Annotated in this window: 74 protein-coding genes and 1 pseudogene (1 of these 75 cut by a window edge); 34 read left to right on the forward strand and 41 right to left on the reverse strand. The window is 47.7% G+C overall.

All coding sequences use genetic code 11. The annotated features are described in order from the left end of the window. Window positions 1–57 precede the first annotated feature (57 nt). Window positions 58–876: an alpha/beta fold hydrolase gene (locus tag BLD48_RS09580; protein ID WP_071500019.1), complete on the reverse strand. Its 819-nt coding sequence runs from the start codon at window positions 874–876 to the stop codon at window positions 58–60. A 228-nt stretch (window positions 877–1104) separates the two neighbouring features. Between BLD48_RS09580 and BLD48_RS09585 the strand changes: the two genes are divergently transcribed. Continuing rightward, on the forward strand, window positions 1105–1578 hold the full coding sequence (locus BLD48_RS09585) for a GNAT family N-acetyltransferase (protein WP_026828276.1): 474 nt from the start codon (window positions 1105–1107) through the stop codon (window positions 1576–1578). A 163-nt stretch (window positions 1579–1741) separates the two neighbouring features. On the opposite strand, the pseudogene BLD48_RS16480 reads toward BLD48_RS09585, so the two are convergent. Continuing rightward, window positions 1742–2279 (reverse strand): annotated as a pseudogene (locus tag BLD48_RS16480) (transposase); the annotation flags it as partial. A gap of 621 nt (window positions 2280–2900) precedes the next feature. Here BLD48_RS16480 and BLD48_RS16485 point away from each other — a divergent pair. Continuing rightward, window positions 2901–3635 carry a hypothetical protein gene (locus tag BLD48_RS16485; RefSeq protein WP_236629985.1) on the forward strand — a complete coding sequence of 245 codons (735 nt, stop codon included), beginning with the start codon at window positions 2901–2903 and terminating at the stop codon, window positions 3633–3635. Between the two features lie 2 nt (window positions 3636–3637). Next, window positions 3638–4858 carry a hypothetical protein gene (locus BLD48_RS09595; RefSeq protein WP_071500021.1) on the forward strand — a complete coding sequence of 407 codons (1221 nt, stop codon included), beginning with the start codon at window positions 3638–3640 and terminating at the stop codon, window positions 4856–4858. A gap of 1 nt (window position 4859) precedes the next feature. Here the strand turns inward: BLD48_RS09595 and BLD48_RS09600 are convergent, their stop codons facing one another. From BLD48_RS09600 to BLD48_RS09630, 7 genes are all read right to left on the reverse strand, one after another. Then, window positions 4860–5090 carry a hypothetical protein gene (locus BLD48_RS09600; RefSeq protein ID WP_071500022.1) on the reverse strand — a complete coding sequence of 77 codons (231 nt, stop codon included), beginning with the start codon at window positions 5088–5090 and terminating at the stop codon, window positions 4860–4862. Window positions 5091–5199: 109 nt separating this feature from the next. Beyond that, window positions 5200–5523, reverse strand: coding sequence for an antibiotic biosynthesis monooxygenase (locus BLD48_RS09605; RefSeq protein ID WP_071500023.1), 324 nt, complete (start codon window positions 5521–5523; stop codon window positions 5200–5202). Window positions 5524–5594: 71 nt separating this feature from the next. Beyond that, on the reverse strand, window positions 5595–6206 hold the full coding sequence (locus tag BLD48_RS09610; protein ID WP_071500024.1) for a hypothetical protein: 612 nt from the start codon (window positions 6204–6206) through the stop codon (window positions 5595–5597). Beyond that, entirely contained in the window at window positions 6203–6655 is a 453-nt protein-coding gene (locus BLD48_RS09615) for a GNAT family N-acetyltransferase (RefSeq protein WP_071500025.1), read from the reverse strand. The genes BLD48_RS09610 and BLD48_RS09615 overlap by 4 nt, the downstream gene beginning before the upstream one ends. An 18-nt stretch (window positions 6656–6673) precedes the next feature. Further along, window positions 6674–7387 carry a nucleotidyltransferase domain-containing protein gene (locus tag BLD48_RS09620; protein ID WP_071500026.1) on the reverse strand — a complete coding sequence of 238 codons (714 nt, stop codon included), beginning with the start codon at window positions 7385–7387 and terminating at the stop codon, window positions 6674–6676. Then, entirely contained in the window at window positions 7380–7862 is a 483-nt protein-coding gene (locus BLD48_RS09625; protein WP_071500027.1) for a hypothetical protein, read from the reverse strand. Before BLD48_RS09625 ends, BLD48_RS09620 begins: the two co-directional genes overlap by 8 nt. A 147-nt stretch (window positions 7863–8009) precedes the next feature. Beyond that, window positions 8010–8414, reverse strand: coding sequence for a hypothetical protein (locus BLD48_RS09630; protein ID WP_071500028.1), 405 nt, complete (start codon window positions 8412–8414; stop codon window positions 8010–8012). A 142-nt stretch (window positions 8415–8556) separates the two neighbouring features. Between BLD48_RS09630 and BLD48_RS09635 the strand changes: the two genes are divergently transcribed. Further along, on the forward strand, window positions 8557–8940 hold the full coding sequence (locus tag BLD48_RS09635; protein WP_014970421.1) for a hypothetical protein: 384 nt from the start codon (window positions 8557–8559) through the stop codon (window positions 8938–8940). A gap of 215 nt (window positions 8941–9155) precedes the next feature. On the opposite strand, the gene BLD48_RS16490 is transcribed toward BLD48_RS09635, so the two are convergent. After that, window positions 9156–9308, reverse strand: a complete 153-nt coding sequence (locus BLD48_RS16490) for an SDR family NAD(P)-dependent oxidoreductase (RefSeq protein WP_236629986.1) — start codon at window positions 9306–9308, stop codon at window positions 9156–9158. A 149-nt stretch (window positions 9309–9457) separates the two neighbouring features. Then, window positions 9458–9898 (reverse strand): hypothetical protein, encoded by a 441-nt coding sequence (locus BLD48_RS09640; protein WP_071500029.1) that lies wholly within the window; start codon window positions 9896–9898, stop codon window positions 9458–9460. A 107-nt stretch (window positions 9899–10005) separates the two neighbouring features. Between BLD48_RS09640 and BLD48_RS09645 the strand changes: the two genes are divergently transcribed. Continuing rightward, entirely contained in the window at window positions 10006–10734 is a 729-nt protein-coding gene (locus BLD48_RS09645; protein ID WP_071500030.1) for an SDR family oxidoreductase, read from the forward strand. Between the two features lie 37 nt (window positions 10735–10771). On the opposite strand, the gene BLD48_RS09650 is transcribed toward BLD48_RS09645, so the two are convergent. The 4 genes from BLD48_RS09650 to BLD48_RS09665 all read right to left on the reverse strand — a co-directional run bounded on the left by BLD48_RS09650 (window position 10772) and on the right by BLD48_RS09665 (window position 13479). Next, window positions 10772–11761 (reverse strand): LLM class flavin-dependent oxidoreductase, encoded by a 990-nt coding sequence (locus tag BLD48_RS09650; protein ID WP_071500031.1) that lies wholly within the window; start codon window positions 11759–11761, stop codon window positions 10772–10774. 65 nt (window positions 11762–11826) lie between these two features. Continuing rightward, window positions 11827–12519 carry an ABC transporter ATP-binding protein gene (locus BLD48_RS09655; protein ID WP_071500032.1) on the reverse strand — a complete coding sequence of 231 codons (693 nt, stop codon included), beginning with the start codon at window positions 12517–12519 and terminating at the stop codon, window positions 11827–11829. Between the two features lie 92 nt (window positions 12520–12611). Continuing rightward, on the reverse strand, window positions 12612–13010 hold the full coding sequence (locus BLD48_RS09660) for a hypothetical protein (protein WP_071500033.1): 399 nt from the start codon (window positions 13008–13010) through the stop codon (window positions 12612–12614). A gap of 55 nt (window positions 13011–13065) precedes the next feature. Next, window positions 13066–13479 (reverse strand): Rrf2 family transcriptional regulator, encoded by a 414-nt coding sequence (locus BLD48_RS09665; RefSeq protein WP_071500034.1) that lies wholly within the window; start codon window positions 13477–13479, stop codon window positions 13066–13068. A gap of 128 nt (window positions 13480–13607) precedes the next feature. On the opposite strand from BLD48_RS09665, the gene BLD48_RS09670 reads away from it, so the two are divergent. From BLD48_RS09670 to BLD48_RS09695, 6 genes are all read left to right on the forward strand, one after another. Continuing rightward, window positions 13608–14234: an NAD(P)-dependent oxidoreductase gene (locus tag BLD48_RS09670; protein WP_071500035.1), complete on the forward strand. Its 627-nt coding sequence runs from the start codon at window positions 13608–13610 to the stop codon at window positions 14232–14234. Between the two features lie 98 nt (window positions 14235–14332). Next, window positions 14333–14704: a hypothetical protein gene (locus tag BLD48_RS09675; protein ID WP_071500036.1), complete on the forward strand. Its 372-nt coding sequence runs from the start codon at window positions 14333–14335 to the stop codon at window positions 14702–14704. Window positions 14705–15006: 302 nt separating this feature from the next. Then, window positions 15007–15426, forward strand: a complete 420-nt coding sequence (locus BLD48_RS09680; protein WP_304456951.1) for a recombinase family protein — start codon at window positions 15007–15009, stop codon at window positions 15424–15426. Window positions 15427–15495: 69 nt separating this feature from the next. Further along, on the forward strand, window positions 15496–16026 hold the full coding sequence (locus tag BLD48_RS09685; protein WP_071500037.1) for a DUF4256 domain-containing protein: 531 nt from the start codon (window positions 15496–15498) through the stop codon (window positions 16024–16026). Window positions 16027–16132: 106 nt separating this feature from the next. Beyond that, window positions 16133–17164 (forward strand): serine hydrolase domain-containing protein, encoded by a 1032-nt coding sequence (locus BLD48_RS09690; protein WP_071500038.1) that lies wholly within the window; start codon window positions 16133–16135, stop codon window positions 17162–17164. 346 nt (window positions 17165–17510) lie between these two features. Then, window positions 17511–18344: a sensor domain-containing diguanylate cyclase gene (locus tag BLD48_RS09695; RefSeq protein WP_071500039.1), complete on the forward strand. Its 834-nt coding sequence runs from the start codon at window positions 17511–17513 to the stop codon at window positions 18342–18344. Here BLD48_RS09695 and BLD48_RS09700 read toward each other — a convergent pair. Together BLD48_RS09700 and BLD48_RS09705 are read right to left on the reverse strand one after the other, a co-directional pair. Beyond that, a complete protein-coding gene (locus tag BLD48_RS09700; protein ID WP_071500040.1) occupies window positions 18333–19019 on the reverse strand; it encodes an alpha/beta fold hydrolase in 687 nt (228 codons plus the stop codon). The two genes, BLD48_RS09695 and BLD48_RS09700, sit on opposite strands and share 12 nt — an antisense overlap. Next, complete coding sequence (locus BLD48_RS09705; protein ID WP_071500041.1) at window positions 19016–19915, reverse strand: alpha/beta fold hydrolase; 900 nt, start codon at window positions 19913–19915, stop codon at window positions 19016–19018. The genes BLD48_RS09700 and BLD48_RS09705 overlap by 4 nt, the downstream gene beginning before the upstream one ends. Before the next feature lie 367 nt (window positions 19916–20282). Here BLD48_RS09705 and BLD48_RS09715 point away from each other — a divergent pair, with 367 nt between their 5' ends. Together BLD48_RS09715 and BLD48_RS09720 are read left to right on the forward strand one after the other, a co-directional pair. Then, window positions 20283–20747 (forward strand): HAD family hydrolase, encoded by a 465-nt coding sequence (locus BLD48_RS09715; protein ID WP_143082933.1) that lies wholly within the window; start codon window positions 20283–20285, stop codon window positions 20745–20747. Continuing rightward, window positions 20744–21139, forward strand: coding sequence for a GNAT family N-acetyltransferase (locus BLD48_RS09720; RefSeq protein WP_071500044.1), 396 nt, complete (start codon window positions 20744–20746; stop codon window positions 21137–21139). The genes BLD48_RS09715 and BLD48_RS09720 overlap by 4 nt, the downstream gene beginning before the upstream one ends. Window positions 21140–21145: 6 nt before the next feature. Here the strand turns inward: BLD48_RS09720 and BLD48_RS09725 are convergent, their stop codons facing one another. Continuing rightward, a complete protein-coding gene (locus BLD48_RS09725) occupies window positions 21146–21985 on the reverse strand; it encodes a hypothetical protein (RefSeq protein WP_071500045.1) in 840 nt (279 codons plus the stop codon). Further along, a complete protein-coding gene (locus BLD48_RS16070) occupies window positions 21982–22509 on the reverse strand; it encodes an RNA polymerase sigma factor (RefSeq protein ID WP_161487710.1) in 528 nt (175 codons plus the stop codon). Before BLD48_RS16070 ends, BLD48_RS09725 begins: the two co-directional genes overlap by 4 nt. Before the next feature lie 96 nt (window positions 22510–22605). Here BLD48_RS16070 and BLD48_RS09735 point away from each other — a divergent pair, with 96 nt between their 5' ends. The 5 genes from BLD48_RS09735 to BLD48_RS09755 all read left to right on the forward strand — a co-directional run bounded on the left by BLD48_RS09735 (window position 22606) and on the right by BLD48_RS09755 (window position 27739). Then, the gene (locus BLD48_RS09735; protein ID WP_071500046.1) at window positions 22606–23010 is read left to right on the forward strand and encodes a TIR domain-containing protein; all 405 of its coding nucleotides are present in this window, start codon (window positions 22606–22608) and stop codon (window positions 23008–23010) included. Between the two features lie 194 nt (window positions 23011–23204). Beyond that, on the forward strand, window positions 23205–23900 hold the full coding sequence (locus BLD48_RS09740; protein ID WP_071500047.1) for an ABC transporter ATP-binding protein: 696 nt from the start codon (window positions 23205–23207) through the stop codon (window positions 23898–23900). 26 nt (window positions 23901–23926) lie between these two features. Beyond that, complete coding sequence (locus BLD48_RS09745) at window positions 23927–26563, forward strand: ABC transporter permease (RefSeq protein ID WP_071500048.1); 2637 nt, start codon at window positions 23927–23929, stop codon at window positions 26561–26563. Window positions 26564–26659: 96 nt separating this feature from the next. Beyond that, a complete protein-coding gene (locus BLD48_RS09750; protein ID WP_071500049.1) occupies window positions 26660–27247 on the forward strand; it encodes a DedA family protein in 588 nt (195 codons plus the stop codon). Window positions 27248–27328: 81 nt separating this feature from the next. After that, window positions 27329–27739, forward strand: coding sequence for a DUF2231 domain-containing protein (locus tag BLD48_RS09755; protein WP_071500050.1), 411 nt, complete (start codon window positions 27329–27331; stop codon window positions 27737–27739). Between the two features lie 39 nt (window positions 27740–27778). Here BLD48_RS09755 and BLD48_RS09760 read toward each other — a convergent pair whose 3' ends face one another. From BLD48_RS09760 to BLD48_RS09780, 5 genes are read right to left on the reverse strand one after another with little or no spacing between them, the layout of a single operon-like run. Then, window positions 27779–28162: a GtrA family protein gene (locus BLD48_RS09760; RefSeq protein WP_071500051.1), complete on the reverse strand. Its 384-nt coding sequence runs from the start codon at window positions 28160–28162 to the stop codon at window positions 27779–27781. Beyond that, the gene (locus BLD48_RS09765; protein ID WP_071500052.1) at window positions 28159–29109 is read right to left on the reverse strand and encodes a glycosyltransferase family 2 protein; all 951 of its coding nucleotides are present in this window, start codon (window positions 29107–29109) and stop codon (window positions 28159–28161) included. The genes BLD48_RS09760 and BLD48_RS09765 overlap by 4 nt, the downstream gene beginning before the upstream one ends. Before the next feature lie 3 nt (window positions 29110–29112). After that, on the reverse strand, window positions 29113–30780 hold the full coding sequence (locus tag BLD48_RS09770) for a DUF6044 family protein (RefSeq protein ID WP_071500053.1): 1668 nt from the start codon (window positions 30778–30780) through the stop codon (window positions 29113–29115). A 1-nt stretch (window position 30781) separates the two neighbouring features. Next, the gene (locus BLD48_RS09775) at window positions 30782–31993 is read right to left on the reverse strand and encodes a chloride channel protein (protein WP_071500054.1); all 1212 of its coding nucleotides are present in this window, start codon (window positions 31991–31993) and stop codon (window positions 30782–30784) included. A gap of 34 nt (window positions 31994–32027) precedes the next feature. Further along, entirely contained in the window at window positions 32028–32384 is a 357-nt protein-coding gene (locus BLD48_RS09780; protein ID WP_236624445.1) for a potassium channel family protein, read from the reverse strand. Window positions 32385–32607: 223 nt separating this feature from the next. Here BLD48_RS09780 and BLD48_RS09785 point away from each other — a divergent pair, with 223 nt between their 5' ends. Then, complete coding sequence (locus tag BLD48_RS09785) at window positions 32608–33132, forward strand: P-loop NTPase family protein (protein WP_071500055.1); 525 nt, start codon at window positions 32608–32610, stop codon at window positions 33130–33132. Here BLD48_RS09785 and BLD48_RS09790 read toward each other — a convergent pair whose 3' ends face one another. Genes BLD48_RS09790 through BLD48_RS09800 form a run of 3 tightly spaced genes read right to left on the reverse strand, consistent with a single transcriptional unit; the run spans window position 33133 to window position 34580 of the window. Then, complete coding sequence (locus BLD48_RS09790; protein ID WP_071500056.1) at window positions 33133–33516, reverse strand: YkvA family protein; 384 nt, start codon at window positions 33514–33516, stop codon at window positions 33133–33135. Window positions 33517–33546: 30 nt separating this feature from the next. Then, window positions 33547–34344, reverse strand: coding sequence for a phosphotransferase enzyme family protein (locus BLD48_RS09795; protein ID WP_071500057.1), 798 nt, complete (start codon window positions 34342–34344; stop codon window positions 33547–33549). After that, window positions 34341–34580 carry a hypothetical protein gene (locus BLD48_RS09800; RefSeq protein ID WP_236629988.1) on the reverse strand — a complete coding sequence of 80 codons (240 nt, stop codon included), beginning with the start codon at window positions 34578–34580 and terminating at the stop codon, window positions 34341–34343. Before BLD48_RS09800 ends, BLD48_RS09795 begins: the two co-directional genes overlap by 4 nt. 137 nt (window positions 34581–34717) lie before the next feature. Between BLD48_RS09800 and BLD48_RS09805 the strand changes: the two genes are divergently transcribed. From BLD48_RS09805 to BLD48_RS09825, 5 genes are all read left to right on the forward strand, one after another. Then, window positions 34718–35716: an NADP-dependent oxidoreductase gene (locus BLD48_RS09805; protein WP_071500059.1), complete on the forward strand. Its 999-nt coding sequence runs from the start codon at window positions 34718–34720 to the stop codon at window positions 35714–35716. A gap of 156 nt (window positions 35717–35872) precedes the next feature. Continuing rightward, window positions 35873–36112, forward strand: coding sequence for a hypothetical protein (locus tag BLD48_RS09810; RefSeq protein ID WP_071500060.1), 240 nt, complete (start codon window positions 35873–35875; stop codon window positions 36110–36112). Window positions 36113–36143: 31 nt separating this feature from the next. Further along, window positions 36144–37025: a hypothetical protein gene (locus tag BLD48_RS09815; RefSeq protein ID WP_071500061.1), complete on the forward strand. Its 882-nt coding sequence runs from the start codon at window positions 36144–36146 to the stop codon at window positions 37023–37025. A gap of 25 nt (window positions 37026–37050) precedes the next feature. After that, window positions 37051–37323 carry a hypothetical protein gene (locus BLD48_RS09820; RefSeq protein ID WP_071500062.1) on the forward strand — a complete coding sequence of 91 codons (273 nt, stop codon included), beginning with the start codon at window positions 37051–37053 and terminating at the stop codon, window positions 37321–37323. A 119-nt stretch (window positions 37324–37442) separates the two neighbouring features. Next, window positions 37443–37790 carry a DUF2200 domain-containing protein gene (locus tag BLD48_RS09825; RefSeq protein ID WP_071500063.1) on the forward strand — a complete coding sequence of 116 codons (348 nt, stop codon included), beginning with the start codon at window positions 37443–37445 and terminating at the stop codon, window positions 37788–37790. A gap of 181 nt (window positions 37791–37971) precedes the next feature. Here the strand turns inward: BLD48_RS09825 and BLD48_RS09830 are convergent, their stop codons facing one another. Further along, window positions 37972–38676: an alpha/beta hydrolase gene (locus tag BLD48_RS09830; protein WP_071500064.1), complete on the reverse strand. Its 705-nt coding sequence runs from the start codon at window positions 38674–38676 to the stop codon at window positions 37972–37974. 101 nt (window positions 38677–38777) lie between these two features. Here BLD48_RS09830 and BLD48_RS09835 point away from each other — a divergent pair, with 101 nt between their 5' ends. Next, on the forward strand, window positions 38778–39248 hold the full coding sequence (locus BLD48_RS09835) for a M50 family metallopeptidase (RefSeq protein ID WP_071500065.1): 471 nt from the start codon (window positions 38778–38780) through the stop codon (window positions 39246–39248). A 14-nt stretch (window positions 39249–39262) separates the two neighbouring features. After that, window positions 39263–39463 (forward strand): hypothetical protein, encoded by a 201-nt coding sequence (locus tag BLD48_RS09840; RefSeq protein ID WP_071500066.1) that lies wholly within the window; start codon window positions 39263–39265, stop codon window positions 39461–39463. 72 nt (window positions 39464–39535) lie between these two features. Here the strand turns inward: BLD48_RS09840 and BLD48_RS09845 are convergent, their stop codons facing one another. Beyond that, on the reverse strand, window positions 39536–40300 hold the full coding sequence (locus tag BLD48_RS09845) for a phosphotransferase (RefSeq protein ID WP_071500067.1): 765 nt from the start codon (window positions 40298–40300) through the stop codon (window positions 39536–39538). Continuing rightward, entirely contained in the window at window positions 40297–40740 is a 444-nt protein-coding gene (locus tag BLD48_RS09850; protein ID WP_071500068.1) for an Lrp/AsnC family transcriptional regulator, read from the reverse strand. Before BLD48_RS09850 ends, BLD48_RS09845 begins: the two co-directional genes overlap by 4 nt. 149 nt (window positions 40741–40889) lie before the next feature. Here BLD48_RS09850 and BLD48_RS16390 point away from each other — a divergent pair, with 149 nt between their 5' ends. Beyond that, entirely contained in the window at window positions 40890–41048 is a 159-nt protein-coding gene (locus BLD48_RS16390; RefSeq protein WP_083412300.1) for a DUF1272 domain-containing protein, read from the forward strand. Window positions 41049–41096: 48 nt separating this feature from the next. On the opposite strand, the gene BLD48_RS09855 is transcribed toward BLD48_RS16390, so the two are convergent. Further along, the gene (locus BLD48_RS09855) at window positions 41097–41564 is read right to left on the reverse strand and encodes a DUF4188 domain-containing protein (protein ID WP_071500069.1); all 468 of its coding nucleotides are present in this window, start codon (window positions 41562–41564) and stop codon (window positions 41097–41099) included. Continuing rightward, window positions 41561–42106, reverse strand: coding sequence for a PadR family transcriptional regulator (locus BLD48_RS09860; RefSeq protein ID WP_071500070.1), 546 nt, complete (start codon window positions 42104–42106; stop codon window positions 41561–41563). Before BLD48_RS09860 ends, BLD48_RS09855 begins: the two co-directional genes overlap by 4 nt. Before the next feature lie 204 nt (window positions 42107–42310). Here BLD48_RS09860 and BLD48_RS09865 point away from each other — a divergent pair, with 204 nt between their 5' ends. Then, complete coding sequence (locus BLD48_RS09865) at window positions 42311–43390, forward strand: hypothetical protein (RefSeq protein WP_071500071.1); 1080 nt, start codon at window positions 42311–42313, stop codon at window positions 43388–43390. A 53-nt stretch (window positions 43391–43443) separates the two neighbouring features. On the opposite strand, the gene BLD48_RS09870 is transcribed toward BLD48_RS09865, so the two are convergent. Then, the gene (locus BLD48_RS09870; protein WP_071500072.1) at window positions 43444–43863 is read right to left on the reverse strand and encodes an SRPBCC domain-containing protein; all 420 of its coding nucleotides are present in this window, start codon (window positions 43861–43863) and stop codon (window positions 43444–43446) included. 161 nt (window positions 43864–44024) lie between these two features. Between BLD48_RS09870 and BLD48_RS09875 the strand changes: the two genes are divergently transcribed. From BLD48_RS09875 to BLD48_RS09885, 3 genes are all read left to right on the forward strand, one after another. Then, complete coding sequence (locus tag BLD48_RS09875) at window positions 44025–44627, forward strand: ArsR/SmtB family transcription factor (RefSeq protein ID WP_071500073.1); 603 nt, start codon at window positions 44025–44027, stop codon at window positions 44625–44627. A 1-nt stretch (window position 44628) separates the two neighbouring features. After that, complete coding sequence (locus BLD48_RS09880) at window positions 44629–45837, forward strand: MFS transporter (protein WP_071500074.1); 1209 nt, start codon at window positions 44629–44631, stop codon at window positions 45835–45837. Window positions 45838–45980: 143 nt separating this feature from the next. Continuing rightward, window positions 45981–46433: a GNAT family N-acetyltransferase gene (locus BLD48_RS09885; protein ID WP_071500127.1), complete on the forward strand. Its 453-nt coding sequence runs from the start codon at window positions 45981–45983 to the stop codon at window positions 46431–46433. 141 nt (window positions 46434–46574) lie between these two features. Here the strand turns inward: BLD48_RS09885 and BLD48_RS09890 are convergent, their stop codons facing one another. From BLD48_RS09890 to BLD48_RS09910, 5 genes are all read right to left on the reverse strand, one after another. Beyond that, a complete protein-coding gene (locus BLD48_RS09890) occupies window positions 46575–47486 on the reverse strand; it encodes a methyl-accepting chemotaxis protein (RefSeq protein WP_071500075.1) in 912 nt (303 codons plus the stop codon). Window positions 47487–47789: 303 nt separating this feature from the next. After that, the gene (locus BLD48_RS09895) at window positions 47790–48266 is read right to left on the reverse strand and encodes a VOC family protein (RefSeq protein ID WP_071500076.1); all 477 of its coding nucleotides are present in this window, start codon (window positions 48264–48266) and stop codon (window positions 47790–47792) included. Next, complete coding sequence (locus BLD48_RS09900) at window positions 48263–49084, reverse strand: MBL fold metallo-hydrolase (RefSeq protein WP_071500077.1); 822 nt, start codon at window positions 49082–49084, stop codon at window positions 48263–48265. The genes BLD48_RS09895 and BLD48_RS09900 overlap by 4 nt, the downstream gene beginning before the upstream one ends. A gap of 18 nt (window positions 49085–49102) precedes the next feature. After that, window positions 49103–49282 carry a hypothetical protein gene (locus BLD48_RS09905; RefSeq protein ID WP_014970393.1) on the reverse strand — a complete coding sequence of 60 codons (180 nt, stop codon included), beginning with the start codon at window positions 49280–49282 and terminating at the stop codon, window positions 49103–49105. A 28-nt stretch (window positions 49283–49310) separates the two neighbouring features. Next, entirely contained in the window at window positions 49311–49499 is a 189-nt protein-coding gene (locus BLD48_RS09910; protein WP_071500078.1) for a PspC domain-containing protein, read from the reverse strand. A 142-nt stretch (window positions 49500–49641) separates the two neighbouring features. Here BLD48_RS09910 and BLD48_RS09915 point away from each other — a divergent pair, with 142 nt between their 5' ends. Continuing rightward, the gene (locus tag BLD48_RS09915) at window positions 49642–49851 is read left to right on the forward strand and encodes a hypothetical protein (protein ID WP_071500079.1); all 210 of its coding nucleotides are present in this window, start codon (window positions 49642–49644) and stop codon (window positions 49849–49851) included. A gap of 71 nt (window positions 49852–49922) precedes the next feature. Here the strand turns inward: BLD48_RS09915 and BLD48_RS09920 are convergent, their stop codons facing one another. After that, entirely contained in the window at window positions 49923–51233 is a 1311-nt protein-coding gene (locus tag BLD48_RS09920) for a NosD domain-containing protein (protein WP_071500080.1), read from the reverse strand. A gap of 93 nt (window positions 51234–51326) precedes the next feature. Between BLD48_RS09920 and BLD48_RS16495 the strand changes: the two genes are divergently transcribed. Together BLD48_RS16495 and BLD48_RS16500 are read left to right on the forward strand one after the other, a co-directional pair. Next, window positions 51327–51617: a hypothetical protein gene (locus BLD48_RS16495; RefSeq protein ID WP_071500081.1), complete on the forward strand. Its 291-nt coding sequence runs from the start codon at window positions 51327–51329 to the stop codon at window positions 51615–51617. A gap of 53 nt (window positions 51618–51670) precedes the next feature. Then, a complete protein-coding gene (locus tag BLD48_RS16500) occupies window positions 51671–51928 on the forward strand; it encodes a hypothetical protein (protein WP_236629989.1) in 258 nt (85 codons plus the stop codon). A 43-nt stretch (window positions 51929–51971) separates the two neighbouring features. On the opposite strand, the gene BLD48_RS09935 is transcribed toward BLD48_RS16500, so the two are convergent. Both BLD48_RS09935 and BLD48_RS09940 read right to left on the reverse strand, forming a co-directional pair. Next, the gene (locus tag BLD48_RS09935; protein WP_071500083.1) at window positions 51972–52475 is read right to left on the reverse strand and encodes a DUF1572 family protein; all 504 of its coding nucleotides are present in this window, start codon (window positions 52473–52475) and stop codon (window positions 51972–51974) included. Between the two features lie 20 nt (window positions 52476–52495). Next, window positions 52496–53368, reverse strand: the 3' portion of a protein-coding gene (locus BLD48_RS09940; RefSeq protein ID WP_071500084.1) for a hypothetical protein. The gene runs 306 nt beyond the window's last position; only the last 873 of its 1179 coding nucleotides appear in the window; its start codon lies off the right edge, out of view; it ends in the stop codon at window positions 52496–52498.

The following is a 53368-nucleotide window of genomic DNA, read 5'->3' on the forward strand; positions in this document are numbered from 1 at the left end:
CCATTCAGGGTTCAGTTCACCGGAGGAAAAGCAGATGGGGTTTTGTGTCTTTTACAGTTAGACCGTTTGGCTTGATTTGACGTATGAAACAAGTGTTTCCGTGAATTTTTCACGTTCGTCGAGGAACATCCCGTGTCCGCTCTCTTCGAATACTTCGAGACGTGAACCCGCGATGTTTTCATGCATGACTTCCGCGAATTCAAACGGGCAGACTTGGTCTTTTTTACCGTGCATGATGAGCGTATCAACCGTAATCTTCGGCAGACCGTCGCGTAAATCTTCATCACGTAAGGCAATCGCCGATTGGATCGTTCCGTGAGATGAAGCGACGACACTCAAGTTATGGAACCATTGTTGAAGAGGTTCCGGATGTTCTTTCGCAAAGAAGATTTCCCCGAATCCTTTCAGCATCGACGGACGGTCCTGTTTCGTATCTTCGATCAATGCATCGACTTCGTCTTTTGTCATCCCGTACGGGTAACCATCGCGTTGTGTGAAGACCGGTGCGGCTGCTCCCGCTAAAATCAGTTTCGAGACGTTGGATTCACCGTGATTCAAGAGGTATTTCAAAGCGATGCCGCCTCCCATCGAGAAACCAAGCAACGTGACATTCGTCAATTTTAATTGCTGAATGACTTCGTTGATGTCGGAAGCCATCGTCGTATAATCATATCCAGTGGCCGGTGCATCTGATTTTCCGTAGCCTCGGTAATCGACGCCGATATAGCGGTATCCTTCTTCAAGAAGGCGGTTTTTTTGGTATTCGAACATGTTATTGTTTGCTGGCCATCCGTGAAGCATGACGACCGGTTGTCCTGAACCGATATCTTCTACATAAATCTTCGTTCCGTCGACTGCCTGAATAAATGTACCCATCTGTAAAAACCCCCGTTGTTTTAATTGATGTAACTTCCGTGCACAATTAGAAGATACCCGGTTATAACAGGAAACTAACATCTTAATTTTAAACTGTTTTCGCAAAGTCTGTCGTTTTTGAAAGGGTTATTGATTTATTTTTAAAATAACACATAATGGAAATAGGTATTATTCAACTAACAGGGCAGAATTGATGAATGGAAATATGCGGAAAAGGCGGTAGGTTCTATGGAGATAAAAACTAAACGATGTACTGTACGTCGGTTTGAAAAAGAAAATCTTGATGATTTTATGCAATATAGAAATGATGAAAACTGGATGCAGTTTCAAGGATTCAAAGGATTGACCAAGCAAATGTATGCTAAAGAATTACTTAGCGAACCCTCTCTTTTAAAAGGTGTACAACTTGCTATAATCAACAATACAACTAATCGATTGATTGGTGATATTTATTTAAAAAGGGATCATTGCACTTTTTGGGTTGGATACACTATAAGTCCTTTTCACGCTAAGCAAGGCTATGCATATGAAGTACTTGCCGCAATTGTAGCCTGGGTCAAGCAAAAAGGTTGTGTCAGAATAAATGCGAGTGTGTCACCTGAAAATCTTCCTTCAATCAACTTACTTAAAAAGCTTAAATTTACTTTTCTATCTTCAGATGAAGGAGAACATATATATATATTGGATTTACAAAAGATGTGAACTAATTCTCAATAATCAATTCGCATAAAAGAAAATAATAATATTTGTGAAGTGATTCACTTAAACTATCGCGGGCTTTAATTAAAGAAGGACCATCAATAGGTGATCCTTCTTTACTATCCTTAAGAACTCCACTGTGGTTTTATTCGATTTTTGACAGGCTCAACTTCGCAAATTTCTTATAGTTCTTAACTGTGTCCGTACAAAGCAAAAATTTCAGGTTATTTTAGGTCAATGTACTTTCCGATTACGGCATCAATTTCCTCTGCTCTTACCCGACCTGTTCCCACTCTCAGTGCAATGCGTACAAAACTTTATGCCTCCAATAAAACACGGTAGATATATGTATGCCGCTCCTTTTAGCGATTTTAGACAATGTATAACCTACTACCATCATCTCCATAAATATCAGGATATCTGGACCCTGAAAATGGCGTGTTGGTCATTTCATTGAAGGTTTTATTGCAACCCTTACAGAGACAGCGTTGACGCGTTTTATATTTTCCGTTTCTTTTGGCCGCTGTGCTGCCGCAATGGACGCAAGCCATCCCGCTATTAAACCGGCTTTCACGAATGTGATTTAACAGCTTTGTTATCTTATCTGGTTCTTCGGGGAATAGGTCTTTTTTAAGTGCGTTGAAGGGCTCTATTTGGTCTTTAGTTGACAGTTCATATGCCTGTTCATATAGCTTAGTCCATATTGTCCAACGCCTCACTGGATTGTATTATACCAACTTTCTATTTTCAAATTTGAATTTTATTGGAAGTGAAAGGGTGTCCTCATGGTAAAATATTGTTAAAAGAAGGAAGGGGCGATTACCATCAAGAAATCTGTACTCGCAATCAGTTTTGCCAGCAGCCTGTTCCTGACGGGATGCGGGACAGAATCCTTATTACAGTTAGAACGCAATCCGAATTACTGGGAAGCTGTAAACTTTTCGGATGAATTATTTGAACCGGTACCAAAACAACAGTCAGCCTACCTCTTAAAAACATGCGAAAACACAAAAAAGACGGCTCCCCTGCCGAAGCGATACCGAACGCTTGGTGAATATGGACTTTACTTTAACTTACAACAAATCGGCACCTATACCCCGCCGATTGAATTACAATACATCGCAACAGGAGATACGTACTACTTAACGTGTCGTTCACCGAAAACGAATCGGCTGACGGCGCACCTGATTCAATTAAAAAAGCATCCTTGGCTGAAACCAACTTCAGGTCAAGAACGTACACCGATCACAGAACCGGCTTTAACCGTCCGTACATATAACAAGGCAGCAAAACGGAAGGAAGAGGTTGTAGGTGTATCAAAGAACGTGCAGCGTCTGTCAATCGAGTTTCCGGTGACAGGGCAGATCGTGTTTTTGGAAAAAGAAGAAGACGGACAACAGAAACCCCTTTTTGGCTTACCGGCATCGTTTTCCTATCCTAAAATTGAACTGTCATTTGAAAAGACAACGGATGGGCTGCAGTCTATGACCTATGCACTGGTGATCAAGTCAGACCAGTACTTTAATCAAGAAGACATCGTAAACAGGATGGGCAAACAATCCATTGAGTTGACCTATCACCCGCTTCCTGACGCCTTACCGGTGAACAAGACGATTCCGTACGTGACCTTCCAATCAAAAGACACGGAAAAGCCGCTGAATAAGACGATTTCTCTGCGTTATGAGACAACAGTAAAAGATATTCGTGTCCGCGGCTTTAACGGGATTGGAAATGATAACAAGGAAATCCATGGATTTCTGCATCCGAACGACGCTGCACTCAAAGACGGAAACTTCCGGCAATTATCTCTGTTACCGGACATGCTTGCCAAGCAGGTTTCGAACGATTTAAAGGAAGTAACGCTTGAAAAAACCCAAGGGAAACAGGCGGGCATCCGGTATATGACGTTGATTCAAAACGGGAAAAGCCAATCGTTTGAACTGTACGTAAAAGCACGCGCCAACAAAACCGATATCTATGTCAAAGATACGAAAACGAAAAAAACAGCGAAACTGTCCGGTGAAGTCGCAGCCGACCTCCTGACAGAAGTGGAGGAATAACCATGCGTCAACTGATTCCAATAGTGCTTGGAGCCGTCCTGTTGAGCGGATGCAGTCCGGAGGCAAAACCAATCCAATACACCTACTTACCGGAAGTGTATGATACGTTGAACCTGACTGACTTCAAGAAAGATGATCCGAAGCTTGGTGTTCTCATTAAACAGGTGTGCGCGACGAAACCGGTTGCCGCACCGAAAGAGTATGCAATCGGCAAACAGTATTTCGTTAATCTCGTCAGTCAGTTTCCGGAATCGATGGGCGAGCAGGCCGTCTATTTGAAAACAAAACAGGGTCGTTTTTTGTATTGCCATGATTATGTGTCAAAACCGGGTTATCACAAATTGACACGAAAACAGGACCGCTTTTCATCCGAACATCTGGTCACTCCTAAAAAACAGGTGGAGTTTCAGAAGTTATCTTCCAACTTCGAAGAAAGTGTCCGCCTCTCCGGCAGATCCTTGATGAAATCCGCGCGACAGCTGACGGTCCCGACAACCGGCTATCTCGTCGTCCGGGCAACAAATGAACAAACGAAGCAGACGGTCGTCACGAACATCATGGAACTGACACCGTTTGTCGGAGCCGTCCCGCTTGTCCTTGAATCAAATTTTCAAATTCAAGAACCGTATGAAGTCCAGCTGAACCTGATGGGACAAATCCGTTATCGCGCGTCGATCTATTCGTCGAAAGAGCGAAGTACGATCCAGTTCAAGGAGGCACCGCATACAGACGGCACTTACGGTACGGTCACGGTCAAAGAAAAAACCGGAAAGACGACCCGCTACACGCTGACCATCAAGCACGAACAACAACTTCCGCCTAATCTTGACGTGCCGCCGGACGAACTGTACGACGCGGACTATTCTTTACCGCGTTTCGCCCTGTTCCATGACCGGCCGCTCGGAAAGTTTAAATTTGTGAAGGGCGATTTAGACATAGCGGATCCGCTCTCACCCGAAGCCTACATCGAGACGTCACTCGAAGAATCAAAACGGTTGGTCCGGCTGATTGAGGACAGTGAAGAGGCAGAGCCAAAAGGGCGATTGGCCGAGCGGCAGTATTTGACGTTACTGAATAAAGGGAAAGCGCAACAGTTCAAGATTTATCTCGACCGGCGAATCAAAAAAACCGATGTCTATCTCGAAGATGTCCACCGAAAGATCAGTTTTAAGCTGTCTGCTGCAGGACGCGACGTATTGCTTGATACGTATCACATCAAATGATTTAAAATACCAGATGTTCGACAGCGTAGAGGACACCGCAAAATAAGATGAAGGCGATCCCTTCGTGTAACCACTCTTCGCGGGTCAACTGTTCCCGCAAAAAAGACGCACAGGCAATCAGCAGTGCAAAAAAGTACAGGTAGACAAAACCGCCGGACAGGAAAAAACCGATGATGAAAATCATGCCGAACAAGACCGTTAATCCTGAAACGATGCCTTTACGTGTCGTCATCTTCCCTCACCTCTCGAGGTTCAGTTTTAATCCTTTTACCCGCTTTCCGGTTTATCCATTCCAGGCAAAAAACCGTCTCTTCCCTATTCGCGGGAAAAGACGGTTTTGTTTAGGCATGCGTATGATCGGCGACGACGGCATATTCCGTCACGGCGTTTGACAGGACAAGCGGTTTGACTTCCGATGTCCCCTCGTCCCGTTTCTTATGGACGCCTTTATAGGCTTGGCTTTCTTGCCAGGCATGGAAATGCGCTTGTTTTTCCCACGTCGTCATGATCGTGACGATATCATGTTCGTCTTGACTGAGATCGACTAAGACCTGCATCCGGATAAATCCTTCCATCTGCTCGATGCCTTTAGTCGTTTGAAAACGTGCCGCGACTTGATCGGCTTTCCCGTTTTGTACACGCAATTGGTTCATCACAATCCACATACTAGATCCCCCTCTTTCTTGACTATATTCAGTATACCGAACGACTAGATCATCTTCCCACTGAGAGGACTTCAATCGAGCGTATTCGACAACCGGCGCAACTGTTCGTTGCCTTGTCGGTCGACAGCCTGAATATCAAAAAAGAGCGAACGGGGAAAGGCTTTCGGCAACGCTTGAATCGTATGGAAATGATCCTTTCGCCCGATATCAAGCGTCCGCTTGATATCTTTTAGTGGCAAAGTTCGCTCATGTTTCCCGACGGACGTGACTTTATACGGATCGAACACTAAGCGTCGCATCGTGTTCGATTTATTTTCACCATAGACGACAAAATAACGTTTTTGATCGACTTCCAGTAACCGTCCCTCAAACCAGTCGATCGGTTGCGGTGCTTGGCGAATCAGATGGACGACACGATAAGTGGAATCCGTTTGTTTTAAGATAAGCAAAAACTGCGCTTCCGACGTCTTGACGAAAGCGATCGTATGCCTGTTACCAAGCGGTTCGATCCAGTAGACTTGTCTGGTCGAGAACGGAATCTTTTCCGGTTGCTGCTCCATGACGTCGACCAGCGCTTGAGGGGTCACGCCGTAAACGACGGGCTGTGCCGTCTGTTTCAGTGGTGAGACCAGCACACCAACGAGAAAGGTGACGGTTAAGAACAACCCAATTCGCTTTTTCATGCTGATCCTGAAGACGGAACAAGTTGTTTGACGAGTGTGTACTGCGAGAATCCGGGTGGATAGTCCGCAATCACACCGACCGTCTCGTATCCGTGTTTTTTATAAAAGGCATAGGCCTGAAAAGAAAAGGTCGTCACAAGAACACGGTCGATCCCGGATTGACTCGCCAATGTTTCAATTCGGTGCAACAGTTGGCTGCCAAGACCTTGTGTGCGTAAGGAGTCCGGGAGATAAAGAAATTCTACCTCGAGCCAATCCCAATAGATCTCTCCGTAGATTCCTCCGACAATGTGCTCTTCCTCGAATACCATCACATGAACAGGACGTACTGCAGTATGGCGCTTTTTGGCATGGTGCGGGGATTGTTCATCATTATACGCCCGGATTTTTTCTTGTAGAAACGTTTTGTAGGGTGCGGATTCTTCCGTCCCTTCCTGAATTGTCAGCATCCGCCTCTCCCCCTTTTCTCATTTTCCGATTGAAAAACCTTCGAAGTAACGACCGCCTTGCGCATCGAGCCACTGTTCTAGCAAACCGATGACGGCTTGTTTTTCATCCAACCGGAAATACGCTTCAAAGGCGTCTGTCAATCGTTTGGCCTCGACCGGATCGACGATTGCCAGACTGCGGATCAGCCATTTTCCCTGCCCTGTCCAGTGACCGGACGTCCGCAAGCGGAAATCCGTCGCTTGTTCGAGCAATCGTGCTGCAATTCCGAGCCCTTCCGTCCGGTCCGTCACACCGATGAAATCATCGAGCAGATCGGTCAGGAAATAACGCGCACGGTCCGCTTCGGCAAGCGACAGCACCGGTGGACCGGCGAGCAGCTCCGTTTGCGCTTGAGCTTTTAGCGGTGCAAGCAGTGCGTGATTCCTCAGGACGAGTCCTTCGGTGACCATCCGTTGTATCGAAGGACGTCCCCGTTCCCGGTCCTGCCGGAAGAACTCCCGGATGGTCGTACTTGAATGGATGAACGCTTCAACCGGATACCCATCACTGGTGAACGATTCCCGGTAAGAGTCCGCAACGGATTCGTTGAAGACGATCAGATCTAAATCGGACGTCGCGGTCGCTTGTCCCCGGACAAAACTCCCGGCAAGTAACGCAGCGTCACAATCCGGATAGCGGGTCTCGATAATCAAACGGGCACTCTGCTTGGCACGTGACACTTGATCATTCATGGGGCTGGTTGTGTAACATCGTGTTATCGGAAGCAAAAACAGCCAATTCATCGCTCGGTACGGCGACGATCGAGACAAGACCTTTATCCGGTAACGTCATGTCGATGGCCCAGGATTCGTAATATGTATCCGACCCGTTGATGACCAGCGTTTTCCCTGAACTGAAGGTAATGAACAGATGCGGAGCAGCTTTTCCGATCCGAACGGCAATGATTCGTTCTGTATGTAATGTCACAATCAGGTGAAGCATCTCTTCTTTTGGCATATGGCGAACGACCCAGTCCTTCGAAGATTCGACATCCCCGTAATACAGACGGTCAGTCTCGATCCGGATTGAGATATCTGGAATCGTGGCATCATAGAGATTAATCAGTTCAATGCTGATGAAGCCTGTCAGGTGAATCGTCGAGATTTGAGTTCCTGTCAAATAAGTAGACACGAGCTTACGGGCGATTTGATGATCTTCTTTATTCATAATTCCACCTCTTTACGAAATAGTTGACGGTGATGTCGGTCGTGTTGTCATTTTTCTTTCTTATAAATTTACCACATATTAGCAGACGACGGGAGAGGCAACAAAAAAACAGATGACCGTTCGATGAACGTCATCTGTCTTAAAAGGTCAATTCGCTTTTTTCAGGATGTTCAGCAACCACTTCTGCAAGTCTTTGCCGCCTTCATAAAACGAACAATCGCGGAGCTCAATCGTATGTCCGCCTGTTTGAATCAATTCGTTGAACGTATTTCCGAGATCGCGGTTTTCCCACGGGCGTTCATCGTTTAAATATTTGAAACCGAAGTTGCATTCGACATTGAAGATGATATGGAACGGTTCCTTAAACGATTGGACGGCGCGGATCATTTCAACTAAAATCATCCGTTTTGGTGTTGATTTTTTAAATGTATCGATGACAGTCGTCCGGCGTCCGTGAAATTCGACGACCCGGACCGCACGTCCTTCATCGGCTTTGAAATCATAACTCGTCCGGATGGAGACGATGATTTCGCGTTGATCAGTCTGTTGCATATTCTACCACTGCCTTTCTCTCGCTTGAGTATACATCACTCGTGGCATGTCTTGAAGGGTTATTTCACAATCCGTCCCAAGAACGATTGAAACCTCCTATTATTTGGCTTATAATGAAAAATATGCTGAAAGGAGCCCGATTGTGAAACCGTTATTTTCCATTATCCTGACGATTTGTTTAATTTTTACGGGCTGTTACTGTACGCTTGACGAACAGACGGAAGGTCCCCACTTCAAGTCTCGTGCCCGAACGATCTCGAAGTACCATACGTTTGACATCGAATTTTCAAAAGGCTTACGACCGGACCAGGTCTCGAACCGGACCGTCACGATCACGGATTCGACCGGAGAACGGATGCAGACGGAACTCGAAGTCATCGATGGCAAGGAACTGCGGATCAAACCGCCCCGCTCCGGTTACCAAAAGGGTCGCCGGTACATCATACATATCCGGGACTCGATCGATGCACGAAAACAAATCAAAAGTAATACGATAAAAGAACGAATCTTCACTGTTGACCGCTGACAGGAAGGTTCGTTCTTTTATCCTTAAGTACGAAACGGGGTCCGGCACGTGCCCCGTTCAGACCGCCAGTCGAAATGTTGTTGAGGATAATGCTATGTCCTTGTTCCCGGTATTGTTGACGAGAACATCCAGTTTTCCGTACGTGGTAATCGTTTCGTCAATCAGCTGACGGACTGCCGCTTATCCGTCTTGATGGCATGGGCTGTTTCCCCGCGTCATGTGATTGCCTCAGCGACCTGATTTGCTCCGTCACCATGAATATTAGAAATAACGACTTTGGCCCCTTCGGCCGAAAATATTTCTGCCATTGCCTGACCCATACCGGAAGCTGCTCCCGTGACGATGATGACTTTTCCTTCTAAACGCATGAATAACTCACCCTTTCCGTTTGAGTTTGTCTTTTCCCTTTTTTTGACTAAACAGTCGACAAGTCAAGACGACTGGACAAAAAAACAGGAACTTAAATAGAAATGGACGACTCAATTTTTCCCAAGACATGGATAGTCCTCTGTCAATGTCATTTTACGTCGATTAAAAAAGCGACGTTCCCGTCTCCTTTTCCCCACCAAGCCGACACATGATACGTGTAGAGACCTTTCTCCGTTGGAACGGTCAGCTGGTTATCTTTCAATCGCACCTTTTTTCGGGTGCCGTTTTGTTGCCACTCCTCGACTTTAATTCGTTTTGGCGTCGGACCATCGTTGTAAGTGACATCGATGATCGCACCCGGTTTGATGACGGTCGGTGTTTGTTTTGCCGTCATGTCGAGTGGCGTCGTATAGATGTAGTCGACGCATTGTCCCCGCAAAAGACTATGCCAACAATAGGAACCACTTGTCGTCTCGAGAGAGGTTCCTTTAACCGTGACCTCCGGTTCCGGTGGTGCACCGCGGAACGGTTCAAAAAATAAAATCAATCCGCCGACTAATAAAAGAATAAGCCAAAATCCTTTTCGCATCGTTTTTGTCCTTTCTGCCTTTGAACTGTCCGTCCGAGGTTTGCTTATGCTTAAAAGAGGTTAATACTTCTAGGGTTGAGTTAAAAAATATGTAGGAGGTTTTTTGAATGATCGAAAACAAAGTCGTCATCATTACAGGAGCATCAAGTGGCATCGGGGAAGCCACTGCCAAGTTACTGGCTAAACAAGGCGCGCAACTGGTCCTCGCAGCACGCCGGGAAGATCGTTTGAAAACCTTGCAACAGGAAATCGAACAACTGGGCGGTAAAGCCGTCTATCAAGTAACGGACGTAACGGACTCAGCACAAGTCGAGCAACTGGCAAAGCTTGCGCAAGACACGTTTGGTGCGGTCGATGTTCTCGTCAACAATGCGGGCTTGATGCCGTTATCGAAACTGAACAAAAATAAACAGGATGAATGGAACAAGATGGTCGACGTCAACATCAAAGGCGTTCTCTATGGCATCGGTGCCGTGTTGCCGTACATGCGCGAGCAGAAACGCGGACACATCATCAATATCTCCTCGATTGCCGGACACGATGTCATGCCATCGAGTGCCGTCTACAGCGGGACGAAGTTTGCGGTCCGTGCCATCACGGAAGGCTTACGAAAAGAAGAATCGGTTGAGAATAACATCCGGGCGACGATCATCTCACCGGGAGCGGTCGATACCGAATTGAAAGATCACATCACGGACGAAGACATCAAACAAGGCATCGGCAACTTAAAAGCGATGGACGCAGGTGCGATTGCCCGGGCGATTGCCTACGCCGTCAATGAACCGGATGATGTCGCGGTCAACGAAATCTTAATCCGCCCGACAGCACAACAATAAGTCAAAACGAACACCGCCTGCTTATAGGCGGTGTTTTTTAATGGAGCAATTGTTCAGCGATCAACTGATAGGACCGGATCCGTTTTTGCTGATCAAAGGCGTTGTTGATCAACAGAAACTGATCGGTCTGATACCGGTCGGACAAGTCCCGCAGTTCTTTAGCGACGGTCTCCGGTGTTCCGACGATCGTCCGCCGGCGGTCGTTTTGAATACGCCGTTGCTGTTCTTCGTTCCACTGTTTCGTTTCAGTCGTCGCAAACGACGGGACGATCGAATGGCCAAGCCGGATTCCTTGAATCCAGGCATCTTGCGTCCGTGCCAATTCTTTCGCCTCGTCCATCGTCTCGGCACAGATGACGAAGACACAGACGATGACGTTGGGTGTCCGCCCGTCGACGGGAACGAATTCATCCCGATATGTCTGTAACGTCTCTTTCCACTTGTCGGGATTGATGAAGTGTCCAAACACGAGTCCGTGTCCACGCTCAGCAGCGAGTGCCGCACTGCGCGGCGACAGTCCGAGCACGGATAACGGGATCCGTTCCTCGACACGCGGCGTCGTCTTGACGATCCGGTACGGATGACGCGACGACAAGGAATCTGTCAAAAAACCTTCAACCTCGTCGAGTAACCGCGGAAATTCAGCAACGGCGTTATCTGCCCCGTCCGTCAAGGCGCGCCGGGTCCGTTCGCTGCCACCCGGTGAATTGCCGATTCCGAGTTCGATCCGGTTCGGATAAAACGCAGCCAGTGTCGAAAACGTCTCAGCGATTTTTAACGGACGGTACTGAGGTAATAACACCCCGCCGGACCCGAGTTTGATCCGGGAGGTTGCGTCCCCCATCCGGGCGATGAATAATTCCGGTGCGGCACTGAGCAGTCCGTTCGTATTGTGATGTTCAGCAAACCAATAGCGTTCATACCCGAGACGTTCTGCCTCGACGACCAATCGTTTTGTCGCTTCCATCGTTTGTACAATCGAATCCCCTTCGTGTAACGGGATTTGATCCAAGATGCCTAAACGCATGACCTCGCCTCCTCTACACATTCAGTGTACGCGGTCGATGCGGCGAATTCAAAAAGAAGGTATCGTCAGACACGGACGAGCCGGCGGTCTTCGATGATCAGTCCGTCGCGCATCTCGATTTTCCGGTTCGCCCGTTCGGCGAGAGCCGGATCATGGGTGACGAACAGGACACCGCACCCCTTTTCTTCATTGAGGGAGCGCAACAGGTTAAAGATGATTTCACCCGTTTCCGTGTCCAAATTGCCGGTCGGCTCATCCGCAAGCAACCATTTCGGTTCGTGGACAAGGGCCCGGGCGACGGCAACCCGTTGTTGCTGACCGCCGGATAGTTGTGACGGCAATGAGCTGGCTTTGTCCGCGAGTCCGACTTTCTCAAGCAAGGATAAGGCCCGATCTTTTTTGTCGTATGCTACTTTCCGTCCAAACAACGGCGCCATGACGTTTTCAAGCGCCGTCAGCGTTGGAATCAGATGAAACTGTTGAAAGATGAAGCCGACGTTCTCGAACCGGAAATCAGACAGTTCTTTGCTCTTGAGCTGATGAATCGATTGACCGCCGTATGATAACGTGCCACTCGTCGGACGATCGAGTGTCCCAATTAAGCTCAGTAGCGTCGATTTTCCCGACCCCGACGGTCCGATAATTGAGATGAAATCACCTGCTTCGAGCGTGAGATTGATATCCGATAACGCATGGGTCTCGATCCGGTCACCGGTAAAGGATTTTCCGATCTGTTGACAGATGAATGTATCTTGCATGTTTTCCCTCCTCAAGTAAGCAGCTGTCTACCTGTTTCTCCTTTTTATTGGGAATTCCTGCAAAAAAAGACCTTCTTTTTCAGAAGGTCTGCTTACGATGACATCGAAGGTCGATTGGACGACATCTTTTTTTGATACATCCATTCATACGGCACGATATAAAACAGGCAGGCAAGCGTCGCAAACTGGATGATTCCGCTGAGATTACTTCTTGATTCGACGAATGTCATCTGTCCAAAATAATCATAAAAACCAATGAACAGCAGGATCGTAAAGATGCCGGCCGTCAAATAGATTAATACCCGTAACGGAAACGGGTAACGTTTCGCGATCCATAACATCGGCAGACCAACGGCGAACGTAAACAACGTCGTCGCAAACGTGCCGAATTGATATAAAAATTCATTTTCAACGTTGGTCAAAAAGGCATAGGCTGTGAACAACAAAAAGGATCCAATTGCACTGACGGCTGAATAACTGACCAGACGCATGATGACATTTCTCCTTTCAAAAGTGAAGGCGTTTTCAAAAAAAGACAGACGACCATCATCTTGCTGACGCAAGACGATGAATGACATCAGATAAGGTTTCGGCTTCGAGTTCCGCCTCGAGTGCCTGTTGTGCACGCACGAAGGTATCATCGAGCGTCGATTGGATATTCCGACCGACCGGACAAGCTGGGTTCGGTTGTTCATGCATCGAAAATAACGTCTCTTTTGGTTCGACGGCACGGTAAATCATCAATAACGTGATGGCAGCCGGATCTTTCGTCAACGTTGCCCCCGTTTTTCCGGCGACGGTCTGCAGTAGACCTGCTTGTCGTAACAATCCTGTCAGACGGCGAATAACGACCGGATTCGTATTGACGCTTCCGGCGATGTATTCGGAAGACAATTGCTCCGGATGGGTGGCGATTAACGCCAGTATATGAACAGAAACCGCTAAACGACTATTAATCATGTGTTTCACCACCAATGCTTTCAGTTTAATGAGCTCGACGTTTAATGTCAATTGGCTTGACAATCGCAATTTCTGTAACTAAACTAATTACATGTAAAGGGTACATATTATCCAAGGAGGCGTTTCTGATGAAGATTGCGATTATTGGAGCCAGTGGAAAAGCAGGTCGTGTCATATTAGAGGAACTGGCGGAACGAGGGCATGCCTTAACGGCAATCGTCCGTGATGCAACCCGCACGAAACATGATACCGTACTCGAAAAGAATGCATTTGAACTGACGACGGAAGAATTGACGGATTTTGATGTCGTCATCAATGCGTTTGGAGCGGCTCCGGGGAACGAACACCAACATGTTGATCTCGGCCGGCATTTGATTGATCAATTGCGTGGGACGTCGACACGACTGATTATCGTCGGAGGCGCCGGCAGCCTGTACGTCGATCCAGCAAAAACGGTCCAACTGGCGGATACACCGGACTTCCCGGCGGCTTACCTGCCGACGGCGAAAAACCAGGCGAAGAATCTCGAGGATCTACAACAGACCGTCGATCTACACTGGACGTTCATCAGTCCGGCTGCGTTTTTTGATCCAGCAGGCGAACGGACCGGTCAGTATCAATTGGCGCAAGACGTCCTGACGGTGAATGCCGCCGGTGACAGTTACATCAGTTATTCGGACTATGCCATCGCTTTGGCGGACGAAGTCGAGCACCATCGTCATGATAAAGAACGGATTTCCGTTGTTTCAAAATAAAAGATGAAGCTGACTTTCTCATGTTTTGAGAGAGTCAGCTTTTTTGTACGTTATACTAAATGAAGTAAGAAAATAATCCAAAGAGGAGGTCAGATAGATTGTCTCATTTTCCAGATGAACTCGCGTTACTCGCTTTGTTTCGTGTCGAACCCATCGTGATAGATTTGACGGAAGGCTTGGATCTTTTTTATCAAGAATCGAGCTATTGTTTCTCAACTCCTACAGAAGATTTTATCGTCACCCTCTTTCCTTCGATGGATGAAGTGACCATTCAAGTTCATCAGTCGGTGACGAAACATCTCATTTCCTATCTATCCTTGAAACAAGTAACATCATTTGAAATCATACAAGATGATCAAAAAAAATCGACGATTCGTCTCCTTTTAGATAAAGAGGAAGTCCGTCAAATAATTGAAATCGATTTTCGTCCGATATTCCGCCAACGCTTAACGGAACAGTTGATTCGCTGAATTCGAGACGCTGGCACCTCCACTTTCATCCCTCTTGGTTTTCCCTTATACTAATAAAGAATGAATTAAAAAAAGTCTACTGGATGAATTTCGTTTACGCGTCACTTCTTTTTTTAAAAGGGGTATGTATGCTTATATTCATTTCGGTTTGTATTACGTTTAGAGTGAGGAGAAAAAATATGATGATTGGCTATATGCGACCATTTTTTGAAGCTCCGGCATGTGAAAGACAGGCGGATGTACTCGGTACGTACGAGACGGATGATCTCCGGATTGAGGAACATGGTTCTTCAAAATGACGAATCGTACTTGATCAAACTATGGAAAGTTTAGCCCCAAACGACGTCGTACTCATTTCCCATCTCTACGTACTGGCAGACTCGACCCGGCATCTGATTGAAGTATTGGATCTGCTCGAAGCAAAACAGGCGTATCTGGTGTCCATCCGGGAGGGCATCGATACCCGGCAGGCGTTAAACCAGTCGTTCCGCGAAATCGTCCAGCACCTCGTCGCCCTGCAAAGCGACGTCGTCAGCATGGCGACCCGTGAAGGCTTGTCAAAAGCAAAAGAACTTGGGAAGCAGACCGGACGTCCCCGAAAAGCCGATGAAAACATAAAACGCGCAATTGAGATGCATCAAAGCAAACAGTACAGCTTGGCCGACATTCGTGAACAAACGGGGATTAGAAAAAGTACACTCTACCGGTATTTGGAGCAATGAAGACAAACGATCCTTCGCACACAATCATTTGTGAAAGGGATCGTTTTCTACTAGAGAGGAGAATATACGATGATGAATGACTTTGATATGTTACAGGACAGCTTACAAAAACGGTTTGGAGCACACATCCACCGTCACCCCACTGTCGAATGGAATGAGATTCAAACGAAGTTATCCGCAGCAACTCTTCGGTCATTAGACTGGATGGAACAGTCGGGTGGAGAACCGGACGTCGTATCGATGCCGGACGGTCGTCTGCTTGTGATCGATTGTGCCCCGGAAAGTCCAACCGGACGACGTAGTTTGTGTTACGACGATCCAGCGCTCGAGAAACGCAAGAAAAATAAACCGGCTGGCAGTGCAGTCGCGACAGCAACAGCACATGGTGTTTCGTTATTGACAGAGGACGATTATCGTCATCTGCAAACGTTAGGCGAGTTTGATTTGAAGACATCGAGCTGGATTGAAACGCCAGAGACGATCCGGGCACAAGGTGGCGCCCTCTTTTGCGATCGGCGGTATGATCACATTTTCGTCTATCACAATAGAGCGGATTCCTATTATGCTAATCGTGGGTTTCGAACGTATGTGGTGCTTTAAGTCTTAAGAAATGGATTAGAGCAAATGGATTTTATGCCTATTCTAATTGTTAAGAGACACAAACTTGGAGACCAATACATCAAAACTCGAAAGGAGCATTGTTCATTTGCACCCTTCCTATCAAAAGCTGCTTTCCTACGTAAGTGAGATTAAGCATCTAAACCATAGCAGTGCTGCAGCGGTAGTTGTCATGCAGAATGATCAAATCATTTTAGAACATTATGAAGGAGTTCACGGTAACGAACATTCGAATTTGATTGGTATAGATTCGATGTTCAATATTGCTTCCGCTCGTAAAAGTTATTTAGCGTTAGCAATTGGTTATGCGTTGTATGAAAAAAAGATTCACAGTCTTGATGATTGTGTCTCGAAATACTTGAAAAACTACGATCAACAGATTTTCCAGGGCACGACCATTCGGCATCTTATGACTCACTCACATGGTTTGGATGAACGAGATGACGGATCGATTTACAGGGAGTTCGCTGCAGGTGAAAGTTGGGCCTACCGTGGAATCAATATCCGGATTATCACGGAACTGTTTAAGTATCTATATGACTATGATTTCACTCAATTATTGAAGGAGCGCGTCTTCATGCCATTAGGATTTAAATCTACCGAATGGTCAACGGAGGAGTCGGAAGCTTTGGTCAAAGTCATCGATTACCCTGAGCAGAAGGCAACGTTCCAGCTGTACCCGTATGATGACGGAATGGGTTCAAACCTGCACACGACAGCAAGAGAATTTGCGTTATGGGGAAATCTTCATCTGAACATGGGACGTCATGAAGGGATTCAAGTTGTCCCGGAAGACGTCATTCGGCTCTGTACATCCATTCAAAGTCTTCAGTACGACGATGGACGACTTCCTGCCAATGGATTGTTTTGGTACGTGCAAGAAAAAGCAAAGGAAAGAAGTGAAATAGGAGAATGTGTTCCAAAAGGTTCTTATCAAATTCTTGGAAACACTGGTCCACTCTTACTCGTAGTACCCGAAAACCACCTTGTTGTTGTGAGGATGTATAATAAACGGTATAACTATGGCGGTAAGAACTATCTCCACTATCTTCGTGAGTTTAGTAATAGAGCCTCGGACGCGTTTACGATTCCGTCATGCTCAAAAATGCATCGATTATGAACACAAAAAGGTCAGCAAAACAGTTCGTGTTTTGCTGACCTTTTTGTCGTGGAATGAGAAAATCTTTTAACTTTTCAGAAAGCGTCACCTTGCTGATCAATATACTCCTATCGCTCAGTATAATATCAAGAAAGTAAATATGTGAATTGTCATTTTTTGTATGTATTATTCAAGGCATTTGCTATAATTTAGTGTGCCCTATTGGCATCTCCTATAAATTATCACGCATACATACGTTTTGATATGAGCTGAAGCATTAAAAATAAGGCAGGTGAAGCTTTTGTTGTGGTTTGGAATGATGATTGGGATTTTAGTGACCCTACTTTGTCGATGGATATTCAAAAAGATGCGTCCGCTGTCTCCACCTTCGACGATTGCTGCATTCGGGAATCACTCCAAGGACATCATGTATATTTTTGAAGTCAGACCGGTCTATCGCTTTCGTTATATCAGTCCTTCTCTCGATGAACATATCGGTGTCGGCACGGTCAAAGCGAGTTATGCCGATCCGTCTGATTGTTTCGACCGGATTCATCCGGATGATGTCGAGATTTTGATGTCGAAAATCTCGGGTAACTGCAACTACGACGAACCGTTCTTACAACGTTGGCGGACGAATGACGGTACATATATTTGGTTTGAAGAATACACGACACCGATTTATGAAAACGGTGAAATCGTTGCCGTTCAAGGAGTAATTCGAAATATGGACGCAGCTAAAGCCAGGCAGCAGGAACTCGAACAACTGTGTCAGCGGGATACGTTGACCGGACTCTACAATCGCCATGCATTCGACTCCTTGATCGAAGAGATGATATCCTCTGAAGCCATTCCGCTGGGTGTCCTCACGCTGGATCTGAATGATTTAAAACGGGTCAATGACCGGTTTGGTCATATCGCGGGTGATGCGTTGCTCCAACAGACGGCCCTTTGCTTAAGCCGTTTCAGCCAAGAGGCGTTCCGTCTCGGGGGAGATGAATTCGTCATCGTCTGCCAGGGGTACACGGAACAGCAGTGTCTCCATTTGCTGGAACAATTACGGAGCGAGTTCCTCAAACATGACCTGTCGATTGCCGTTGGGTTTGCGTATGATGAAGCAACAACCGATGTAGTGACCGTGTTTCAAAAAGCGGATCAAGCGATGTACAGCGAGAAGCAGCGGACTAAATCACTCGTTTGACTGAATCAAGATGCGTTCGAGCCTTTCATTAAACAGCTTAGGTTGGTCCAGGTTCGCCGTATGCCCGGAAGCCGGAATTAAGTCAATCACTGCTGTTGGATAAGCCTCCTTTATCAGTTCAGCTCCTGCCACTTCATATGCCTGCTCCGTCCCGTTCAAAATATAGACGGGAACGTCTAGTCCTTGTAACGTTTCCGCAGACAGGCTTGGATAACGAAACGTCATTTGGTGCAACACCCGTTGCATCGTCGTCTGCCAACGCGCTCCATGAAGCGTTGCGAACTGGGCCGCCATTGACGGTTCATGCTGTTCGATGTCCAGGAAATAGTCGTATTGCTGTGCCATAATGTCCGTCAGTTCTTCCGGAACACTTGGGGTATACCCGGTCAAAATGATGCCATCGACTAGCATGGGTGCTGCGAGTGCGACTTGAATCGCAAGTGTTGCGCCGAGCGACAGACCGACGAGATGACCAGACCCTGTTTTACGCATGTGCTCAATGACGTGATGTACTGCCTGATCCACATAATCGACTGCGGCATCATTAGGTGACGTCCCGTGACCGGGTAAATCGATCAAAATGACGTCATAGTCGTGTTTAAAATGTGTGAGTTGCTGCTCAAAATGGGTTTCCCCTGTTCCCATGAAGCCGTGTAAAAAGTAAATCCGTTTCATTCTGACACGTCCTTTACTTGAGTTTGGTCGAGCTGTCGGATTGCCGCGATGACAAGTTCTGGCCGATCGAGGTGAACGGCATGGCCTGCTCCTTCAGCAAACCGAATCGTTGCCGTTTTTGTCAGGTTCGCCTGTCGTAATATGAGTTGATGCCACGTCTCTTCCAGCTGACGCACTTCCGTTTCCGGTAATCCGTCTTGCAGTCCTTCGGCAATGGCTTGCCTTTGATCCCGTCCGATGACAATCAGTGGCAAGTCGGGAAACGTGTTTCTTTTTATCCGTTGCGCATCCACTTTCCAGTGTGCGACTTCCTCCGCCATCATCGCATACAGTGCCGGTTCGGTTTGGAAGTTGAGCAGTGCTGACTGAATCATCTGCGGTAATCGTTGTTGTGCCGGCGTCAGTACCGGTTGCACCAAAAGACGTAACTGATCGTTCGTTTGTGTTGCATAATGCTGGCATTGTTCGATCCAAGTGACATCGGATGACAGGGTATCGAGCACCGGTGTATCAAGAGTATCCAGTTCGTGTAAGTCAACCGACGTCGAATCGACCAATAGCAGCCCTTTTAACTGATCGGGATACCGGATTGCGAACTCTTGGGCAATCAATCCCCCATAGGAATGACCGACCAGAAGAATCGGTTCGCCTACGCCGCAATGGTTCAACAGTGTTTGCAGTTGTTGGACAGCGTGACTGGTCCGGTGAATCCCGTCCCCTTCCCTCCATGAATGCCGGTGGAAGCTGAGCACCCGGTTGGTTGTTTGAAGTGTTTGGACAATCTCATACCATTCATGATAGGAACAGCCCATTCCGGTCAAAATCACGATGGGTGTGCCGGCTGTTTGTGTATCCAGATACTGTACTGGGTCAAATGAAGATATTTTTGTTTGCATGTGACTCTCCTTGTGCAATCAGTTTAACAAATATAGATATAGTGATGTTCTGCACAGATGTAAGATATCCTGTTTAAGTCCTGTAATTGATTTTATATTAACATTACGGTAATTGAAATATATATAATAAATAGAAGTTGCTATTTCATGACCCTCTCCGCTGTTTTATTTGATCTCGACGGGACGTTACTTGATCGTACGACTTCTTTGCAGCTCTTTTTGAAATCTCAACATGCTCGTCTGATTGCGCCCGTTTCAACTTGTCCACTTGACGCTTATCAAACCCTCTTTCTGACCTTTGATCAAAACGGTCTCGTCTGGAAGGATGTCGTCTATCAAAAACTAATCACCCACTTTCAGCTTGAAGGTGTCACTGCTACTGAGTTGTTACAAGACACTGCTCTCAGCGTTTGCCTCAAGCAGTGTCTTGTTCCCTCAAATGCTCGAACGTTTGCAACGTCTATCACACACGTATCGCCTTGGACTCATAACGAACGGTCGGAGTGACTTGCAACGATCGGTCATCGCCCACCATCAGTTGGAGACATTTTTTGATCCGATCCTGATGACGGAAGAAGTTGGTCTTGCGAAACCCGATCCGGCTTTGTTCCTCCGTCCCGTAAAAGACTGGGGACTCACACCGGAACAGGTCCTGTTTATCGGGGATCATCCACTGCATGATATCAAAGGAGCAGAAGCAGTTGGCATGACGGCGGTATTAAAAAGTAATCAACCGGTCGTCAATAGTCCGTCCTCCTACACTGTGAACGATTGGTCGGAACTCGAACCCATTCTCATACAACTTAACTCAGAAAGAAGGTCACGCTTATGACAACTACTTACCAGATTCGGCCGTACCACGAACAGGATTTCCCCGCCATTCAGCGCTTAAATGCTGCGGAAGGCTGGAACCAGCTCGTCCGTCTGCATGAACGGACCCAACTCGCTTGGCAACATTCAAACGCGGCGCTTGTCGTCGAACATGCGGGAGACGTCATCGGTTATGTCCGCGGAATGACAGACACTCAGGTCACGTTGTACATCTGTGAATTACTGATTGATGCTGATTTCCGTGGGAGAGGGCTCGGTCAACAGCTGTTCGCTCGTCTCCATGACTGGTATCCGACGACCCGGATTGAGGTCCTGGCGTCAAGCAGCTCGGAAAGTTTTTACCGCGGTCAGGCATTTCGCCCGTTTTACGGCTTTCGGAAGTCCTTTGAGTAATTGGTGTTACTGGTTCAACTGCCCCCAGACATCATCAAATACTGGACCGTTGACGGCAAAGTAAAGGTCGAGCGGTTCATAATAAACATAGCCTTCACGAATCAACCGGAATTGGTTCGTCACCCCGTCTGCCATCGTCACGTTCAGAATCCGCAGGTCGGTGTCATTTTGATACTCGACGACATCCGCCGCAAGATCCGACTCGCGTAACGGAACCGCCTTGCTCAATTCAGCAAATAATTGTCGCAGCTGGGATCCTGCGGAAATCGGTTCCGAGCTGGTCGATTCCCATGTCGAGAACGTTTGATAATTAGCACGAAGAATTGTCTGTTGCAGGTGAAGCTGTTGGAAATAATCCGGACGGAATGTCGACCGGTCCAGCACACGGACGATTTCAGCCCCGTCTTCCTGTCCGACCGCGAGCAGTCGGATCGCGGGATCATATCCTTTTACGACGTAAATCGTATAATTCTCTAGATTCGATCCAAGTGATTGCTTGACGTTAACGGCTTCCGCGCCTTCGGTCCAGGTGTTTTGGGAGACACCTAACTTTTGTCCACGCAACTGAAACTCCGTTTCTTCCGCGATTGTCGTATCACTTTGCAGGTATATCGCTTTCTGGTAGACAAGTCCTGGAATCATCGAGGCGGTCGATTGGTCGATCGGCGGCTGGATCCAGGACTCCGTCCGGTCGTACTGCAGGACGCCGAGCACGAGCACAGCCGCTACAGCCAGTCGTGATAATAAGCGACCCCACTTTGTCCGGTAGAGTCCCTGCTCCATCCGGGCGTGAACGGTATCCGGTACGGGAATGTCTTTTAATGCTGTCTCAAGTTGCTGTTTCATCCGGACTCTCCTCCTTTCGCTTGCTGCCGTTGTAATTTTTGAATCGCCCGGTATAACGTACTTTTCACCGTACTGATCGGAATGTCGAGTAAATCAGCGATTTCCTGAAAGGAATAATCGGCTTGATACCGTAACGTGACTAACGACCGTTCCCTGACATCGAGTCGTTCAAGTAAGTCAGTCAGGTACAGTTGATCAACGACCACATGTTCAAACGACGGGATTTGCGGCTCACTCCTATCCTGTGCCGTATCGTTTGTCCAGACCAGCACTTGGTATTTCTTAAGATGATCGAGTGCTGCATTGATCGTGATCCGGGTCAGCCAAGTCTTAAAATAGGTGACATCCTGCAGTGACTTTCGGTACTTCCAGGCGCGAAAAGCGACTTCCTGCACGTTTTCGAGCGCTTCCTGCTCGTGTTTTAAATACAGATACGACATCCGGTAAATATAGCGTTCTTCGGCATATAACGCTGCGAGAAAAGCATCATCCATCCAACTTCCGGCGATTTTTTTACGGAACACAGCACTCCTCCCTTTCCTTTCTATATCATTAGACTGATTATGTTCCGATTTAGTTTCAAAAATCTGTAAAAAAATTATAGGACAGGGGATATTCAAATGAATTTTTACACGGCCAGCAGCTTCCGCAATATCGAAGACGTACGTTTCATAAACGACCAACTGATCAAGCGAGGTCATCATTTGACATACGACTGGACACAATCGGAACGGGTCGATACACCGGCTGCCCTGCAATGGATCGGACAGCTGGAACTCGATGCCGTACGGGCGAGCGAGTACTTAATTTTGGTGCTCCCTGCCGGAAAAGGCAGCCACGTCGAGCTCGGGATTGCCCTTGCCAATCAGATTCCGATTTTTCTTTGCATGACGGACGAAACTTGTTGGACCGGTCCGGAAGCGAGCACGTTTTATCATATTGACGGCATTATGAAGTGTATCGGTCCTTCCAAAGGCTGGGTCCAGACTATTCTAGACGCAATGAACGAGCAGACTGTCCGGTGAGATTGTGCTGAAAGAACGAATCTGCCAAAGTGTTAATATGCCTCAGCTAAACACAACGTTTAGCTGATTTTTTTATTCTCATTCAACCGGAAACTTCTGTTTCTATTCTTTATTTAATAAATCTTTTTTAAATAGACAAAATTTTCAAATGATACTACACTTATTTTACCTTAATTTGTAAAAGGAGTGGTCGAATGGATATCATCGTCAAAGACGTCTCGCACACATTCAACCAGGCGGGACTACAGAGTGAAGTCTTAAAAGCGTTAACCTGTCAGTTTTCTGCAAGTGATATCACCGCCCTTGTCGGACCGTCCGGATCGGGCAAATCGACCTTTTTAAGTCTGATCGGCTCGCTCGACCGGCCGACATCGGGGCAGATCGACTATGACGGACAAGACATTACGAAGTGGAAGAACCGTCAATTGTCGAAGTTCCGGGCGCAGGAAATCGGCTTCGTGTTCCAACAGTTTCACCTTTTGCCGGCGTTGACGGTCAAAGAAAATCTGCTCGTTCCTCTGCTGAAACAAAAAGCGGACTTTAACAAAGAGGACCGGATTGCGGAAATCTTGGAAAAAGTCGGATTGACAGCGAAACAGCATGCCTTACCGGCACAGTTATCCGGTGGTCAACAGCAACGGGTCGCGATCGCCCGAGCCCTGATCAATCGCCCGCGCTGGATTCTCGCCGACGAACCGACCGGCAATCTCGACTCGGTCAACGGGGAGATGATCTTTCAACTGTTGCTCGATCTCCATCAGGAAGAACAATGCGGCATCCTGTTCATCACGCACGATTTGGCACTCGCTGAACGGGCGGACCGGATTTTATTCATGCAGGATGGTCGGATTGTCGAAGATCGGCGGAAACAGACGGTTCGAAGTGTATGAAAAAATAATATAAGAGGAGGTTTGAGATGTTACGTTTTGTCCTGAATCACTGGCGCCGGCAACGGTTTAAGTTCATCCTGACGCTTGTCGGAGCGCTCATCATCAGTGCCGGACTCAGTCTGATGTTCAACCTGACCGACTCGAGTCAAGGCACGGTCGAACAGACGTTACAGAAAAAGTGGTCGTCCGCCTACGATATCGTCGTCCGGCCAAAAGGCAGTCAAATGTCGACTGAATCAAATGATTTACTGGAACCGAATTACTTAAACGGCATCAACGGCGGGATTTCTTTTAAGCAATATGAAACCATCAAACAAATGAAGGAAGTCGATATTGCAGCACCGATTGCCGTGATGGGCTATGCCCATGCCTTTGTTATGTTTAAGAAGGCCATGACGTTTCCAAAGGAGCCCGGTATTTACCGCTTCAAGAGAACAACATACACCGAGACAGGCCTCGGGAAAGAACAGCAATTCGAAGACCTCATCCATATTGCTCAAGGCACGAAGATCCAGTTACCAGAAAAGGTTCCCTTCTCGACATCTCCGGTGGACAGCTTCCGGGATGTCTCTGCCGGTAATCCGGTTCTGATTGTCGCCGTCGATCCGAAGGAGGAAGCCCGACTGGTAGGGCTCGATCAAAGCGTCAGTTCTAAAAATAATTCCCGGTATTTTTCACAACTGGATCACCGGGAGTCGCCTCGAGGTGCTGACAATCATGTCATTCCGGTTCTTGTCAATCCGCATTCCTTTAATAAAGGGATGTATGAATTTACGATTGAAAAATTGGATGCCCCTTATCAAACAAAGCAGGATCAGGAAAAACTGGTCCAAGAACTGGTCAAAAAACAGCCGGACGGCGACCGTGTAAATTCTATCCTTCAGACGTATCCGGCCAAATTGACGCAACGCCTTGAGATGCCTTCTTCTAAAGTGGAAGAAACATACCTTAAAACATTATCGGAAGGGACAAACCTCCAGACTTTTGTTGCAGAAGATGCTCCAGGAGCACAACTGCTGTACAAATCAGGTCCGCTTCAGTTCAAAGAAACAAAAAGTCCATATCCGACGCGCTGGAAAAATGCTTTTGAAGCCAGCACCTCCGCGATTCACTTAAAGAACTGGTACTTTTCGGAGTCGACGTATCCTTCCAAAGGATACCGATCTCTCGTCTCGACCGGAAAAAAGGTCAAAAATCCTTCTGAAATGGAAATACCGTTTAAGTATCCTTTCCTCACCTTTAAAGTCGTCGGCCTATATGATCCGAACAAGATTAAAGTTTCAAAGGATCCGCTCAATGAACTGCCGATGGAAACATATCGACCATCCTCTGCTGATCTCGTCCTTGATGGGAAAGGCAATCCGGTCAATCCGGCAAAATCAATCGATACGTCCGGTAATCCGGTTGGTTTATTGACGAACTCACCGAACATCCTGACGACGCTGGACAGTGCCTTTGCCGTCAATGGAAAACAGGCTATCTCGTCGATTCGCCTCAAAGTCAAAGGCGCAACAACTGTCAGTGAAGAATCGGAACAATTGCTGCAAGACGTCAAGACACAAATCGAACAGGAAACCGGTCTGCTGGCAACCATCACGAAGGGTTCGTCCCCGCAACCGGTCGTGACGAAAGTCATCGATAACGGCAAGACACTCGGTTGGATCGAACAGCCGTGGGTTCACATCGGCGCCGCGATGACAATCTTCCGCGAGACGAGTGTCGGTTTTTCAGGGGTCATCTTCGCGATGCTTGCCGTTGCCATCGTCTACGTCCTCGCGACAAGTTATGTCTCGATGCTCGCCCGGCGGAAAGAATTCGCTGTGCTGCTGGCGCTCGGTTGGCGGACAAAAGACTTGTACCGGATTGTGTTGATTGAAGCCGCCCTGCTTGCCGGTTTTGTCTCCGTCGTCGCTTTAATTGTCGAAAGTATTTTCTCGTATGTCAGAAGTGAGACGATGAACGGCTGGAGCCTGCTTTGGATCACCCTGTTCAGTCTTCTAATTTACTTTGCCGGTGCCGCCTGGTCGTCGTTTACAATCCGAAAAATCTCGCCGTACGAAGCGATCAAGACCGGTGAATATGCGTCATCGTCTCACGTCAAACTCGGCTTGCGTTCGACCTGGACGCTGGCACTGAAAGAAATCTTCGGCAAATGGAAACGTAATGCGCTGTCGATTCTCTCAATCGCCTTGCCGACTGCTCTGTTGACGTTCTTCCTGTTCGTGACGTTTCACCTGCAAGGGGTGCTATATACGTCCTGGCTCGGTCAATTCGTTGCGTTACAGGTCGGTCCGATGCATTACGTGACAATGGGTGTTGCGATTACGATTGCTATTCTAACGACCGGGGAAATCATGTGGCAAAACGTCACCGACCGCCGGGCCTCGCTCGCGATTTTAAAAGCCGTCGGTTGGACGAACCGTTCCGTCCGGCAATTGATTGTGTTAGAAGGGATATTGATCGGGTTCGTCGCCGGAATCGTCGGACTGAGCATCTCCTACATCACGATTTATATCTTGTATAACTTAGTTCCATGGGATGAACCATTGTTGGTTGGGGTCTCCCTGCTTCTGCCGGTTTTGTTCGGGACAATTGCTTCGCTATTGCCGGCACAAATCGCGGCACGCGTGAATCCGTATCAGGAGCTGAAGGATGCCGGGTGACTTTAAAAATTAATCCACCTGAGGATGGACTCTCTGTACGGAAAGGCATGCTACACTGGGTTCACATCAATTCCGTACAGAGAGAGGATGTTCGAGATGGGGAACTGGCAATCGTGGCTTGAACTGTACAGTTATTGGGGTGTCATACTGGCTTTACTGGCGCATTTCATTCCGACTGAACTGATCATGGGGTATGCCGGCTATTTGGTTGCATCAAATCATATGTCGTTTCTCTTGATGTTCGGAGCCGGTTTAGTCGGATTTTATGTTTCCCAATCCATTCTGTACGTGCTCGCTTATTATGGCGGCGAACGTGTTCTGTCTTTTTTGAAACGATGGCTTCATGTTAATCCAGAACGTATGCAGATGGTCGAAACGAGTCTTCGGGCGTACGGCGGTTGGTATCTTCTGCTCTCTCCGATTTGGAAAACCCTGTTTGGTCTGATGGCAGGAACATTACGGTTTCGGTTTTTGACTTTTACCATCTCGACGTTACTCTCTTTTACGGTCTGGTCATTGTTTTTCATGACAAGCGGCTATCTGTTACAGGAACGTTGGACGATTGTGGGGACATTTGCAACACGCCATCTCAGTTGGATCATCATTGTCAGTATCATCGTCTTCTTCTTGGTTCGGACGATCATCAAAAGACGCCAGTCAAAAAAGAATCGTCCTGAAGATTAACTTGTTTCACAAAGGATATCAGTCCTCTTTTAAAATAATTGATACACTTAGCTATATTCGCTTTCAAAGGAGGCTGGCTTAATGTTAGGTGGAATCCCGCTTCCTCCGTTACTCGTGCAGATGCCGATTGGTCTCTTGTTATTCGCGACGCTCTTGCTTTTCGGAAGTCTGAAGTGGACGCAACTGAAAATTTTTTCGCTGATTACGTTAGTTGTAGGATTATTATCCGGAATTGCCGCCTACTTAACGGGAGACGGCGCAGAGGAATTTGCGGAAAGTCAGTTGAACGTGGCATGTGATGCCATTCATACTCATGAAGACTTCGCCTTGTACAGTCTGTTGACATTCGGTCTGTCGCTCGTCCTGCTCCTGCTACATTACCGCTCGAAAAAACAACCGTTGCTGCTCGCGAGTCTCGTCGTCGCGATCATCGGTAGTGGTCTTCTCGCCTATGCTGGCCATCTCGGCGGACAGATGGTTTATGTCAAATAAGTAAAGCCAAGCGCTCTTTTTCTCGATGTGAGAACTAGATCAGCTTGGCTTTTTGAATACCCAATAATTTTGTCCGATGAAGTTCAAGACCGTATAAAGGACCATTCCGACAAGAATCGCTCCCGTTCCGCCGGACGACGGAACGAACAGGTCGATTACGAACAGGCTAAAACGATAGGCGATCAGGTAACTGATCAGTACGACAAGCAAAAAACGAATCCAGTCGGTTCTAGAATTTGTCGTCGCAGAAAACGTAAACTGCCGATTCAGCAGGTAACTGACCACGATGCCGCATCCATTCCCAAATGCCGTTGCGACCCAGTATCCTGTCCGCAAGCCGTGGTACAACAAAAGGGTCATCCCGAGTCCAATCAGCGTGTTGACGAGACCAACCAGTAGAAAACGCAGGATTTTCCGTGTCATTTCAACGTTTCCTCAATCGTATACGAGGGGCGCCGTTTCACTTCACTGAAAATTTTTCCGACATACTCGCCGATCAATCCAATCCCGAACAGCTGTAAGCCGCCGATGAACCAGATGGACAGCATTAAGGACGCCCAGCCGCTCATCGTTTCCCCTTCCGCAAACCGGTACAACGTATATCCGACAAAGCCGCCGGACACGAGGACCATGAATAACGATAGAAAAAATAACAATTTGATCGGTCGGACGCTGAAGGAAGTCACGCCGTCCCAGGCGAGCGCCAACATTTTCTGAAGCGGATATTTCGACTCTCCGGCCAGACGTTCCGTCCGGGCATACGTCACTTCCTCCGTCCGGAAACCAAGTGTCGGGACAAGTCCCCGTAAATACAGATTCCGTTCCGGATAATTGGCCAGCGCCGCAACCGCCCGTCGACTCATCAAGCGGTAATCAGCATGGTTATAGACCGTTTCGACCCCGAGTGTTGTTTCAAGATGATAAAACCACTGGGCCGACGTCCGCTTAAACCAGCTGTCACTTGTCCGGTCCGTCCGCACACCATAAACGATATCAGCCCCGTCCTGAAATCGTTTCAGAAAGGTTTCGATGATGCCGAGGTCATCCTGCAAGTCGGCATCGACCGAAACGAGACAGTCGGCTGCTGCATATCCTTCCATCAATCCGGCATGAAGGGCATGCTGGTGTCCGACATTATGCGCAAGTTTGATTCCTTGAAAACGGTCGTCCAGTTGATGAATCTGTTCAATCTGTTGCCATGTGTCGTCCTGACTGCCGTCATCAATGAAGAAGATAAACGACTGTCCGGACAATTGACCGGTCGAAATCCATTCAGTCAATCGTTCTTGAAGCGCATGGATGGTCATTGGTAACACTTCTGACTCATTGTAGCAAGGAATCACGATTCCGAGAATCGGTGCATCAGACATGATTCATCCTCCTTCAGGCGCGACACGATACAAGTAAATGATCCAGGCAGATTGGTTGTCACGAAACGTTTTCTCAAGTTTCAATCCAGTCGATGATGCATTCCGGATCGGGACAGCCGACAACAGATAATCTCCATCCATTCGTTTGAGCTGAACGGTGTCGATATCCAACTGACGGACCGGCTTCTGATTCGTTTTGGTATAGTCGTAGTGTTTGCCAAGCTCTGCAGCATAGATGTAGACACGATTCCCCCAATTATCAAAATAACGTTGCAATTGGGGACTTTTCTTTAACTCACCTTGAATGATGGTCCGAAACTTCTGTTTATACGTGAGCGGATAAAAGTTGACGTACCCGTCCAGTGTCCGAAAGCCGTTATATTGGGCAATTGCCGGATGTAAGCCTAACGACACGACCTGATAGGTATCAATCGGCTTTCCGATGTACGACTGAATCCGTAAAAACTGTTGGACCGCGTAAAATTCGCTAAAACTCGGTTGCTTCTGGTAAATGACTTCCGGATTCCAAATTAGCAGGACCACTGCCTGCAGCAGGATCATAACGGTGACAAGCCGCTGACGGGCACGTCGCCATAACCAATCCAGTGCCAGAGCGAACAGGATATACCACAGCATCGGTTCCACAAAGTGAAAACGGGCAAAATTAAACGTCTGCATCACGTGAATGTGGTCTTTCAGCGGTTCCCAACCTGTATAGAACCAGCTGGCGTACCAAAGAGACAAACCGGCCAGTAACACCAGTCCCTGTTTCAGCCAACGGACGGTTGGGTCTTTCAGATAAATCGCGACGATCAACACACCAAGGATTAACGACAGCAGGACCGGCGTCTGTGCCGCCTCGGCATGGGTATGACCTAACACAAACTGTTTGAAAAATAAGCGAATCGTCCGCCAGAATCCGTTATGACCGATATCAAACTGGTCACGGCTCGTCACTTCCCCTTCCCATAGCATGGAATAGACCAACCGGTACTCAATCACAAGATAAAGCAGGACCTGTGCTCCGAAGGCCGTCCAAAATAAAGCGTGGAACGATTTTTGACGCCACTCTCTGTACAAACCGAACAGGGCTAACAAAGCTAAGAAAAATACGATGCCGAGAACGAAGCTCGAGTAAAACGGCACAAGTGCGAGGGTAAGCAAACTCAATCCGATTCGTTGTTTCTGCCACAGGTTCAGGTAAGCCCATAACAGGAGCGGCATGCCGAGTGTACTGAGCATCCCGGACGGCCAAAACGGCGTCCAGGCAAACAACACCGCAACGAACATGATGACGGCTCGCGGCAACTGAAGCTTCAAATGATCCCGTAACAGCAGATACAGTCCGATAAAAGCAAAGATTCGCGTCAATCCTTGACTGATGACATATGCCGTATAAGGCGAGAACCATTCATAGAGCCACAAAATGCCCGTCCATTCACTGACGAAGGCATTTCTAGAGACGACACCGCCCACAAGATTCGGAACGGTATCCTGTAACCCGACATGAATACTGCCTGACTCTACTAAGTTTTTATACCAGACGACGTTCGAATCGAGGTTATCGTGAATCCGGACGTGTGCCTGTTCTCCTAACCAAAAGAGCGGCAGGAGATAACAGAGCGTCAGCAACACGCCAAGACCAATCCAAATCGGCTCTTTTGTTTTCATGTCACGCTCTCCCCCCGAGACGAACAGACAGTTGTTTGATCAACACAGCAACAAGCAAGATAAACGGGAAAAATTGTAACGGAAACAAAAACAACAGCAAGGTCGCGGTGACAAACGGTTGTTTGAGGATGACCGTACAACTGGCGGCGACGCTGACCGCAATCAGCAGGCCCGGTGTATACGGGAAAACGGACGCTAAGGCAAATGCCATCGCTGTACTGGAAAAGACGGCCGGAAAGATTTTTCCGCCCCGCCACCCGAACGAAAAACAGACATGGGTCAAAAGCGCTTTCCCGACGGCGATGCTGATTAAGAAGAAGACCGATTGATAGAAGGCAATCCGCGAGAACTCGAGGATTTTTTGTTCGCCGGAAAATAAGAAATAAGACGACAGGCTGCCGAACAGACCTAAGATCGCACCAGCGGCCAAAGCTAAACCCAGTGGATGCGGATACTTCCGTGCCACCGCGTCCGTCCAGCGACCAAACATTACAAATAGATACCCGAATCCGGTCCCGATCGCAACTGCCGGAAGCAGGAAATACATCACCTCCGTCGTCCAGTTGACTTTTGGTGTACTGATCGAAAACAAGACTTCATGTGGGAACAGTCGATTCAGTGTCGTAAACGCGAAGATCCCACAAGCCGTCGTCAGCCCATACAACAAGACTTTGATGGACTTCCGCTTGAAGTTGGCCCGGTTCACCCCGTCTTCGAGTGCTTCACTGACGCCGATCAACGGCGCATAAAAAATCGTCGATAACATCGCCCCGATCCCAAGATCAAGCAACTCTTTTTTCTTCTGCAACGTCCAGGTCATCCGGTCACCGGCCCACGTCATCCATCCGCCGAGGATGCTGATCAATGCCGCTTCCGGTCCGAGACTTGCTCCAAACGTCAGGACGAGTAAGGCAGCCACGATATTTTTAACAACCGTCCCTTCATATGCGACCCGACCCGTTGTCTTGAATTCCTCAAGCGTCTGATGCATCGTCCGGGGATAGTCGCCGATATACGTTTGAAACAGTCCGATCAGCAGTCCGCCAAACAGACAAATCCAAAACGGATAAAACGTGGTGTCCAGCTGGCCGGGAATCGTCGTCCAGACAAGATGAATCAGCAGATTCGACAATGCCAGAAACAATGATGCGAGTGCACCAACGAGAAAACCAAGCAAACAACTGTACAGGACGAATACCAGATTAAAGTTCATCCGCATCACTCCTCAGCCCAAGAAAAAAAGCCTGTCACTTCCGGTTTGATTTGTTTTTATTTAAATGGAACTCTTTTAACGCCCGGTTGAAGTTGACGATCAGGGCACTGATGACACCGATCCCAAGCAAGACATACCCCATCGTAAAAATCTTGCCGATCGGCGTGACCGGATGAATATCACCATATCCGACCGTTGTCAGCGTCATGACGGAAAAATAGAGGGCATCCAGATAACTCAGTTGTTCGACGCTGTGATAAAAAAACATCCCGACCGCAAGGAGAAAAGCGACGGAGAACATGACGGCTTTTTGTTCGTCCTGCCGAAACAGGATTTTCAGGACGTAATACATATTGCGTAATAGAATGAAAAAGGCAATCATCGCATCCATCCTCTCCTCACAAGCAGACTTGACACGTAACGACTATCGTTCCTTTACCTTATCTATTGAATTACCCGAAAAAAGGAAGAACGATTCTTAAATCGTCTCCCTTTACGTCCATCCTCTAGTTCGGTTTCCAATCTGTATGTCCACTCCCTTATTTTGAACAATAGAATAAGGTAATATGAAGGTTCCTGCAAAACATTCATCTACTTTAGAGGAGGTCAGAAACATGCGGATTCAAATCATCGGCGGTTCCGGCACTGGGAAAAGTACGCTTGGCAAGTGGATTGGGAAACAAGAAGATATCCCCTGGATCGACAGCGATCGTTATTTGTGGAAAGACCACACGTTTACCGAAAAACGATCGGTCGCGGAGCGGTATGCCTTATATACACCGGATATCGAAAACCACCAACAGTATGTCGTCTCCGGTTCCGTCTTTTCGTGGAATCCGGACGGCTTCGACAACCGGGAGTTGCTTGTTTTTTTACGCTTGGATGAAGCCACACGGATGAACCGTTTAATCAAACGGGAACAAGAACGGTATCCCGATTTCAAGGGATCAAACGAATTTCTCGATTGGTGCCGGACTTACTTGACGGCGACGGATCCGGCGATGATTGGGACGCTAGCTGAGCACCGACTTCAAATGATGTGTTCGGTATCACCCGTCATCGAAGTCGATGCTTCCTTACCGACGGACGACATCTACCAACACATTAAATCCGCCTATCAGAAACTTCATGAAGATTAATTAGTGAATCATATCGTACACCTTTGCACCTATCCAGACAGCAAGCCCGCACCAAAGGAACAGGATGAAGCCGGCGACGAACCAATTTTTCGGTTTGTCACCACGCATCAAGGTTTCCGCTTTGACGGTACAGTCCGCAATAACGTCCTGCGGCAACATTTTCAGTGCCAACAGGATACCTAACGGGACCAGAATGAGATCGTCCAGATACCCTAACACCGGGATGAAATCTGGAATCAAGTCAATCGGACTGAATGCATAAGCGACAACACAAGCCGTAAATAATTTGGTATACCAGGCGACCCGGTCATCTTGATAGGCGAAATACAAAATGAACAGCTGTTTTTTCAACGCTTTGGCGGTCTCCTTTAACTTTTGGAACATGATGAGTCTCCGTTCTACGTATGAATGTATTCAACGGAACCAGTCGGCTCCTTCCCGTTTTAAAAAGTCGATTTCCTGTTCATAATGTGTGACGTGTCCTTCGTCCACCATCCGTTGGAAGGCAATATCACCTTCCGCTGCTTTCCGGTGAATCGTTTTGATCAGGGCTTCAACGCGCAATAACACGGTCCCGTACAGATCACCTTGTAGTTCCGGTTCCCCGTACGCCGATAAAAATAATTTAACCCGTCGCCGGATTTGCTCCTGGTCTTCGACAGCATCATAAAACCTTGTTTCTCCTTCTGCCGTCATCTGATGCCGACTTAACGGAACAAAAGTGTACATCGTATAAGCGATATCCCAAATCCGCGGTCCTGGGGCAGCAACGTCGAAATCGATGATGCCGACCGGACGCTCATTTTGAAAGATGACGTTATAGACGGCAAAGTCATTATGACAGATGAGTTCGAGCGGTTCCGGTGTTCCGTCGAGCGGCTGCCACTCATTTGGTATCGGGAAATCTGCGGCTGCCTCGTGATAAGCACGTAATAGGCGTGCCGTTTCTTCCAAAACGATATCCGAGCGCATGTATGGTTGGAGCGGATAATTCCCGGCCTCGCCTTCAATGTATGAGACGATTTCCCGATTTTGCGCGTCAATCCCTAAAAACCGTGAACTCCCTGTAAACCCTCTTTTCTCAAGATGGTGTAACAACCGGTGAATCCGTTCACTGTCCGGTTTTTGTTCCCGTCTGACCGTATCCCCGATCCGTGAGACGTCGGAGACATTCCCGCCCGTCAATTGTTCTTCCTGCTCAGGTTGTGTCATGTGGTATCCTCCCCTTTCCGTTGACTCAGTGCAGCGGCGAGAATCGATGCCCCGACTAAACTGATGACAAGATCGCTTCCTTTGACCAACGCAAAGTCAAAATGCCACAACGTGTCAACCCCGTTCGTGATTATCATCCCGATGACATACAGCGTGATACTGAGCGGAATCATCCGTTTAATGAACCGCGGGACACGAATCCAGATTCGTAACAAGCGTTCACCTGTCTTACTCATCATTCCATCCCCTTACGCCCTAAAATTTTCCTGTTTCATTTAGCTTATCATGTCTGAATCAATCACTCAAAGTGTTCGCAAGTCTCACCAACTGGTAGACTAGGGGATAGAAAAGTCAGGAAATGGAGTCGATATTTATGAAAGCCATGACCATCACACAATACGGTCACGTCCCGCTTGAACTTACAGAACAGCCTCGTCCGCAGGTCAATCCCCATGATGTGCTCGTCAAAATTCATGCCGCAAGCATCAATCCGGTTGATTTTAAGATTCGGGACGGGAACGTCAAACTGTTGATTCCCTATCAGTTCCCGTTGATTCTCGGCAATGATTTTTCCGGTATCGTGACTGAAATCGGTTCTGCCGTCACGAAGTTTCAAGTCGGCGACGCTGTTTATGGACGGGCCGAGAAGAACCGGATCGGAACGTTTGCTGAATACATCGCGATTGATGAACAGATGCTGGCTTTGAAACCAGCCACGCTTTCGTTTGAGGAAGCGGCTTCGATTCCGCTGGTCGGCTTGACGTCCTATCAGGCATTACATGACATTCTTCAGCTGACACCCGGACAAAAAGTTTTGATTCACGCCGGTGCCGGAGGCGTCGGAACGTTTGCGATTCAACTGGCGAAAGCGATGGGACTATATGTCGCAACGACGACAAGCCCCGCCGGACATGAGCTTGTCCAGTCACTTGGGGCCGATAAAATCATTAATTACCGGACCGAAGCCTTCGAGGACCTGTTGCACGATTACGACGGGGTCTACGATACGATTGGCGGCGAGACGCTCCGACGGTCGTTTAAGGTTGTCCGTCCGGGCGGACAGATCGTCTCAGTTTCCGGACTGCCGAACGGCCGGTTCGGTAAATCCTACCAGTCCGGTTTTTTCAAGACGTCATTATTTAGACTGTTGACGCTCCGCGAGACACTTCTTGAACGAAAACATCGTGTCACCTATACGTTTTTGTTCATGCGACCAAGTGGTCAACAACTTGAACACATCACGGAATGGATCGAGAGTGGACAAATCAAGCCGATCATCGACCGGGTGTATCCGTTTGAAGACGCCCAAGCGGCGCTCGAGTATTCCGAGTCCGGTCGGGCCAAAGGAAAAGTCGTCTTAAAAATCAAATAAACCGTTTAAACAGTCAATAAGCACCGGACATACTGTTGTTTATTGACTGTTTTTGTATTGATGTTTTATTTAAATCCGACTCTCAAGCAAAGTATAAAATAAGCTATTATGTAAAATAAAGGATGTTAACTTTTACTAACCGGAAGGAGCAAGTAGATGAACATACGTACCGGCACCCCGTACAAGTATTATTTTTGGAAACGGTTTTTCCTGCTGTTCATTCCGCTGTTTTTGATCGGGATTCTACCTGAGCCGTTCATTACAGCAAATCCATTCAACAGTCTTGAAGATTATGGCGAATTCGCCTTCGTCTTTTTGTTGTATTTGATTGTGATGTCCGGAATTTCCGCTTTTTTGGTCTCGATGCGTTGGAGAAGAAAACAAAACCGTAGATGATGACCACTTCGTCTAAAAGGAGACACAGATCATGCACTGGAAAACAGCTCTTACGGCAGCTTTAATGGTGTCGCTTGTCGTCACCGCAGGATGCACCGATTCTGATTCAGCCAAGCAACCGTCGAAAATCAAGGCAGACCCGCAGGTGGCTGAGCCGACGCCAAATCTTGAACCGGTCAGTGCCCCTTTGTCCGACTATGGAAAATACGTGCCGCTGAAGAAAAAGACGGACCAGATTTCGCTCGGAACACATCAGACATACAATCTGTCGTCGTTTTTTACCGGTCAAAACGTCCTGATCGCTCCGGACTATCTGTATGAGCAATCGATCTACTATACGCACGTTAAACAAACGAGTGATACAACCATTAACAGTTACATTTACCGCTACAGCCAAGGGTCGAACGATAACCAAGTGCTGCATACGGTCAACCGGACCATCGGTATGATGACCGGAGTGTCGCATTACCTGTTTTGGGTCGAATACAATCAAACCAAGTCCGGACAAAAATGGGCGATTCGCTTGCTGGACTTGAAGACGGAAAAAATCAATACGCTTGATCAAGGGATCAGCCGTTATAACACGGCGATTCCTTATCTGGATACGTCGTCCAAACGGGTATCCTGGATGACGCATGAAGCGACACCAACCCGAACGAAAACAATCCTCAAGTCGTTTGATGTCGCGGAAGACGCCATCATCATCCATCAGCAGTATATTTTAAAAGAAGGCGCAAAACGGAATGGACAGTATCCATTTGACTTCCGCCGGAGCGATGCCGGGCTGATTTTGCATACAAGTACTTTCAAAAACGGTCATCAAACGCCGACACTCGAGACGTTTGACGGCACGTTCAAACGACGGATGAACGGGCTGATTGATTTTGAACACAACAAAAAGTATGTTTCTTAGGCATGAAGAAGGCTCCGCCCTCTTCATGCCTAAGAAAGGTCGACAACCGGGGTACCAGTTCAAACCGTCGGACAATCGCTTGACGGTTGATGCATTCCGCTTTTTATCGGCTGACCGTGTGATTTTCCGGGAGAGTATGACGCGACTCTGGTACGCCGATCTTGCGCGCGGCACCGTTGCTCCCTTGACGGAAATGGCCGATACAACGTCCAAACCGATTTATGCCAACGGGAAGCTCGCATATGGGGTATCGGACGATGAACAGATTGAATTCCATGTCATCGATGTAAAAAAATGATTGGTTAAGACCGTTCTTTTCGTGCGAAAAGGACGGTCTTTGTTTTATCCGGAGGGGTCCATTTCGAGCGTTCGATATGCTACACTTTTTGTAATAATTAGTCATGAGGAGGAAATACGATGACGAAACACCGTTTGTATACGACAGCGTTTTCGAGTGTCTATCCGCTTTACGTGACAAAAGCTGAACGCAAGGGTCGGACGAAACAGGAAGTCGATACGATCATCTGCTGGCTGACCGGTTACTCGGAACAACAACTTGCAACGCTGACAGCAGATAAGACGACATTCGAAGCATTTTTTGCGGATGCCCCACAGATGCAGGAACGTCGATTGTTAATCAAAGGTGTCGTCTGCGGCGTCCGCGTCGAAGACGTCGAGGATCCGTTGATGCGGGAAATCCGCTATCTCGACAAGTTGATTGATGAACTGGCAAAAGGAAAAGCGTTCGAGAAAATCTTACGGTAAGAATCTAAGGAGGAAAAATCGTATGCTGACTACCATCGCGTCACTCTTCGCTCTCGTCACGATGTTAATGAACGGTTTTTACCTCGTTGATCATTATCTTCGGTACGGCGTCCCATCTAATCACTAAATACTAAAAAACCGGGCACCTCAAGCAGGTGTCCGGTTCTTCTGTCTATTCTCGTTAAAAACGATCATTCAACCAAATGAAGATGTCCGCTATCATCTGATCCGACACGGTATGGTTGATCGACGGATGTTTCAGAAACGTTAAATCGTGATGGATTTCGCCCACTTGTCGTACATAATGCTCCTGCGTTTCAATCGGAATGACCGCATCGCGTTGTCCATGTACGAATAACGTTGGTGTAGACTGTTCTTGCAGGACAGGATCATACGCCCGCAAGTGTCGTTCTTCTTCCGCCGTTAAATCGTCTCTTTTGTCACGTCTTCGGAAAAGCTGTTCCGAAAAGAGGAAGGAGCCGGACCCGTTGATGTTAATCACCCCTGCGCTACCGTCATGTTTAGCAGCAGCACCGCTGGCGATGAATCCTCCCATCGAGACACCAAGCCAAATGATGTCCTCTCTTGGAACGTTCAGCTGCTTAACGAGCGCATTCGATTCTTCGATGCTTTGAAACACAACTTCCCAAAAGTGACGTTCGACGACGCCCGTGTTAAAGTACGTTGCTAACGCATCACGGCTGTCATGCAGGTGGAGTTCCGGCACAATGACCGTAAACCCTTGCTTTGAGAGCATCTCGGCGAAATCCTCGTATTTGCTAACACTGGATCCCCACCCGTGGTACAGACAGATGGTTTTGCGGGAAATCGGCTGTTGCGCCGGAAAGGTCCGGATCGACAGTACAATATCATTTAATGTATTCATTTGGATGTCCCCTTTTCGATTCAGATGACTGTCGATTACAACTATGTAATTTGTCATCATTACCCATTTTTGTTATTTTTATGAATGAGAGGAGGAAGATAATGCATTTTCTTTTATTTAATTTAATTATGCTTGCCTTTTACTTTCCGAGCTTGATTCTGCACGAGTATGGGCATGCGCTCGCCGCCCGCTTGGTCGGTCGACGCTTAAAGTCCATCTCAATTGGAAAAGGTGAGCCGTTCCTGCGAATCGGTCATTTTTCCATCGCCCGAAAGCAATTTTGGGAAGGACTGCATCAATCTCACCCGTCAGAGATTTCGCTCAGCCGCGGACAACGAGCCGCTATATTACTCGGCGGAGTTGGTGCCAACTTGATCGGTGGTGTATTCGTTTTAATCTTGAGTATGCTGTTTTCGAATCCGGTCATGCAATTTTTAGCTCAGCCCTTCATTCAAGTTTCGTTGATTTTTATCCTGTTTAATCTTCTTCCGATTCGCTTATCCAGTGGTATTGCTAGCGATGGCTTGCAATTGAAACAGCTGTTTTTTAACAAAAATCAACATACGTCCTGACAGGAGTCGAGTTCATGTTAAAACTATTACTGTTGGCAAGTAGTCTACTGCTCGTTGGATGCGCTTCCGCGCAACCGAAAACCGTTCCGTGGGGTGAAAATACACCCGCTCAAATGGAACGGCTAAAAGCCAATGACATTGAGTTTAAAGTTGAGGGCGACCAATTACTGATTCCGCAAGATCAGGTCGATCAAGCGACAAGGTGTTGTACTTAATAGAAAAAATAATCAAGATGGCTATTTCCTCTTAATATTCAGGAGATAGCCGTTTTTTTATTTCCAAATTTTTCAATAAAATTTATACAATCCATTATCGAAATAGCGGAATGTTTCTTCTGATATTGGTGGAAATCCATATCCGGAATAGAACGCATCGAGCATCTGGATATCCTTTCGAAAAGACCGTGTCGCCAAGGCTTCATCGTAGCGGGGGTCGCCGACCGTCATTCCGGCTAGATCAATAAACGCAACGATTTCATTGTCTAGGACCAACAGATTGTCCGTCGTACAATCTCCGTGTATCCACGTCTCCGGAACAGGTTCCGGCTGCTTGGTGGATAACGCGTTAAGTAACTTGTGCGAACCATTTGTCCATCCCTGTTTAATGTAGTGATCGGCCTGAAGCAGCTGTTTATCCAGCCAATCCTGTGAAGAATGGGTAGAGATATTCTCGCTCATATGAAACTGTCTGAGGAACCGTCCGAATGAACGGATCAATGCCAATCGTTGCAACTCGGAAGCATCCGCCAGTGCCGTTGTCAACGTCTCACCTGCTATGTAGGACATCAGTAAATAATCCTGTTGCTCGTCTTCAATATAATCAAGATAAGTCGGGATAGTGATATGTTGTTGTGACTTGAACGTCTTCATCACTGTCGCTTCCTGCGCCAACCACTCGCGGTATCGGGGTAAGCTTGCCTGTTTGAGGATAAAGGTGCCGTCTAACGTTTTCATGTGGTAGACGATGGCTGTTCCCCCCTGCTCGGCAACGGGATGAATAGAATGGATCAAACCGACTTTTTGTTCGATTCGTTGTTTGATAGAAACGTTCATATCAAAACACCGTCCCCGACCGTAAAAGCTTTAAACGCGACGGGTGACGACAACCGAATCCAGGTCGACGGTTTACCATACTTCATCGAGACATCGATAAACGTTTCTAATGTCTCTACGGATGGTGTATACAGTTTGACCATGAAGTTAAACGTTCCGGCGAGCCGGTGGCACTCGACGACATCCGGATGACTCTTGCAAAATGCGATAAACGCGTCGCATCTTGTGTCTTCGAACATCAAAATCGCCATGATTGTTTTTTCAAGCGCAACGGGATTGATGACGGCCCGGTATCCTTCGATGACACTGCGGTCCTCCAGTTTCTTAACCCGCTCGTTGACGGCCGGTGTCGACAGGCCCACCGTTTTACCGAGTTCCGTCCAGGACATCCGCCCGTCTGCCTGCAATGCCCGGATAATTGCATAATCAATTTCGTCCATTTTTTCACCCTCCTAATATTATGAAGACATATCTTAAAATTACCATTCATTTTCAGGTGAAGCTACTGAAAAACAAGGAAAACCGTCTGTCTGGTCACGTTCTTCTTTCGTACAATAAAGACAGATCAAAAATAAGTGAGGTGAAAGACATGCAGGCAACAAATTGCACCCGTTGCGCGGAGACATTTGAAGACGGTCAGGAAACGTATCACTGTTCGCACAACTGTACATTCTGCAAAGAGTGTACCAAGACGATGAATTCCATTTGTCAAAATTGCGGGGAAACATTGGTCCGGGTTGAGCAGTAATCTACATAAGCAAGGGAGCGGATGCCAGTGATCCGCTCCCTTCGTTCGTTATTCACGTGTCGACACCGGCTTGCGTTCCGCGAGGCGGTCTTTCGCCTGCTCCTGATGTTTCTGAATCGCACTTTCTCCGACCGCTTTCGCCAGTCCCCGCGTCGGCAGATTGACATACATCGTCTCATAGTTGCTGATTTCAAACGTTTCATGGAAAATCCCGACGGCATTACTTGCCCGGGCCGACTGATTAAACTTTTTCCAGGCGGTCAGATGGCGATTACCGTGCGAATAGGCAATCAAGGCGTCCGAAGATCGCCAATATTGAATCAACGTGACCGACCGCCATCCGACGAGCATCTCATGCGACAACAAGCCAACCTGCTGCTCATAACATTCCTTGATCATCGGTGTCATCGCCTGAACGGTCGGCCACCATTTCCGGACCGATCGCAGACGGTTGATCCGTAAGCCGATGATGAATACTACGACGTCTTCATTTGGTGTTGCGATCACGCGTTTCATGATGATTTTCCTCCTTCGAGTGTCTGAACGGACGCTTCACACCATTCCAGCAGTGCCTGTGTCTTGCGTTTTCCGTAATCAAGCGTCAGCAGCCAATACATGGCATCATCCGCTTCTTTATAGGTCAGAATCGATTGTTCAATCATCTGGTATGTGTCCAATCGCTCCCGGAGCAGAGCGGCATGCTGATGAATCTTCTTAATCGTCGTTTCTTTTGACTCATGCCGGGCAAAATAGAGTTTCAGCAACAGTTCGTTCCGTTGCACCGGCAGTTCGGTCGTCGGCTCCTGGACCCAACGTCCGAGTTCCACCTCGCCGTCCGGTGTCAGAACAAAGGTCTTCCGGTCATCCCCTTCTCCGGTCTCTTCGACGATTAACCCTTCCTGCGCCAACGTTTTCAGCATCGGATAGACCTGACCGAAGCTGATCTTCCAAAAGTGATTGAGACTCGTATCAATCGTATGCTTCATTTCGTAGCCGGACGTACAGCCGCTTGCCAGCAATCCTAAAATTGCATATCGTGTCATGTTTTCTTTTGGCATCGGATTCTCCTATATCTTTTAGATAGTATCTTTTAGATATATATTCCCGGTCTTTCATTTACTAAACGAATATTCAGAATATTCATCAAGGAAACGTCATCTTACATTCTTGTAATCTCCCTTTCTTATTTAGGGTAATGAAGAAGTTTCGTTTTACACTAAGAGAGTTTTCATTTTCTTAAAACAGAACGGGAGTTTTCCGCTATGCCTTATTTTTTAAAACTCAGCTTATTCAGCCTTGTCCTGCTGCTTGTAGGATGCAGTCAACCGGAACCAACGCCCCCGGTTCCAGCACCAAAAGAATTGATCCGCAGTGAGACGTTTTCACCGCTCGGACAAAGCAACAGTTACGATTTAACTGCTGTCTATCAACGATATCCTTACCTGTCCGGTCCGAGCTATATTGATGAAGCAGCCGTGTACTTTTATGCCTCAAGCGAAAAAGACAGTTCGATTTTCCGTTACTCGCTGACGAATCGACAACTTAAAAAAATCTATTCGACGAGCCAAACCATCTATAAACTGGTCGGTGTCGGACGACAATTGTTCTGGATCCGTTATCAGGACAACGGAGAGGACAGCAACTGGACACTCGAAGTGATGGATCTAGCAACCGGATCGCTTCAACAACTTGACCATGGAAGAGAACCGTCTCGTTTTTATCCGGATCTCCAAGCCACGACGGCACATGTCTCTTGGATCAAACATACCCATGAGAAAGATCAGACCCAGTCACTCGTGCAAAAATATGATGTAGCGACCGGGTACGTCACGACACAAAAAACGCTGACAGTGAAGGAATCAGCAACCCGGAGCGGCGACTATGCCCAGTCCTTACGGGACGGTGATGCGGGAATTCTTCTTGATCAAACGACATACAAAGCGGACGAAAAGACGACTGTCTATACGACGCTTTCCGGAAAAGCCATCAAAAAGACGACGATGCCGTTTGATTTCGCCTATGGACAGCATTATCTGGCGACGGGAGCGGAAGGATCTGCGGAATTTCAAGCTCACGTGTCGAATCATACGTCCTACCGTTACAAGACGCCCGAACCGTATTACCTGATTGACGGGTTTTGTTTCCTGACGCCGGATCACATCGTCTTCCGGGAAGAGCGCAATCAACTTCTGTATGCGGACCTGTCGAATGGAACCGTCGTCCCGTTGACGGACAAGGAAGGCGAATACTCAAAACCGGTCTTCACCAACGGTCAGCTTGGTTACAGTGTCGTCCGGAATGACGGAACCGTATCTTTCCGCATCATTCAAGTCAACAACTGAACATGAGAAAAACCCGTTCCAGATCGGACGGGCTTTTTGCTGTCTGCTCGTATTCAGTGTTGTTCCGCGTATGCCTTGAATCGGTCAAGAATCGCCTGCCAGCCCGCTTGTTGCATTTCCGGAGGATTCATCGACTCCGCTTCAAACGTTTCAACAACTTCCGTTTCATCACCATTCGCCGTAAACAGAATCGTCACGTGGCGTCCGTCGTCAATCGTGTACGCTAATTTTTCATAAAGAATCACCTCTAGGTAGACGCCGGAAAAATCAAAGCCGACACTTCCGTCTTTGGCTGCCATGTGACTGGAAAAACGACCGCCTGCTTGAACATCGTTTGTCGCTTCTGTCGTATGCCAATCGTCAGACGCCGCGTTCCAGGCTTTGATGTGGTCCGGTTCCGTCCAATACGTCCAGACATCTGCGACCGGACGTTGAATGACGGCGTTGATTTCAAGAATTTGCGGTTGTTCCATTTGCCCCACTCCTTTGTCAGTAGAAAATCTGTTCTTTGTTTAACGTTCGGTTCGAATGAAACAAATCCTGCTTTTTAAAAATGGTTTATTTTGTCAATCATTCAGGTATACTAAGATTACAGTTAACAAAAATTAACCGGTTAATAAAAGGAGAGATGAGAATGAAACAACAGCCGATTTTAATTCTCGAACAGTACGAACAACTCAAAGTCATCAGTGATCCGATGCGGACGAAAATGCTGATGCATCTGATTGAACAACCACATACCGGTCAGCAATTGGCGCAAAAGCTCGACGTCTCCCGGGCAAAAATTTTGTATCATCTGCGGGAACTCGAAAAGTATCAACTAATCCGGCTTGTCGAGGAAGAAATCCGGGGCGGCAACGTCCTGAAGTATTATCAGGCGGTTGCCCGCGGATTCATTCCGGCCGATCATCTGCTCAATCTAGTCGAGACGAAACAGGCGACACGCCAGTCGTACATCGAAGTGCTCGACCGGGCGAAGACCCGGGTTTTGACCGCACCCGACCGGTCGTTTGCCCCGCGTTCCTCTGAAATAGAGAACTGGGAAAGCCTGTCGCTGCAACAAGAACTCCGGCTTACACCTGAGCAATTCTTGAAGTTTACGAAACGGTACCGGGAACTGTTGCAGGACATCGAACAGGATCCGTCGACGGCTGAAGCGGACAAAAAATTATATTACGTGATGGCGACGGCGTTTGAGATTGGTGCACCGTTAGTTCAAGAGGATGAGGAGCGATGACATGCAGGCAACTGAGCAAAAAACGCATCAACCGCTCTTGCGGAACCGTTCGTTTCGAGCACTTTGGCTCGCCAGTACCTGTTCCTTTCTCGCCCTGTCGACCTACCTGTTTGCCGAGCAATGGTATATCCTCCGCGTCTTAAAACTCGATGCGTATTTAGGTCTCGTCTTGATGCTGACGTTGTTGCCGCGGATATTCTTGATGGTGGTGGGTGGCGTGATTGCCGATCGATTCAAGAAATCAATCATTTTACGATATTCCAGTCTGCTGCGATTCACCTTTGTTCTGCTGTTGCTGTCCGTCTATCACTTCGAGCTGTTGACGATCGTTCCACTCGCTGTATTTGCTTTTTTATTCGGTTGCATCGATGCCTTTTTCTCCCCTGCCAGTTCATCTCTGTTGCCCCTTCTCGTTTCGAAAGAAGATTTGACACGGACCAATTCGATTCTTCAAACCTCCAATCAGATGGCGTTGTTCTCCGGCCCGTTGCTTGGCGGCGTACTGCTGACCTTCTCTTCGTTTCACTTCATATTTTTGACGATTTCACTGTTTCTTTTGCTCGCATCGCTCGGTACCTTTTTCATTCGCGAACATCCCGTCGACAACCCGACTCGGACCTCTGCTTGGCTTGAACTCGCTCAAGGGTTTCACTATGTCTTTGCCGACCCGTACTTAAAACGAATCCTCTTCCTGCTGATTATCATCAACTTCTTCTTTTTTGGTCCTTTGCTGATGGGGATTCCCCTGTTGGTCGACCGGGTTTTATTGGGTCAAGCCCTTGATCTGAGTTATCTCCAAGGGGCGTATCAGCTCGGCATGCTGCTTGGTGCGGCCTGGATCGGCTTCAGCAACCTAATCAATCAATCTTTTCGCCTGTTGCTATCGCTGATTGGTCTGCTTGGAGTCGGTCTTGTATCACTCGGACAAATCGGACACGTCTGGCATGGAGTTCTGCTGTTGCTGACAATGGGAGGGATCTCCTCCATCATCAATGTCCTCATTTTGACGACGATTCAAACAACGACACGACCACAGATGATGGGACGGGTCATGAGCCTTGTCAATGCCGCGTCAAACGGTCTGGTTCCATTGTCTTACGCCATGCTGTCCCTCACACTGTCGTTTGAGATCCGTCTCGAACAGATTCTTTTGTTCTGCGGTTGCGGGATCGTTTTTGTGGTGTGTACTGCCTTTGTCCGGATCAGGTGAACGCGTCAAAAAAAGTTATGTCCCGTTTCAGGGGGACATGACTTTAACTTGTAGAAATGAATTAACAGGAACGAAAAATCTTGAGCCATTGAAAAAAAGCGAATACATCAAAACTAATCCGTGAGGGGTATGCGTGTATGAATATAAACATCCGTCAACTGTCAGCTCATGAGAAGCCGCCGATGGAACTTTTGCTGACAGCGGATCCGTCTCAGAAAATAGTCGAAGAATATGTAAAAAGAGGTCGTTGTTTCGTTGCTGAAACAAGAAATCAACTGATCGGGGTGCATGTGCTTCTACCCACGAGACCGCAAACGGTCGAAATCGTAAACATTGCAGTAGATGAGCGGTATCAAGGCAACGGCGTCGGAAAATATCTCTTACAACATGCCATCGAAACCGCGCAAACGATGGGATATACAACCATTGAAATCGGGACAGGAAATTCAAGCATTGGCCAGTTGGCACTTTATCAAAAATGTGGATTTCGGATTGTTGGAGTCGACCTGAACTTCTTCTTGCGGCACTACGAAGGGGACATTATTGAAAACGGTATCCGGTGCACCGATATGATTCGATTGTCTCAGGACATATAAGAGTCTTCCTTTAAAACAACTTGACGGATCAAAGTATGTCTCAGGAAAACGGCTCAAAACGACAAAAAAGCGGTCCTTCTCGAAAAAGAGAAAACCACTTTGTCTTCAGCCATGTCCGGGCTTAGCGTATGGCGTGTCCGTTTAAATAACTGTCGTAAATTTCTTTGCCGTTTCATTTAGTTCATGCGCCGACTCGCTAACGGTCTCGAACCGTTGTAACGTCTCTTCCATAACGGAGACACTAGACGAGGCATCGGCGTTTGCCCGCGAGATCCCCTGTTGAATCCGTTCCAGTTCCTTGTTCATCTGTTCCGTCGTGTTGCGGACATTGATGACAGCCAGTTCAACAAGCTTCGAGAGATTGCGGACTTCCGTCGCGACGACGTTAAAGCCGCTTCCGTGCTCACCGGCGCGTGCTGCTTCAATCGAGGCATTCAGCGACAGTAAGTTCGTCTGCGCCGCAACCTCTTTGATCGTTTCGGTGATTTTTGCGATCTTGGAAGACTGTTCCTGCAGATTCGCGAGTGTCCGTAAATTTTCTTTGGCGTCGTCCGCCATCTTCTCAATCGTTTGTTTGAGTTGACGGCTCTCCTGTTTGCCTTGCGTGGATCGGTCATCCAAATGGGTTGCGATGCCGGCAAAGGACGTCGCATACTCTTGGATTGTTTCTTGCCGGTCCGTGATATCAGAAGCGATTTTGACGACACCGACGACTTGATTTGCTTCGTAAATCGGCATATAAGTTGCTTCGAGCCATATCGAGTCGCCGCGCGCATCAATTCGTTCGATTTTATCGGCTGAGCTGAAACCACTCAACAATTTGTTCCATAATTTTTGATAGCTGTCACTGTTCGCAAACTCTGTCGTACAGAAGAGATGATGATGCATGCCAATCATCTCATCGCGTTTGTACTTCATCGTCTTCGCAAACAAGTCGTTGACATCAACAACCCGGCGTTGCGTATCAAAACGGATCATTGCGACATTTGTATTTAAGGCTTCAAGGACATGTGTAGAGGCAAGTGTCTGATTGGTAGGTAGCGGTGTCGTCACGTAGGTAATCTCCTTCGGGTCGTATAATACTTTGATTTTTAAAAATTGAGCAGAAAAGATATTTTTTAGCAGAACGTTTCTTCGTCTGCTGTTATCATAACAAGCCATGATTTATGTGCACATCATTCTGCTCATACGTCTCAAAACATTGACCCATCGCTCAAAACAGGTCTTTTTCAGGAATATTAATCCCCATCTTTACAGCATAGTTCCAAATGTATATTCATCGGATGATGAGAGCTGAATAAGATGTACTATCAAAAAAGTCCTCCTCTGATTCACGATGAATCGAGGAGGACTTGCTTATTCTAAGGTGAACCCATGCTCATTTAAAAGAGTCTCCCATTCGCTTAAGTTCATGTAGTCCTGCGCACCGAGCGGATTGTCAAGCATTGTGATGAACTCGAGACTGTTGCCGTCAGGATCATTAAAATGAATCTTCGCATGGGCATGCTGGGCGATCGGCATGACGAACGGTTCCGTTCCTTCAAAACCAAACGCTTTACGCGGCGTAAACCCGCGTTCCGTCAGCCAAGCGACCGATTCACGTAAACCGGCGAGCGACACGTGAAACGCGATATGGCGGATTGACGGATGGTACGGCAACTCGACTTGGTCCGCTTGCCAGAGCCCGAGCCAGCTTTGCTCTTCGGCAATCCAGAGAAAGGCGATTTTTTCATCCACGATGTGATCAAGCTTCAACCCGAGTCCCGCATAAAAATCGATTGACCGCTTTAAATTGCGGACGGGCAGATGTGCTTCATAGAGGCCAAGAATCATCGCCGTTCACGTTCCTTGACGTGTCCGTTCAACGCCTCGATATAGCGGCTGGCGGAACGGGCGACAGCTGCTTTGGCATCCGTCACGACGATTTTATGGAAAGCATCATAGATTTGATTAAAGCGGACGTCTTTTAGGGCAGACGCCATTTCAGCGACGGTCGCCGCAGGTAACGGAATCAGGTTCGGATAACTGTACATGAAGCTGACCCACGCCCGGTCGGCGACGACACGAATGATGTCTCCGGTCAGTAAAATCCCACGCCCTTCGTCCCCTGCCGCCCATTCGAGCACGGTCGCTCCGTCAAAATGACCGCCGATACGGTGTAACACTACATCGTCAGCTAATTCCAAACGGTCACCGGACCAAAAGACAATCTGCCCACTCGGCCGAGTCACCCATTGCTTATCTGCTTCATGAATGTACAACGGAATTTCAAATGTTTCCGCCCATTCGACCTGGGTCGCGTAATAGTGTGGATGCGATAACGCCATCGCGTCGAGCTGACCCACTTCCTCGATGACGGTCTGATCGAGATAGGTGATGCAGTCCCACAGAATCCGTTTCGTTCCCGTGACAAGATAAGCTGTCTGTCCGATCCCGAACTTCGGCGTCGTGACGAGACTCATGAGACCCGGTTGTTCTTCTGTCACCTTCGTCTGATACGTCCCGGACGAAATCATGTCCGGAAGTGTCGTCCACGATTGACCGTTTGGATTCACATACTGCCGTTCATCCGTGCAAATCGGACAGATGTCGTCCTGTGTTGCGTTCTCATCCATCTGGACCCCGCACGTCGTACAAATTAAGTAAGTCATTCCATTTCCCCCTGCTGTTTAAGATTTTCTGACGCGTACCCAAATGATGTTGATCAGGGCAAAAATCAGAGCCCCGGCTACGAATCCGAGCAGGACACTGACGTCAAAGGTACCCTTCGCTTCGTAAACAATCAGTAAACCGACGATCGCGCCGATCAAAACGCCCAACACACGAAGTGCAATCTTTCCATTTGTCATGCCCCTGTCCTCCTTTGTGTATACGTTTTTACAATGTTCTTGGCGCATCGGCCATTGCGTTAGCGAGAATCATGTAGATGATTAAGTTAATCGGAAGCGGAATGACAATTAAAATCAGGCGGACGGCCAGTGACGAGATCCCGAAGTGTTCCGCGAGTCCGCCACACACACCCTGGATTGATCGATCTGATGCTGATCTGCGTAATGGTTGGGCCAATCGTCTCCCCTTTTTTCTCTGATTTCATGTTGGGTTATTCATCCATATGTTACAATAATTAGTATAACGCAACAGGGTCCACTTTTGCAGGGGACAACCCCTTTGATTCGGAATCAAACAGAAAGGACGTGAGCAGTTGGACATGTGGTATTTGATTCAGGAACGGGCGTTACCGTTCTCGATTTTAGCTTTACTGATGATGGCGAGTGCCGTCGTCGTATATGTCGTTTGGAAAAGACCGGTCAGCTTGCTGCTGCCGCTGCGTATTTTTACGACTGTCGTCTGCCTGACCTGCATCGTCGGGTCAGCCGGTTTGATGCTTTTCACACTATTCGTCGGCTACAATGCGTGAAACAAATGTAAACAGATTAATCAAACAGACATCACTTTCCCTCAAGGAGGAGAATGACGTCTGTTTTTCAATCAACGCATGACTGCCCGCTCAAAAGCAGACTGAGTACGGTATTCTTGATCCTGCCAAATCCACCGCTTCGCTGTTCCTTTAGCCAAGCGATAGGTGTTCTGTTCAAACTGATTACCGGAGCTTGTGTTGAAAAAGTGGGCGACAAACAGATTATCCGGACCCGTCGTAAACGTATTATGGTCAACCCGGTTATCGCGGACATCATGCTGGACCAGCAGTTGTCCCCCTTCGAGCCCTTTTGTATCATTGCCGATGACTTGATTACGTGTAATCCGAACCTGCTTCGTTCCACCACGCTTTTTATCGTATCCGCCGATTGAAACACCGGTAAACCGGTTTTGTTGGATCAGATTGCCCTGGACCGTGATGTCTTCTGCATACTTCCCCGCATGCTCACTCGTCACCTCGATGCCGATATCATTCCGCTCGACGGTATTATTTTCGATTGTCAGCTGTTTGCCGCCGTCGACATAAATGCCGGCTGCATTGTACTCCTTGCCGTAGACCGGATTGCCGTAACTTGAACTGTCGGAGACATGATTCCCGGAAATCGTTCCGTTCCGTGCATAGTCCTCCGCCGGATTCGTTGCGACCCCTTCATATCCAATTAAGTCGATGCCGATGTTATCGTTGCGTCGGACAGTGTTGTCCGTGACGGAAAAACCGTTGATGTTACCGTTCAGAACCAGGGCTTCGCTGGCCCCAAGCCGGTTATCTTCGACCCGGTTACCCCGGACAGTGATCTGCTTCAAACGACCGGTTCCATAGATTGCAATCCCGTGGACATTGCCGTCTTTCGCGTTCGTTTGAATTCGCCGGACCTGATTGTCGATCAATTGAATGTTCCGCCCCGTGCCGGTGACAAACATCCCGATCGGAGTCTCATTGGTTCGTGTTGTTTCGATGTCTGCGACCACCAGTCCTTGAATCGTCACGTACTGTCGATTTTCGATACGGACGAGTGCTGTGTCCCCGTCTTTCTGCTTCAGCGTCTTCCCACTTAACACCACTTTCTCTTTTTGATAGTTCCGGAAGACGACCGGTGCTTGTTTCGTCCCGCTGTACTTGACGGTTAACGCTTCCGGATATGTTCCTTTACGCAGATAGACCGTTGTTCCGGCTTTCGCCAGCTGACTGGCCCGTTTCAGCGTTTTCAGCGGTTGCTTAAGCGAACCGGAATTCGTATCCTTGCCGTTCGGAGCGACATACAGAAATTTTTTGGCAGCTGACGACTCCGCCGGTTCTTGATTCCAAGTCGCCGAACAGCCAAACAGTCCGAGCGACAGTAAGAGAATAAAGCGTTTTTTCATGTAACCCATCCTTCCTGCGATGCCTAATCCGATTGTAAATATCATCCATTCCCTTTACACTTAATGTACTTACATAAAAAGGGCGTGACGTGGATGTTGAAACCAATGCTTGTCTGTTCACTATCGGCACTTTTACTTGCCGGTTGCAGTACTGAAGAAGCCGTGCCGAAAAAAGTCGTCAAACCAACGGAACTGCCGTTGACACTCAAATTGGATGAGTCCAAGAAACCATCGAATTCACTTAAAAACGAAGTGATCTATGCCATGACCGGTCAAACCGACAAACCCCTTTATCTGACCGGAACTGAATATCTCGCATCCGGCAAGCAGAAAATCTGGTTTTCCGAGACCATCCACCCCGGGACATATGACGGAAAGAACTGAAACTCAGTCAACAGTTCGACAGCACAAAAGGCTATCGGTCCTACACCTATGAGTTGGATGGTACGATGCATGACTGGTCCGAAGAATCGAATACTTTTAAAGGAGTCATGATAAGCGACGTCGAATTCCGTGACAAGTCATTTCGTCCGTCTGCATATGAACTGTTGATGTTTGAAAAATCGACCGTTCAAGAGACCATGAAAGAAAAATCAATGGATACCATCCATTCTCCAAAAGACATTCGATTGAACAAAGGTGAAAGTGCGTTCACGATAACGTTATCGGTGAAGAAAGTCGACGACACACTATGAAAACAGACCTGTCTCTTCATAAAAAGAGGCAGGTCTGTTTCGTTCAGTGCCGCTGATGCGGCAAGGGAATCGTTAACGGTTTGAATTCAGGTCCGAGTAACACTTTCATCAAAAAGATCAGCTGTCCGGTGTGATAGGCATAATGCGCGAGCTGCCGTTCAATCGCGTCGACGACGAGATGCGGTTCACCGCGGATCAAAACGGTCCGTTCCAGATCGTCCGGTGTCAAGGAAGCAAGCGTTGATTCGACGAGTTGCCAGCCGTCGTTCCACAGTGTCAGCAAGGTCTCTTTGTCATGTCCCTGGTCGACAAACTCGGCGTCCCGGTTACGATCCGGCTTTTCCCCGTCTGTCGTTAAAAAATCTGTCCAGCGTGACGTCATATTGTTCGTCATATGCTGGATCAACAACGCAACGCTGTTTGTGTCCGGTGCCAGCGTCTGATGGAACTGTTCCTCGTTCAGCCAACCGAGTGCCTGCTCCGCCGGTTCACGGACTGCCCGGAACCGTGCTTGAGTTGCTGTCAAATACACCTCTTCAAAAGCCATTTCATTTCCTCCCTTTACTGTTAATCCATCACAAAGTCCACGCCATTTGCTCCACTGACCGGTATCGTCCGTAACGTCTTCAAGTCATCGTCTGTGACAATCAATCGGCCTTTTCCGGAAAATGACGTTTTACTTTCAGTGAAATACGACGTCTTCTTATACGGATTCCGGTACAAATAGCGGTAGTAGTTGCCCTCCTTCCAAAAATCCGGTTGAACCGGTTCAACCTGGAACGCTTGTCCCAAAGTCCACTTGACGAGTTGTTGATCGGTATCATTTTCACCAGTACGAATGATTTGATAGCCCGTCTGTTTGTTGATCATCCGCATCGGTGCAGTCGACGAGTAACTAGCACCATCTAAAATCGGAAACGACTTTTGCTGCATCGTTCCATCCGTCTTAAGATGAATCATCACGCCGTCGGTCGTTGCGAAATACGCTGTGTCTTTTTCGCCGTACAAAGCAGTATAGGCATACGGTTCGACCGCTTTTCGAATGACACGTGATTTCCCGGTCTCCTGGTCGAGCAGGACCATCCCGGCTGGGCCTTCTTTGTCATTCTCGGTACCATTGTTGGCGTAAGCAATCGTCTGGTCCAGTTCAAGGATCGGTGAATCAAAGACCGGCATCAGCCGGTCTTCAATCGGATAACGTTTGTCTGTCCGAACGTTGATTAACTGAATTTTTCCCTCCGGCTTCGAGGCATTCGATTCCAGCCAGACATCTTTCCCGTAATGGGCAACGGATGTGATCGCTGTATTCGGCACCTGATGTTTTGTAAACGTGCCCCGTTTTAAATCGTACGTAAAAAAGTGATCGGCTTCGATGCCTTCCGGATGATGCGCATAAATGTGCCGCGGGTCCGTTCCTTTTTGTGACAGCATCATCAAATA

The sequence above is a fragment of the Exiguobacterium sp. KRL4 genome (assembly GCF_001870785.1).
GTDB lineage: Bacteria > Bacillota > Bacilli > Exiguobacteriales > Exiguobacteriaceae > Exiguobacterium_A.

Excerpts from the sequence above, each read along its gene's own strand:
- BLD48_RS09580 (WP_071500019.1), bottom strand. The coding sequence starts at position 876 with ATGGGTACATTTATTCAGGCAGTCGACGGAACGAAGATTTATGTAGAA.
- BLD48_RS09585 (WP_026828276.1), top strand. The coding sequence starts at position 1,105 with ATGGAGATAAAAACTAAACGATGTACTGTACGTCGGTTTGAAAAAGAA.
- BLD48_RS09595 (WP_071500021.1), top strand. The coding sequence starts at position 3,638 with ATGCGTCAACTGATTCCAATAGTGCTTGGAGCCGTCCTGTTGAGCGGA.
- BLD48_RS09600 (WP_071500022.1), bottom strand. The coding sequence starts at position 5,090 with ATGACGACACGTAAAGGCATCGTTTCAGGATTAACGGTCTTGTTCGGC.
- BLD48_RS09605 (WP_071500023.1), bottom strand. The coding sequence starts at position 5,523 with ATGTGGATTGTGATGAACCAATTGCGTGTACAAAACGGGAAAGCCGAT.
- BLD48_RS09610 (WP_071500024.1), bottom strand. The coding sequence starts at position 6,206 with ATGAAAAAGCGAATTGGGTTGTTCTTAACCGTCACCTTTCTCGTTGGT.
- BLD48_RS09615 (WP_071500025.1), bottom strand. The coding sequence starts at position 6,655 with ATGCTGACAATTCAGGAAGGGACGGAAGAATCCGCACCCTACAAAACG.
- BLD48_RS09620 (WP_071500026.1), bottom strand. The coding sequence starts at position 7,387 with ATGAATGATCAAGTGTCACGTGCCAAGCAGAGTGCCCGTTTGATTATC.
- BLD48_RS09625 (WP_071500027.1), bottom strand. The coding sequence starts at position 7,862 with ATGAATAAAGAAGATCATCAAATCGCCCGTAAGCTCGTGTCTACTTAT.
- BLD48_RS09630 (WP_071500028.1), bottom strand. The coding sequence starts at position 8,414 with ATGCAACAGACTGATCAACGCGAAATCATCGTCTCCATCCGGACGAGT.
- BLD48_RS16490 (WP_236629986.1), bottom strand. The coding sequence starts at position 9,308 with ATGCGTTTAGAAGGAAAAGTCATCATCGTCACGGGAGCAGCTTCCGGT.
- BLD48_RS09640 (WP_071500029.1), bottom strand. The coding sequence starts at position 9,898 with ATGCGAAAAGGATTTTGGCTTATTCTTTTATTAGTCGGCGGATTGATT.
- BLD48_RS09645 (WP_071500030.1), top strand. The coding sequence starts at position 10,006 with ATGATCGAAAACAAAGTCGTCATCATTACAGGAGCATCAAGTGGCATC.
- BLD48_RS09650 (WP_071500031.1), bottom strand. The coding sequence starts at position 11,761 with ATGCGTTTAGGCATCTTGGATCAAATCCCGTTACACGAAGGGGATTCG.
- BLD48_RS09655 (WP_071500032.1), bottom strand. The coding sequence starts at position 12,519 with ATGCAAGATACATTCATCTGTCAACAGATCGGAAAATCCTTTACCGGT.
- BLD48_RS09660 (WP_071500033.1), bottom strand. The coding sequence starts at position 13,010 with ATGCGTCTGGTCAGTTATTCAGCCGTCAGTGCAATTGGATCCTTTTTG.
- BLD48_RS09665 (WP_071500034.1), bottom strand. The coding sequence starts at position 13,479 with ATGATTAATAGTCGTTTAGCGGTTTCTGTTCATATACTGGCGTTAATC.
- BLD48_RS09670 (WP_071500035.1), top strand. The coding sequence starts at position 13,608 with ATGAAGATTGCGATTATTGGAGCCAGTGGAAAAGCAGGTCGTGTCATA.
- BLD48_RS09685 (WP_071500037.1), top strand. The coding sequence starts at position 15,496 with ATGATGAATGACTTTGATATGTTACAGGACAGCTTACAAAAACGGTTT.
- BLD48_RS09695 (WP_071500039.1), top strand. The coding sequence starts at position 17,511 with ATGCGTCCGCTGTCTCCACCTTCGACGATTGCTGCATTCGGGAATCAC.
- BLD48_RS09700 (WP_071500040.1), bottom strand. The coding sequence starts at position 19,019 with ATGAAACGGATTTACTTTTTACACGGCTTCATGGGAACAGGGGAAACC.
- BLD48_RS09705 (WP_071500041.1), bottom strand. The coding sequence starts at position 19,915 with ATGCAAACAAAAATATCTTCATTTGACCCAGTACAGTATCTGGATACA.
- BLD48_RS09720 (WP_071500044.1), top strand. The coding sequence starts at position 20,744 with ATGACAACTACTTACCAGATTCGGCCGTACCACGAACAGGATTTCCCC.
- BLD48_RS09725 (WP_071500045.1), bottom strand. The coding sequence starts at position 21,985 with ATGAAACAGCAACTTGAGACAGCATTAAAAGACATTCCCGTACCGGAT.
- BLD48_RS09735 (WP_071500046.1), top strand. The coding sequence starts at position 22,606 with ATGAATTTTTACACGGCCAGCAGCTTCCGCAATATCGAAGACGTACGT.
- BLD48_RS09740 (WP_071500047.1), top strand. The coding sequence starts at position 23,205 with ATGGATATCATCGTCAAAGACGTCTCGCACACATTCAACCAGGCGGGA.
- BLD48_RS09745 (WP_071500048.1), top strand. The coding sequence starts at position 23,927 with ATGTTACGTTTTGTCCTGAATCACTGGCGCCGGCAACGGTTTAAGTTC.
- BLD48_RS09750 (WP_071500049.1), top strand. The coding sequence starts at position 26,660 with ATGGGGAACTGGCAATCGTGGCTTGAACTGTACAGTTATTGGGGTGTC.
- BLD48_RS09755 (WP_071500050.1), top strand. The coding sequence starts at position 27,329 with ATGTTAGGTGGAATCCCGCTTCCTCCGTTACTCGTGCAGATGCCGATT.
- BLD48_RS09760 (WP_071500051.1), bottom strand. The coding sequence starts at position 28,162 with ATGACACGGAAAATCCTGCGTTTTCTACTGGTTGGTCTCGTCAACACG.
- BLD48_RS09765 (WP_071500052.1), bottom strand. The coding sequence starts at position 29,109 with ATGTCTGATGCACCGATTCTCGGAATCGTGATTCCTTGCTACAATGAG.
- BLD48_RS09770 (WP_071500053.1), bottom strand. The coding sequence starts at position 30,780 with ATGAAAACAAAAGAGCCGATTTGGATTGGTCTTGGCGTGTTGCTGACG.
- BLD48_RS09775 (WP_071500054.1), bottom strand. The coding sequence starts at position 31,993 with ATGAACTTTAATCTGGTATTCGTCCTGTACAGTTGTTTGCTTGGTTTT.
- BLD48_RS09780 (WP_236624445.1), bottom strand. The coding sequence starts at position 32,384 with ATGGATGCGATGATTGCCTTTTTCATTCTATTACGCAATATGTATTAC.
- BLD48_RS09785 (WP_071500055.1), top strand. The coding sequence starts at position 32,608 with ATGCGGATTCAAATCATCGGCGGTTCCGGCACTGGGAAAAGTACGCTT.
- BLD48_RS09790 (WP_071500056.1), bottom strand. The coding sequence starts at position 33,516 with ATGTTCCAAAAGTTAAAGGAGACCGCCAAAGCGTTGAAAAAACAGCTG.
- BLD48_RS09795 (WP_071500057.1), bottom strand. The coding sequence starts at position 34,344 with ATGACACAACCTGAGCAGGAAGAACAATTGACGGGCGGGAATGTCTCC.
- BLD48_RS09800 (WP_236629988.1), bottom strand. The coding sequence starts at position 34,580 with ATGAGTAAGACAGGTGAACGCTTGTTACGAATCTGGATTCGTGTCCCG.
- BLD48_RS09805 (WP_071500059.1), top strand. The coding sequence starts at position 34,718 with ATGAAAGCCATGACCATCACACAATACGGTCACGTCCCGCTTGAACTT.
- BLD48_RS09810 (WP_071500060.1), top strand. The coding sequence starts at position 35,873 with ATGAACATACGTACCGGCACCCCGTACAAGTATTATTTTTGGAAACGG.
- BLD48_RS09815 (WP_071500061.1), top strand. The coding sequence starts at position 36,144 with ATGCACTGGAAAACAGCTCTTACGGCAGCTTTAATGGTGTCGCTTGTC.
- BLD48_RS09820 (WP_071500062.1), top strand. The coding sequence starts at position 37,051 with ATGCCTAAGAAAGGTCGACAACCGGGGTACCAGTTCAAACCGTCGGAC.
- BLD48_RS09825 (WP_071500063.1), top strand. The coding sequence starts at position 37,443 with ATGACGAAACACCGTTTGTATACGACAGCGTTTTCGAGTGTCTATCCG.
- BLD48_RS09830 (WP_071500064.1), bottom strand. The coding sequence starts at position 38,676 with ATGAATACATTAAATGATATTGTACTGTCGATCCGGACCTTTCCGGCG.
- BLD48_RS09835 (WP_071500065.1), top strand. The coding sequence starts at position 38,778 with ATGCATTTTCTTTTATTTAATTTAATTATGCTTGCCTTTTACTTTCCG.
- BLD48_RS09840 (WP_071500066.1), top strand. The coding sequence starts at position 39,263 with ATGTTAAAACTATTACTGTTGGCAAGTAGTCTACTGCTCGTTGGATGC.
- BLD48_RS09845 (WP_071500067.1), bottom strand. The coding sequence starts at position 40,300 with ATGAACGTTTCTATCAAACAACGAATCGAACAAAAAGTCGGTTTGATC.
- BLD48_RS09850 (WP_071500068.1), bottom strand. The coding sequence starts at position 40,740 with ATGGACGAAATTGATTATGCAATTATCCGGGCATTGCAGGCAGACGGG.
- BLD48_RS16390 (WP_083412300.1), top strand. The coding sequence starts at position 40,890 with ATGCAGGCAACAAATTGCACCCGTTGCGCGGAGACATTTGAAGACGGT.
- BLD48_RS09855 (WP_071500069.1), bottom strand. The coding sequence starts at position 41,564 with ATGAAACGCGTGATCGCAACACCAAATGAAGACGTCGTAGTATTCATC.
- BLD48_RS09860 (WP_071500070.1), bottom strand. The coding sequence starts at position 42,106 with ATGCCAAAAGAAAACATGACACGATATGCAATTTTAGGATTGCTGGCA.
- BLD48_RS09865 (WP_071500071.1), top strand. The coding sequence starts at position 42,311 with ATGCCTTATTTTTTAAAACTCAGCTTATTCAGCCTTGTCCTGCTGCTT.
- BLD48_RS09870 (WP_071500072.1), bottom strand. The coding sequence starts at position 43,863 with ATGGAACAACCGCAAATTCTTGAAATCAACGCCGTCATTCAACGTCCG.
- BLD48_RS09875 (WP_071500073.1), top strand. The coding sequence starts at position 44,025 with ATGAAACAACAGCCGATTTTAATTCTCGAACAGTACGAACAACTCAAA.
- BLD48_RS09880 (WP_071500074.1), top strand. The coding sequence starts at position 44,629 with ATGCAGGCAACTGAGCAAAAAACGCATCAACCGCTCTTGCGGAACCGT.
- BLD48_RS09895 (WP_071500076.1), bottom strand. The coding sequence starts at position 48,266 with ATGATTCTTGGCCTCTATGAAGCACATCTGCCCGTCCGCAATTTAAAG.
- BLD48_RS09900 (WP_071500077.1), bottom strand. The coding sequence starts at position 49,084 with ATGACTTACTTAATTTGTACGACGTGCGGGGTCCAGATGGATGAGAAC.
- BLD48_RS09905 (WP_014970393.1), bottom strand. The coding sequence starts at position 49,282 with ATGACAAATGGAAAGATTGCACTTCGTGTGTTGGGCGTTTTGATCGGC.
- BLD48_RS09915 (WP_071500079.1), top strand. The coding sequence starts at position 49,642 with ATGTGGTATTTGATTCAGGAACGGGCGTTACCGTTCTCGATTTTAGCT.
- BLD48_RS09920 (WP_071500080.1), bottom strand. The coding sequence starts at position 51,233 with ATGAAAAAACGCTTTATTCTCTTACTGTCGCTCGGACTGTTTGGCTGT.
- BLD48_RS16495 (WP_071500081.1), top strand. The coding sequence starts at position 51,327 with ATGTTGAAACCAATGCTTGTCTGTTCACTATCGGCACTTTTACTTGCC.
- BLD48_RS09935 (WP_071500083.1), bottom strand. The coding sequence starts at position 52,475 with ATGGCTTTTGAAGAGGTGTATTTGACAGCAACTCAAGCACGGTTCCGG.